Here is a 56,779-nt window from a genome sequence, read left to right as displayed (position 1 = left end):
CGAGCACCCGGGTCGAGACCCCGGTGCGGGTGCTGGCCGGGCACGCGGAATGGGCCCGGCTGCAGCCCTCCACCCGGCTGGTGGTCGTCGCCCGGCTGGCCCCGGCGCGGGGCGGGGAGCGGGCCGTGGCGCTGCTCCGGCCGGCCGGTGACACCCCGCCCCGGGTGACCGGCGGCCCGGACACCGTCCAGCGGTTCGCGGGGCGGCTGCGGGCCGGGCTGCGCGAAGCCACCGAGGGGCTCGCACCGGATGCCCGGGCCCTGCTGCCGGGACTGGTCGTCGGCGACACGTCCAGGGTTCCGCCCGATCTGCACGAGGCCTTCCGGGCCACCGACCTGCTGCACCTGCTGGCCGTCTCCGGGTCGAACCTGACCGTGGTGCTGTTCCTGCTCATCGGACCCCCGGCGAGCGCGCAGCAGGCCGAACGGCGCGGGCTGGCACCCCGGCTCGGGCTCTCGCTGCGGGTCACCGCGCTGTGCGGTGCGGCCCTGACGCTGGCGTTCGTCGTGGTGTGCCGGCCGGAGCCGAGCGTGCTGCGGGCCGCGGCCTGCGGGGCGGTCACCCTGCTGGCCATCGCCACCGGGCGGCGCAGGTCCCTGATCCCTGCGCTGGGCGCCGCCGTACTGCTGCTGGTGCTCATCGACCCCTGGCTGGCCCGCAGCCACGGGTTCCTGCTCTCCGTGCTGGCCACCGGGGCCCTGCTCACCCTCGCGCCGCGGTGGAGCGCGGCCCTGCGGCGCCGTGGGGCGCGGCCCCGGCTCGCCGAGGCCCTGGGGGCCGCCGCGGCCGCCCAGGCCGTCTGCGCGCCCGTGGTGGCCGTCCTCGCCGCCCGGGTCAGCCTGGTGGCGGTGCCGTGCAACCTGCTGGCCGAGCTCGCGGCCGCTCCGGCCACGGTTCTCGGCTTCGCCGCGCTCGCGGCGGCTCCGGTGTGGATGCCCGCCGCGGAGGTACTGGCCCGGTGCGCGGGCGTGCCGGCCGGCTGGATCGCGGGCGTGGCCCGGGCCGGGGCACGGTTTCCGGGTGCGGAGGTGCCCTGGCCGGGCGGGCTCACCGGGGGCGTACTGCTGGCCGCCGTCACCCTGGCCGTCGTGGCGATCGCCGGTGTCCGCTTCCGCGGGCGCGGGTGGCTCTGCTCGGCGCTGGCGGTGCTGCTGCTCCTGGCCGTACTGCGGCCGCCGCAGCTCGCCCGTACGCTCACCGGCTGGCCTCCACCCGACTGGAGCTATGTCCAGTGCGCCGTGGGGCAGGGGGACGCCGCCGTCCTCTCCGTCGGGCCGGGGGAGGCCCTGGTGGTCGACGCCGGACCGGATCCCGGCCCCGTCGACGAGTGCCTGCGCACCCTGGGCGTGCACCGGGTGCCGCTGCTCCTGCTGTCGCATTTTCACGCCGACCATGTAGGTGGCCTGTCGGGGGTGCTGCGGGGCCGGTCCGTAGGTGTGATCCAGGCCACCGCACTGGAAGAGCCGCCGGGGCAGGCCGAGTTCGTCCGGCGTACCGCGGCGTCCGCGGGTGTGCCGATTGTCACTGCGGTGCAGGGGGAGCGGCGACGGGCCGGGGCGTTCGAGTGGCAAGTGCTCTGGCCGCCGCCGGCCGGCCCGCCGCCCGAGGGGCCCAACGATGCGAGTGTCGCGCTGCTGGTGCGCGGCGCGGGCCTGACCCTGCTCCTGCTCGGCGATCTCGAACCGCCCGCGCAGCAAGCCCTGTTGAGGGAGCATCCACAGCTCGGTCCGGTGGACGTGCTCAAGGTCGCCCACCACGGCTCCGCGCATCAGGACCCGGAGCTGTATGCACGGCTCCGGCCGCGACTCGCCCTCGTTCCCGTCGGCGTGGGCAACCGCTACGGACACCCCGCGCCGGGTACGCTCGCCCGGCTGCGGGAGATGGGGGCGACCGTGCTGCGCACCGATATCGACGGCTCGATCGCCGTCAGCGGTGCCGGAGTTGGGCTACAGGCATTTCCGGCCAACCGGCGGCGGAAACGGCGCGGTCATACCGGGCGCGACCGCTCTGTTTGCCCGCAACCCGACAGCATGATCGAATTCGTTTTCGCCAGAACGGTCCAAGTCCACACAGCACGGGGGTGCATCAGCCATGTTCGGTCGCAGACGGGGGATGGAGACGGTCGGGACGGCCGGGAGCTCCAGCCCGTCCACATCCGCGACACTGACGTTGCCGCCGACGGCGCGTCTGCTCAGCTGCCGGGTCCTCGACACCGTCCATCGCCCGCTCCGGCAGGCCGTGTTCGAGGTGACCGACCCGATCGGGCGCCGCGTCGTCAGCGGCGAGACCGACCCGTACGGCGGGTTCACCGCAGCCGTACCGGAGGGGGAGTACCGGCTCTCGGTGACCGCCGAGGGGTACGCGCCGTTCCACGGCGTGACGATCGTGGGGGACCCGGCGCAGCCCGGCACCGCGGAGATCATCCTGGACGCGGTCGAGCCGCCGCTGCTGCCGCAGCCCGGCCACTGGGAGCTCGATCCGACGCACTCGACGGTCGGCTTCACGGCCCACCACATCGGCCTGGCCAGGATCCGCGGCCGGTTCAGCACCTTCGCCGGGGCGGTGCGCATCGCCGAGCGCATGGAGGACTCCTCCATGCACGTGATCATCGACGCGGCGAGCATCGACACCGGGCTGCGGCTGCGCGACGACCACCTGAGGTCGGCGGACTTCCTGGACGCGGTCCGCCACCCCACGGTGGAGTTCTACAGCGAGCGGTTCATCCACCGCAGCGGCAGCCGCTGGACCGTCGCCGGCGCGCTCACCCTGCACGGCGTGAGCCGGTCGGTGACCCTGGACACCCAGTACCTGGGTCTGGGCACCGGTATGGAGGGCGAACTGCGGACGGCCTGCCGGGCCACCGCCGAGCTGCACCGTGAGGACTTCACCCTCAACTGGCAGTCGATACTGGCGCACGGCATCGCGGCGATCGGTTCGAGCGTGGAAGTGACGCTGGACGTCCAGGCCGTGCGCAAGGCCTGACGGGCGGGCCCCTACGGGGCTTCCAGCCAGCCTTCGTACTCGGCGGCGAGGTCGTCGAGCGAGGCGGCGTCGATCCGTTCCCGCGGGTCCTCGACGACCACCAGCCACTGGGCGTCCTCGGCGTCGTCCTCTCCGGCCAGTGCGTCGCGGACCAACTGCGGTTCCTCCGGGAGGCCGAAGCGGTCGACGGCCTCCCGGGCCACCTCCTCGGCGGCGTCGCGGTCGGGCAGGACGAGTACATGTCGCACATTCACGCGACCATTCTCGGGCACGCGGGGCGGAGGGCCGTCAGTGCGGCGTGGGATGCTGGAGCCGATGGCCACCAGGAAGAACTCCACCGACGATCTGCTCGCCCCGCTCACCCTCGCGGTGGGGCAGGAGGAGCTGCTGCTCGACCGCGCCGTGCGCGAGGTGGTCACGGCCGCCCGCGCCGTCGACGCCGACACGGACGTCCGCGACCTCGCCTCCGAGCAGCTCCAGCCCGGCACGCTCGCCGAGCTGACGAGCCCCTCGCTCTTCTCCGAGCGCAAGGTGCTGGTCGTACGCAACGCGCAGGACCTGTCCGCGGACTCCGTCAAGGAGGTCAAGGCCTACCTCGCCGCGCCCTACGAGGAGATCATCCTGGTCCTCCTCCACGCGGGCGGGGCCAAGGGCAAGAGCCTGCTGGACGCGGCGCGCAAGGCGGGCGCGCGGGAGATCGCCTGCCCGAAGATGACCAAGGCGGCCGACCGGCTGTCCTTCGTGCGGGGCGAATTCCGCACGCTGGGCCGGTCGGCGACCCCGGAGGCCTGCCAGAACCTGGTGGACGCGATCGGCAGTGACCTGCGGGAGCTGGCCAGCGCGGCCGCGCAGCTGTGCGCCGACGTCGAGGGCACCATCGACGAGGCCGTCGTCGCCCGCTACTACACCGGCCGGGCCGAGGCCTCCAGCTTCACGGTCGCCGACCGGGCGGTCGAGGGGCGCGCGGCCGAGGCCCTGGAAGCCCTGCGCTGGTCCCTGTCCACCGGGGTGGCGCCGGTCCTGATCACCAGCGCCCTGGCCCAGGCGGTCCGCGCGATCGGCAAGCTCGCCTCGGCCCCGCGCGGAGCCCGCCCCGGCGACCTCGCCCGGGACCTGGGGATGCCCCCCTGGAAGATCGACCGGGTCCGCCAGCAGATGCGCGGCTGGTCGGCGGACGGGGTCTCGGACGCCTTGCGCGCCGTGGCCGCCGCCGACGCCGGGGTCAAGGGCGGCGGCGACGACCCCGAGTACGCCCTGGAGAAGGCAGTCGTGGCCGTGGCCCGCGCGGCCCGCCCCCAGCGCCGGTAGGGGTGTGTCCGGTGGGATCTTCCGTATGAGCGTGGACGCCGACCACTGGGAGCGTTGGGTCGCGAGGTTGTCGGCCGTCCTCGCCGCCGATGCTCCCGACCTGCTGGCCTGGGCCGGCGAGCACCGGGTGAAGAGCGTCGCCCTCGCCGATGACGTCGACTTCGTTTGCCACCTGGCCGAAGGGATGGCGCAGCGAGGGAGCCTCGCGCCCGAAGCGGCGCGGGACCTCCGGGCCATCGGCCGGATCCTCGCCGACCCGGACGTTCTCCCCCGCGTCGGTCTGTGGACCGACGCGCCGGCCGCCGAGGAGGCGTGGAGCGAGGTGCGCACCCTGGCCCGCCGGATCCTCGTCGCCCGCGAGGGCGACCGGCGCCGGCCCCTGCCGGGCCGCGTACCGCCTCAGCACCTCTACGACTGACCGCGCCCGGTGCGTCCTGGTCCGGGGCCTTGGTCCTCTTCCGGGTCCTCGTCCGGGCCGCCTCGGAGCGGTTCGCGCGGGCGCCGGGCAGCACGAAGGCCCCGGTCACCGCCCTGGGGAGGGAGGAGGCCGGGGCCTTCGGGTTACTTCTGGATTGCTCCGCACCCGCGTGGCGAACGCTTCGTGTGCGGAGCGGGGTGCCGGTCAGGAGTGGGAGAGAGGGCCCACTGGGTCCTTCCCGGCGATCACATCAGGAGCTCAGCCCTGCAGGGAGGCAACCTTGGTGGCCAGCGCCGACTTCTTGTTGGCGGCGGCGTTCTTGTGGATGACACCCTTCGAGACAGCCTTGTCGAGCGCACGCGCGGCAGCGCGAGAAGCCACGGTGGCCTTCTCGGCGTCACCGGCGACGACGGCCTCGCGGGCCTTGCGGATCGCGGTCTTGAGCGAGGACTTGACGGCCTTGTTGCGCAGGCGCGCCTTCTCGTTCGTCTTGTTCCGCTTGATCTGGGACTTGATGTTCGCCACGAAAGAGCCTTTTCAGGTTCAGAGTTTGATCTTCGGATTGTGTCCCTCCCCCAGACTCGGTCCGGGGGGACCCCCGACTGAGAGGGCGTACGAGACACAGCTGCCCAGGCTACCAGGCACGCTGCGGGCGGCCCAAACCGATCGCACTGCCCCGTCCATGGGACCATGGGAGTCTGCGTACAGATCCGACATCGCGCCGCCGAGAGCGACGGGAGCCGGACTTTCGCTCCGACCGACGCTCCGCAAACGCTTCCGACTGCGACCGAGAATCAGGACACTGCGTGCCCGCGATCCCCAGCCACGTGCCCGAGCCGAGCCGTACCGACCCGGCGCTGATCCGCAACTTCTGCATCATCGCGCACATCGACCACGGCAAGTCGACCCTTGCCGACCGGATGCTTCAGCTCACCGGTGTGGTCGACCAGCGGCAGATGCGCGCCCAGTACCTCGACCGCATGGACATCGAGCGTGAGCGCGGCATCACGATCAAGTCCCAGGCGGTCCGGCTGCCCTGGGCCCCCACCACGGGCGAGGGTCAGGGCAACACCCACATCCTCAACATGATCGACACCCCCGGGCACGTCGACTTCACCTACGAGGTCTCGCGCTCCCTCGCCGCGTGCGAGGGCACCGTCCTCCTCGTGGACGCGGCTCAGGGCATCGAGGCCCAGACCCTCGCCAACCTGTACCTGGCGATGGAGAAGGACCTCGCGATCGTCCCGGTCCTGAACAAGATCGACCTGCCGGCCGCCCAGCCGGAGAAGTTCGCCGAGGAGCTGGCGAACCTGGTCGGCTGCCAGCCGGAGGACGTGCTGCGGGTCTCGGCGAAGACCGGTCTCGGCGTGGACGTGCTGCTCGACAAGATCGTCGCCACGGTCCCGGCCCCGGTCGGCCCCAAGGACGCCCCGGCCCGCGCGATGATCTTCGACTCGGTCTACGACTCGTACCGCGGTGTCGTGACCTACGTCCGTGTCGTCGACGGCCAGCTCAACAAGCGCGAGCGCATCCGGATGATGTCGACCGGCGCCACCCACGAGCTGCTGGAGATCGGTGTCTCCTCCCCTGAGATGACCCCGGCCGACGGCATCGGCGTCGGCGAGGTGGGCTACATCATCACCGGCGTGAAGGACGTCCGTCAGTCCAAGGTCGGTGACACCATCACCAGCCTGCACAACGGCGCGACCGAGGCCCTCGGCGGCTACAAGGACCCGCGTCCGATGGTCTTCTCCGGCCTCTACCCGCTCGACGGCTCGGACTACCCGGACCTGCGCGAGGCCCTGGACAAGCTGCAGCTCAACGACGCCGCGCTGGTCTACGAGCCGGAGACCTCGGCGGCGCTCGGCTTCGGCTTCCGCGTCGGCTTCCTCGGCCTGCTCCACCTCGACGTGGTGCGCGAGCGCCTGGAGCGCGAGTTCGGTCTCGACCTGATCGCCACCGCGCCGAACGTGGTCTACCGGGTCGTCATGGAAGACGGCAAGGAAGTCTCCGTCACCAACCCGAGCGAGTTCCCCGAGGGCAAGATCTCGGACGTGTTCGAGCCGGTCGTCCGGGCCACCCTGCTCGCGCCCTCCGAGTTCATCGGCGCGATCATGGAGCTCTGCCAACAGCGCCGCGGCACCCTCCTCGGCATGGACTACCTCTCCGAGGACCGGGTCGAGATCCGCTACACGCTCCCGCTCGCGGAGATCGTCTTCGACTTCTTCGACCAGCTGAAGTCCAAGACGCGTGGCTATGCCTCCCTGGACTACGAGCCCACCGGCGAGCAGTCCGGCAGCCTGGTCAAGGTCGACATCCTGCTGCACGGGGACAAGGTCGACGCCTTCTCCGCCGTCTGCCACAAGGACGCCGCCTACGCCTACGGCGTGCGCCTGGTCGCCAAGCTGCGCGAGCTCATTCCGCGGCAGGCCTTCGAGATCCCGATCCAGGCGGCCGTCGGCTCCCGCGTCATCGCCCGCGAGACCATCCGCGCCATCCGCAAGGACGTCCTCGCCAAGTGCTACGGCGGTGACATCTCCCGTAAGCGGAAGCTGCTGGAGAAGCAGAAGGAAGGCAAGAAGCGGATGAAGATGGTCGGCTCCGTGGAGGTCCCGCAGGAGGCTTTCATCGCCGTCCTCTCCAGTGACGAGTCCGGCGGCAAGAAGAAGTAGTAGTCCCGCCGTCACCCGACGCGAGCAGGCCCCCGCACTCCGGTGCGGGGGCCTGTTTCGTTATGAAGCGGCCGCTCGCGGGCTCTTACGCGCACGCCGGAGGCGCTCTAGTCTGATCACTGCTCGACGGTTACTCGCCAGTTTAAAAAGTCAACGGCTGCAAACCCGCCAGTCCCCAAGCGCCCCCAGCGCCCCACGCCCACGCACGCAGCGTGGAACGGTCCGGAGGATGTCGTGAGCGACACACAGACCTATCTCGAGAACCGCCCGCCCACCGTGGCGGTGCTCTTCCTTGAGCGCGTCGCCGCGACGCCGAACGACGAGGCCTACCGGTACCCGGTGCCCGCGGCCGGCGGCTCGGGCGGCCCCGACGACTGGAAATCACTCAGCTGGGGCCAGGCGGCCGAGCGGGTATTCGCCATCGCGGCCGGACTGATCTCCCTCGGCCTGGAGACGGAGCAGCGCGTCGCGCTCGCCTCCGAGACCCGGGTCGACTGGATCCTCTCCGACCTCGGAGTGATGTGCGCCGGTGGCGCGGTCACCACGATCTACCCCAGCACCAACGCGGACGAGTCGGCCTTCATCCTCTCCGACTCCGACAGCCGGGTGCTCATCGCCGAGAACGCCAAGCAGCTGGCGAAGGCGCGCGAGCGCCGCGCCGACCTGCCGAACCTCGAGCACGTCGTGGTCCTCGACGCCGCCGACGCGGTCGCGGCCGAAGGTGACCCCGAGGGCTGGGTGCTCTCCCTCGCCGAGCTGGAGACGCGCGGCAAGGAGTACCTCGCCAAGCACCCCGAGGCGGTCAACGAGCGGATCGCGGCCATCACCTCCGACCAGCTCGCGACCCTCATCTACACCTCCGGGACGACCGGCCGCCCCAAGGGGGTCCGGCTGCCGCACGACAACTGGTCGTACCTGGCCAAGGCCATGACGGCCACCGGGCTGATCGGCAAGGACGACGTCCAGTACCTGTGGCTGCCGCTGGCCCACGTCTTCGGCAAGGTGCTGACCTCCGGGCAGATCGAGGCGGGCCACGTCACCGCGGTCGACGGCCGGATCGACAAGATCATCGAGAACCTGCCGGTCGTGCAGCCGACGTACATGGCCGCCGTCCCGCGCATCTTCGAGAAGGTCTACAACGGCGTGGCCGCCAAGGCACGGGCCGCCGGCGGCGCCAAGTACAAGATCTTCCAGTGGTCGGCGGGCGTCGCCCGCGAGTACGCCAAGGTCACGCAGGACAACTTCCGCCGCACCGGACAGGCGACCGCGCCCTTCGGCCTCACCACCAAGCACAAGATCGCCGACGCGCTCGTCTACTCCAAGCTCCGCGAGGCCTTCGGCGGCAATCTGCGCGCCGCCGTCTCCGGCGCCTCCGCCCTGGCCCCCGAGATCGGCTTCTTCTTCTCCGGCGCCGGCGTGCACATCCTGGAGGGCTACGGCCTGACCGAATCCAGCGCCGCCTCCTTCGTCAACCCGGGCGAGGCCTACCGCACCGGCACGGTCGGCAAGCCGCTCCCCGGCACCGAGGTCCGCATCGCCGACGACGGCGAGGTGCTGCTCCGCGGCCCCGGCATCATGCAGGGCTACCACGGGCAGCCGGACAAGACGGCCGAGGTCCTGGAGTCCGACGGCTGGCTGCACACGGGCGACATCGGCGAGCTGTCGGCCGACGGCTACCTGCGCATCACCGACCGCAAGAAGGACCTGATCAAGACCTCGGGCGGCAAGTACGTCGCCCCGGCCGAGGTCGAGGGCCAGTTCAAGGCGATCTGCCCCTACGTGTCGACGATCGTCGTGCACGGCGCGGACCGTAACTTCTGCTCCGCCCTCATCGCCCTCGACGAGCCGTCCATCCTGACCTGGGCCGCTGACAACGGGCTGGAGGGCAAGACGTACGGACAGGTCCTGGCCGCGCCGGAGACCAACCGCCTCATCGAGACCTACGTGCAGACCCTCAACGAGGGGCTGCAGCGCTGGCAGACGGTCAAGAAGTTCCGGCTGCTGCCGCGCGACCTCGACGTCGAGCACGGCGACCTCACGCCCAGCCTCAAGCTGAAGCGTCCGGTGGTCGAGCGTGAGTTCAAGCACCTGATCGAGGAGATGTACGAGGGGTCCCGAGAGGCGTAGCGCCTGCCGCGGGCCCGGCGGGGCGGGGTGAGGCGGGGCGTTGGACCGCCCCGCCTCACCCCCCTTTCCGGTGCTCCGCCCCCGGATCCCGCCTCTCGGACGCCGGCGCGGCCTTTCCGGTACGGGATGATGGGGGTATGCCTTCCGCACTCCCCGACGGTGAACCCATGCCCGAAGACGGCGCGCTGCCGTCGCATGCCCTGGCGGGCGTGGGGGAGCGGCCGCTCGGTTTCTACCTGCACGTCCCCTACTGCGCCACGCGCTGCGGGTACTGCGACTTCAACACCTACACGGCCACCGAGCTGCGGGGCACCGGCGGTGTGCTCGCCTCCCGGGAGAACTACGCCGACACCCTGATCGACGAGGTCAGGCTCGCCCGCAAGGTGCTCGGCGACGACCCGCGCCAGGTCCGGACCGTCTTCGTCGGCGGCGGCACGCCCACCCTGCTGCCCGCCGCCGACCTCGTACGCATGCTCGCGGCGATCCGGGACGAATTCGGCCTGGCCGAGGACGCCGAGATCACCACGGAGGCCAATCCGGAGTCGGTGGACCCGCAGTACCTGGCCGAACTGCGCGCCGGGGGCTTCAACCGGGTCTCCTTCGGCATGCAGAGCGCCAAACAGCACGTCCTGAAGGTGCTGGACCGCACCCACACGCCGGGGCGGCCCGAGGCGTGCGTCGCGGAGGCACGGGCGGCGGGCTTCGAGCACGTCAACCTCGACCTGATCTACGGGACCCCGGGGGAGTCGGACGAGGACTGGCGCGCGACGCTCGCGGCCGCGCTCGGGGCCGGGCCGGACCACATCAGCGCCTACGCGCTGATCGTCGAGGAGGGCACGCAGCTGGCGCGGCGGATCCGCCGGGGCGAGGTCCCGATGACGGACGACGACGTCCACGCCGACCGGTACCTGATCGCGGACTCGGTGATGGCCGAGGCCGGGTACTCCTGGTACGAGGTCTCCAACTGGGCCACCTCGGACGCCGGGCGCTGCCTGCACAACGAGCTGTACTGGCGCGGCGCCGACTGGTGGGGCGCGGGGCCGGGCGCGCACTCGCACGTGGGCGGGGTGCGGTGGTGGAACGTGAAGCACCCGGGGGCGTACGCCGCCGCGCTGGCGGAGGGGCGGTCGCCCGGGGCCGGGCGGGAGTTCCTGTCGCAGGAGGACCGGCGGGTGGAGCGGATCCTGCTGGAGCTGCGGCTGGTGGACGGGGTCCCGCTGACCTTGCTGGCCCCTGCCGGACTGGCGGCGTCGCGCAAGGCCCTCGCGGACGGTTTGCTGGATCCGGGGCCGTACGAGGGCGGGCGGGCCGTGCTGACCCTGCGGGGGCGGTTGCTGGCCGACGCGGTGGTGCGGGACCTGGTGGACTAGCCCAGGACTGGCCCGCGGCGCCGTTGCCGGGGGCGCTGCCCCCGGACTCCCGCGCCTCAAACGCCGGTGGGGCTGAAAGAGGCGCGGCGGGGCTGGAGCGGCCGGCTCAGGGGGCGGGTGTCGTGACGTGGTCGATGAGGTGTTCCACCGAGCCCAGGAGCGTGGGTTCCAGGTCGCGGTACGAGGTGACCCGGGACAGGATGTGCTGCCAGGCGGCGCCGGTGTTCTGCGGCCAGCCCAGGGCCCGGCAGACGCCCGTCTTCCAGTCCTGGCCGGGCGGGATCACCGGCCACGCGGGGATGCCCAGGGCGGACGCTTTCACCGCCTGCCAGACGTCCACGTACGGGTGGCCCACGATCAGGACGTCCGGCGTGGTCACCGACGCCGCGATCCGGGACTCCTTCGAGCCCGGCACCAAGTGGTCCACCAGGACCCCCAGGCGGGCATCCGGGGCCGGGGCGAACTCCGCCACCACGGCCGGGAGGTCGTCGATGCCCTCCAGGTACTCCACCACCACGCCCTCGATCCGCAGGTCGTCACCCCAGACCCGCTCGACCAGCTCCGCGTCGTGCCGGCCCTCGACGTAGATCCGGCCCGCCCGCGCCACCCGCGCCCGCGCCCCGGGCACGGCCAGGGAGCCCGAGGCCGTGAGGCGCGGTCCCGCGGGCCCGCGCGCGGGCCGGACCAGGGTGACCGCCTCGCCGTCCAGCAGGAAGCCCCGCGGCTCCATCGGGAACACCCGGCGCTTGCCGAAGCGGTCCTCCAGGGTCACCGTGCCCGCCTCGCAGGCCACCACCGCGCCGCAGAAGTCCGTACCGGCGACCTCGACCACGAGGTCGCGGTCCGCCGCCACCTCCGGCACGGCCTTGGGTCGCTTCCACTGCGGGGTCAGGTCGGGGGAGTACTCGCGCATCCGGCCGACAGTAGGAGAGCCGCGCGCGTCACGCCTCCGACACGCCGAAACGGGCCGCCAGTGTGGCGCGTTGCGCACGGACGAAGTCCGCCCCGACCACCGCTCCGTGACCCGGCACGTACAGTGCGTCGTCACCGCCCAGCGACAGCAGCCGGTCCAGGGCGGCGGGCCACTGGCCGGGCGTGGCGTCCGGGCCCGCCATGGGCTCGCCCGACTCCTCGACCAGGTCCCCGCAGAAGACCACCTCGCGCTCACCCGGTACGAAGACGGCCAGGTCGTGCCCGCTGTGCCCGGGCCCCACATTGGCCAGCAGCACCTGTACGCCGCCCAGTTCCAGCGTCCACTCGCCCGACACCCCGTGCCGGGGCAGCACCAAGAGGTCTACCGCCTCCGCCGCCTCCGCCTCGGCGAGCCCCTGCCCGACCGCGTCCCGGCGCAGCTCCTCGCGTTCCGCCGACAGCAGCGAGTCCAGCCCGACCGCGCCGAACACCTCGGCCCCGGCGAAGGCGGCCCCGCCCAGGACATGATCGAAATGACCGTGCGTGAATGCGATATGGGTTACGCCCCGACCCGTCAGCCGCTCCGCCTCGGCGCGCACCTCGGCGCCCTCGCGCAGGCACGACCCGGGGTCGATCAGGAGGACCGAATCCTCGCCCACCACCAGCCCCACGGTGCAGTCCCACACCGGCAGCCGCCGCCGCCCGGCCCTTCCGGTCAGCCGTTCCCACCCGCACTCTTCCCAACGCACGTCCATGCGGCGACGCTACCCTGGCGGGCCTCCCTTGCCAGGGGCTCGCCGCCCGGCCGTACACTGAGCGGGGGCTCTCTGGCACTCGAACGAACAGAGTGCCAACAAACACGGCAGTACACGGCAACGGACCACAGCTGGAGGTGTGCGCGATGCTCAGCGAACGCAGACTCGAAGTGCTGCGCGCCATCGTCCAGGACTACGTCGGGACGGAGGAGCCGGTCGGCTCCAAGGCGCTCACCGAGCGGCACCGGCTCGGCGTCTCGCCCGCCACCGTGCGCAACGACATGGCCGTGCTGGAGGAGGAGGGCTACATCGCCCAGCCCCACACCAGCGCCGGCCGGATCCCCACCGACAAGGGCTACCGGCTCTTCGTCGACAAGCTGGCGGGGGTCAAGCCGCTGTCGTCGCCCGAGCGCCGGGCGATCCAGAACTTCCTCGACGGCGCCGTCGACCTCGACGACGTGGTCGGCCGCACGGTGCGGCTGCTCGCGCAGCTGACCCGGCAGGTCGCCGTCGTCCAGTATCCGAGCCTGACCCGGTCGACCGTCCGGCACGTGGAGCTGCTCTCGCTGGCTCCCGCACGCCTGATGCTCGTACTGATCACGGACACCGGACGCGTCGAGCAGCGGCTCATCGACTGCCCGAGCCCCTTCGGCGAGACCTCGCTCGCGGACCTGCGGGCCCGGCTCAACAGCCGGGTCGTCGGGCGGCGCTTCACCGATGTGCCCCCGCTCGTCCAGGACCTCCCCGAATCCTTCGAGGCCGAGGACCGCGGCACGGTCTCCACGGTGCTCGGGACCCTCCTCGAAACCCTGGTCGAGGAGGCCGAGGAGCGGCTGATGATCGGCGGTACCGCCAATCTCACCCGCTTCGGACACGATTTTCCCCTGACGATCAGGCCGGTGCTCGAAGCGCTGGAGGAGCAGGTCGTGCTCCTCAAGCTGCTGGGCGAGGCCAATGAGTCGGGAATGGCCGTACGGATCGGGCATGAGAACGCCTACGAGGGACTGAACTCCACGTCGGTCGTCTCGGTCGGTTACGGTTCGGGCGGCGAAGCAGTCGCCAAACTCGGCGTGGTCGGACCGACCCGCATGGACTACCCCGGAACGATGGGAGCGGTACGCGCAGTGGCACGTTACGTCGGACAGATCCTGGCGGAGTCGTAAGTGGCCACGGACTACTACGCCGTTCTCGGCGTGCGCCGCGACGCATCGCAGGACGAGATCAAGAAGGCCTTCCGGCGCCTCGCGCGTGAACTCCACCCGGATGTGAATCCGGACCCGAAGACGCAGGAGCGCTTCAAGGAGATCAACGCGGCCTACGAGGTGCTGTCGGACCCGCAGAAGAAGCAGGTCTACGACCTCGGCGGCGACCCGCTGTCCTCCTCGGGCGGCGGCGGAGCCGGCGGCTTCGGAGCGGGTGGCTTCGGCAACTTCTCCGACATCATGGACGCCTTCTTCGGCCAGGCCTCGCAGCGCGGACCGCGCTCGCGGACCCGGCGCGGACAGGACGCCATGATCCGCCTCGACCTGGAGCTGGACGAGGCGGCCTTCGGAACCACCAAGGACATCCAGGTCGACACGGCCGTCGTCTGCAACACCTGCTCCGGTGAGGGTGCCGCTCCCGGCACCTCGGCGCAGACCTGCGACATGTGCCGTGGCCGTGGTGAGGTCTCGCAGGTCACCCGGTCCTTCCTGGGCCAGGTCATGACCTCGCGGCCCTGCCCGCAGTGCCAGGGCTTCGGCACCGTGGTCCCGACCCCGTGCCACGAGTGCGCGGGCGACGGCCGGGTCCGCTCCCGTCGCAGCCTCACGGTCAAGATCCCGGCCGGTGTCGAGAACGGCACCCGGATCCAGCTCGCGGGCGAGGGCGAGGTCGGCCCCGGCGGCGGCCCTGCCGGCGACCTGTACGTGGAGATCCACGAGCTGGCGCACCCGACCTTCCAGCGGCGCGGGGACGACCTGCACTGCACGGTGACCCTCCCGATGACGGCGGCCGCACTGGGCACCAAATGCCCGCTGGAGACGCTCGACGGGCTGGAGGAGATCGACATCCGGCCCGGCACCGGGTCCGGACAGGCGATCCCGCTGCACGGGCGCGGCGTCACCCACCTGCGCGGTGGCGGACGCGGCGACCTGATCGTCCACGTCGAGGTCACCACCCCGGGCAAGCTGGACGCCCAGCAGGAGGACCTGCTCCGCCAGCTCGCGAAGCTGCGCGGTGAGGAGCGGCCGATGGGCCAGTTCGCGCCGGGCCAGCAGGGGCTGTTCAGCCGGCTGAAGGACGCGTTCAACGGTCGCTGACCGACCGCGCACCACCGTCACGAGCCCGGCCAGGGGATTCCCCGGCCGGGCTCGTCGCATGAGCCCCCGCAGTGGCCGAAAGCCCGCCGGGAGGAGGACTATGCCAGGCGAATGTGGTGATTCGGCCGCATGCGCCGGACGTGGCACGATGCAGTCCATGTCCTCGGCAGCGAACGGTCTCGCCCCGTACCCGATCGTGCAGGCTCCCATGGCGGGCGGCGCCTCCTGCCCCGCGCTCGCCGCTGCCGTGTGCGAGGCGGGTGGACTGGGCTTCCTGGCCGGCGGCTACAAGACCGCCGACGGGATGTACCACGAGATCAAGCAGGTGCGCGCGCTCACCCGGCGCCGTTTCGGCGTCAACCTCCTGATGCCGCAGACCGGTTACGTCGACCCGGCCGCCGTGGAGACCTACCGCGGGCAGCTGGCCGGTGAGGCGAGCTGGTACGCGATCTCGCTTGCCGACGAGGACATCATCGGCACCAGCGACGACGGCTACGACGCCAAGCTCGCCATCCTCCTCGAAGACCCGGTCCCCGTGGTCTCCTTCACCTTCGGCTGTCCCACCTCCGCGGCCCTCGCCGCCCTGCGCAAGGCCGGTACGTACACCGTCGTCACGATCACCTCCGTCGAGGAGGCCCGCAGCGCCCAGCACGCGGGCGCCGACGCGGTCTGCGTCCAGGGCACCGAGGCCGGCGGCCACCAGGGCACCCACCGGGACGACCCGCAGATCGACGGGACGGCGACCGTGGGACTCCTCACGCTGGTGGCGCAGGTACGGGAGGCGGTCGCCCTCCCGATCATCGCGGCGGGCGGCATCATGCGCGGCTCGCAGATCGCGGGCCTGCTGGCGGCCGGCGCGGAGGCGGCGCAGCTCGGGACGGCCTTCCTGGCCTGCCCGGAGTCCGGGGCGGACCCGGTGCACAAGAAGGCGCTGACGGACGCGCTGTTCGTCCGCACCGAGCTGACCCGGGCCTTCTCCGGGCGGCTGGCGCGGGGGCTGGTGAACCGCTTCGTGCGCGAGCACGGGCCGTACGCCCCGGCCGCGTACCCGCAGGTCCACCACCTGACCTCGGGGCTGCGCAAGGCCGCCGCGGCAGCCGGGGATCCGCAGGGCATGGCGCTGTGGGCGGGCCAGGGTCACCGGATGGCGCGACCGCTGCCCGCGGGGGAGCTGGTGGAGGTGCTGGCGGCCGAACTGGCCCAGGCGCAGAGCACGTTGAAGGCAACGCAGATGAGGAGTGCGTCATGACCGCCCCGGTGTTCGTGGTGGAAGAGGTCCCCTCGGGGCCGGAGTTCGTCCTGGACGGGCCGGAGGGCCGCCACGCCGTGTCCGTGAAGCGGCTGAACCCGGGCGAGGATGTCGTCCTCACGGACGGCCGGGGCGGCTGGGCGGAAGCGGTCGTGAAGGCCGCCGAGGGCAAGGACCGGCTCGTCGTGGCGGTGTCCTCGGCGGGGCGGGAGCCGGAGCCGCAGGTCCGCATCACGGTGGTCCAGGCCCTGCCCAAGGGCGACCGGGGCGAGCTGGCCGTCGAGACGATGACCGAGACCGGCGTGGACGCGATCGTGCCCTGGCAGGCCTCGCGCTGCATCACGCAGTGGCGCGGCGACCGCGGGGCGAAGTCCCTGGCCAAGTGGCGGGCCACGGCCCGGGAGGCGGGCAAGCAGTCCCGCCGGGTGCGGTTCCCGGACGTGGCCGAGGCCATGTCCACCAAGCAGGTCGCGGCGCTGCTGGCCGGCGCCGACCTGGCGATGGTCCTGCACGAGGACCGCGACACCCCCTCCGGAGCGCTGGCCACGGCCGAGCTGCCCGCCTCGGGTTCCGTCGTCCTGGTGGTCGGCCCGGAAGGGGGCGTCTCCCCGGAGGAGCTGGCGGCCTTCGCCGAGGCGGGGGCCCACCCCTACCGCCTGGGCCGTTCTGTCCTGCGGACCTCCACGGCCGGGACGGCGGCGACCGCGGTCCTCCTGGCCCGCACGGGCCGCTGGTCCTGACGGCGAGGCCCGCCGGCCCCGGCGGGCCGAAATGGGCGCCCGCGGCCGGCGCACGGCTGGATACGATGCCCGGACCGATCAACGTCACGGGAGGCTCAGCAATGGCCGGGGAACCGCAGGCCGACTGCCTGTTCTGCAAGATCGTCGCGGGGAGCATCCCTGCGACCGTGGTCCGCGAGACCGAGACCACGGTCGCCTTCCGGGACATCAACCCGCAGGCGCCCACGCACGTGCTCGTCATCCCCAAGGTGCACTACGCCGACGGGGCCTCGCTGGCCGCGGCCGAGCCGGCCGTCGCCGCCGACATACTGCGCGAGGCCGGCCGGGTCGCCCTCGACGAGAAGATCGTCGACCACGGCTACCGGATCGTCTTCAACACCGGCGCCGGAGCCGGCCAGACCGTCTTCCACGCCCACGCGCACGTCCTCGGCGGCCGCGGCCTCCAGTGGCCCCCGGGATAGCTCGTGTCCGTACGAGAGTTCGTGGTGCTGGGCACCGCCAGTCAGGTGCCCACCCGCCACCGCAACCACAACGGCTACCTGCTGCGCTGGGACGGCGAGGGCATCCTCTTCGACCCGGGCGAGGGCACCCAGCGCCAGATGCTGCGCGCCGGGGTGGCCGCGCACGACATCAACCGGATCTGCGTCACCCACTTCCACGGTGACCACAGCCTCGGCCTCGCCGGGGTGATCCAGCGGATCAACCTCGACCAGGTCCCGCACCCGGTCACCGCGCACTACCCGGCCTCGGGGCAGAAGTTCTTCGACCGGCTGCGCTACGCCACGGCCTACCGCGAGACCGTCCCGCTCCGCGAGGAGCCGGTGGCCGCCGACGGCACGCTGGCCCAGGGGCCCCCGTACATGCTCGAGGCCCGGCTGCTCTCGCACCCCGTGGAGTCCTTCGGCTACCGGATCACCGAGCCCGACGGGCGCCGCATGGTGCCCGAGCTGCTCGCACGGCACGGGATCAAGGGGTCGGACGTGGGCCGGATCCAGCGCGAGGGGCGGCTCGGCGCGGTCACCCTGGACGAGGTGAGCGAGCTCAGGACCGGCCAGCGGTTCGCGTTCGTCATGGACACCCGGCTCTGCCCCGGCGTGGACGCACTCGCCGAGGGCTGCGACATGCTGGTGATCGAGTCGACCTTCCTCGACGAGGACGAACGGCTGGCCACCGACCACGGGCACCTCACCGCCGGCCAGGCGGCGCGCGTCGCGCGGGACGCCGGCGTGCGGCACCTGGTGCTGACGCACTTCTCGCAGCGCTACACCGACCCCGCCGAGTTCGAGCGCCAGGCCCGCGCGGCCGGCTTCGAGGGCGAGCTCACGGTGGCCGCCGACCTGATGCGGGTGCCCCTGCCCAAGCGGGGCTGACGGCGGCCATGGGCCCGGGGGGGGGGGGGGGGGCCCCGGGGGGGGGGGGGGCCCCGGGGGGGGGGGGCGCCCCGGGGGGGGGGGGCCGCCCCCCGGGGGGGGGGGGCCCCCCCGGGGGGGGGGGGGGGGGGGCGGGGGCGCCCCCCGCCCCCCCCCCCCCCCCGCGCCCCCCCCCCGGGCCCGGTCCGCCGAGTGGCCCGAGTGACGAAGGGCAATCCGAGGGTGATCTGCGCCACACTGGGTTTGGTCCTGCCCGGTGCGGGCAGGACTGGCAGCTTTCCACTGGAAACGTCATGCAGAAACGGGCCTTCGAGAAACAACGGGGAGATCGCCGTGACCGGTCGGGACTACGAAATCCGCGCAGCAGCTGTGGACCCGCTCGGTCCGCTGCGTGACCCGCAGGAACCGGGCTGCGACGTCTTCCTGACCGGAACGGTCTTCCTCGACATCATCTTCACGGGCCTCGACTCCGCCCCGGTGCGCGGTACGGAGTCCTGGGCGCGCGGCATGGGCTCCAGCCCCGGCGGCGTCGCCAACATGGCCACCGCCCTGGCCCGGCTCGGGCTGCGCACCTCGCTGGCCGCCGCCTTCGGGGACGACCACTACGGCGAGTACTGCTGGGACGCCCTCGAACAGGGCGAGGGCATCGACCTGTCCATGTCCCACACCATCCCCGGCTGGCACAGCCCGGTCACCGTCTCGATGGCCTACGAGGGCGAGCGCACGATGGTCTCGCACGGCCACGAGGCCCCCCAGCCCGCGGGCCCCGGGCCCTTCCCGCAGTGCCCGCCGCTGGCCCGCGCGGCCGTGGCCTCGCTGGGGCCCGGCCGCGGCGAGGAGTGGATCGGCGAGGCCGCCCGGCGCGGCTCGCGGATCTTCGCCGACGTGGGGTGGGACGAGAGCGGCCGGTGGGACCTGGGGGCCCTGGCCGACCTGGAGCACTGCGAGGCCTTCCTGCCCAACGCGGGCGAAGCGATGCGGTACACGCGGACCGACTGTCCCAGAGCCGCGGCCCGGGCCCTGGCCGAGGAGGTGCCGATCGCGGTGGTGACGATGGGCGCGGAGGGCTCGTACGCGGTGGACGGCCGCACCGGGGAGACGGCGCACGTCCCCGGGATCACGGTGGACGAGCTGGACCCGACAGGCGCGGGCGACGTCTACGTGGCGGGCTTCGTGACCGGCACCCTGGCGGGCTGGCCGCTCGCGGACCGGCTCGCCTTCGCCGGCCTGACGGCGGCCCTGTCGGTCCAGGAGTTCGGCGGCTCCCTGTCGGCCCCCGGCTGGCCGGAGGTGGCCCACTGGTGGCAGGCCGCCCCGCGGGAGCTGCGCGGCCGGTACGGCTTCCTGGACGACCTGATCCCGTCGGGCAGCACCCCGGCGGCCCGGCGCAGGGCTGTACCGACGATCGGCTTCCGGCACTCTGTGTAGCCGCGCGGGCGGGCGGTAAAACCCCTCGGGGAAGCAGCGCCGCAGACGTAGGCTTGGTATTCCGGAGGTCGTCGATCGGCGCGGCCCCTCAGCGGGAGGTGTGCGCAGGCCACAGTGCCGGCCCATGACTCAGACACCCACAGCCCACATCCCCGCGCCGGGGCAGGCGCGAGCCCACTTCACCGTTCCGGCCACGCATCCGATGGTGACCGTGCTCGGCTCGGGTGACGCCCTGTTGCGCGTGATCGAGAAGGCCTTCCCGAAGGCCGACATCCATGTTCGGGGCAATCAGGTCAGCGCGATCGGCGAAGCGGTCGAAGTCGCTCTGATCCAGCGGCTTTTCGACGAGATGATGCTGGTGCTCCGCACCGGGCAGCCGATGACGGAGGACGCGGTGGAACGCTCGATCGCCATGCTCAAGGCCAGCGGCAACGGCAACGGCGACGGGCCCGCCGAAACGCCCGCGGAGGTGCTCACCCAGAACATCCTCTCCAGCCGTGGCCGCACCATCAGGCCCAAGACCCTGAACCAGAAGCGGTACGTCGACGCGATCGACAAGAACACGATCGTCTTCGGCATCGGCCCCGCCGGTACCGGCAAGACCTACCTCGCCATGGCCAAGGCCGTGCAGGCCCTCCAGTCCAAGCAGGTCAGCCGGATCATCCTGACCCGGCCGGCCGTCGAGGCGGGGGAGCGGCTCGGCTTCCTGCCGGGCACCCTCTTCGACAAGATCGACCCGTACCTGCGCCCGCTCTACGACGCGCTGCACGACATGATCGACCCCGACTCGATCCCGCGGCTGATGGCGGCGGGCACGATCGAGGTGGCACCGCTGGCATACATGCGTGGAAGAGCGCACCCAGTCTTCACCAAGGTGCTGACGCCAGACGGCTGGCGCGCCATCGGTGACCTTGAGGTGGGCGATCTGGTCATCGGTTCGAACGGCGAGCCGACCCCGGTCCTCGGCGTGTACCCGCAGGGCGAGAAGGATATCTACCGGCTATCGGCCCAGGACGGTTCCTCGACGCTGTGCTGCGGTGAACACCTGTGGACGGTCCGTACCGCCTCGGACGAGCGCCGCGACGAGCCGTGGCGGGTCCTGGAAACCAAGGAGATGATCGGCAACCTTCGTGCGGCGCACGCCCGCCGTTACGAACTGCCGATGCTCACCGCTCCCGTCGCCTTCCCCGAGCGCGAGGTCCCCATGGACCCGTACGCGCTTGGTCTGCTGCTCGGCGACGGGTGCCTCACCGGCTCCACCACGCCGTGCTTCTCCACAGAGGACGAGGAGCTGGTCCGCGCCCTGGAGGCAGCCCTTCCTGGAGTGGCCGCACGTCACCGGGGCGGTCCCGACTATGTCCTGAACCGGGTGAAGTCGCCCGGTGACGCGGTCACTCTCGAGAACCCGGTCACTCGGGTGATGCGGGAACCGGATCTGCTCGGCAGCCGTTCGCACTCCGAGTTCGTACCGGACGACTACCTGTTCAACACGGCGGATGTCCGCCTCGCGGTACTCCAAGGCCTGCTCGACTCCGACGGAGTCCCGGTCACCCAGCGGGACCGTACCTGCCGGATCCAGTACTCCACTACCTCGATCGTCCTGCGGGACGACGTGATCGCTCTCGTCCAGTCGCTCGGCGGCGTGGCCCACACCCGACGGCGCACGGCAGAGGGCGGGGTGCAAGGCACTGCCATCGCCGCACACCGGCATGACGCGCACGTCGTCGACATCCGGCTCCCCGAGGACATCCAGCCCTTCCGCCTGACCCGCAAGCGGGACACATACCTGGCGGCCGGTGGGGGCGGCAGGCCGATGCGCTTCATCGACTCCATCGAGCCCGCGGGCCGAGAAGAGTCGGTGTGTATCCAGGTGGCCGCCGAGGACTCGCTGTACGTGACGCAGGACTACCTGCTGACGCACAACACGCTCAATGAGGCGTTCGTCGTCCTCGACGAGGCGCAGAACACGACCGCCGAGCAGATGAAGATGTTCCTGACCCGGCTCGGCTTCGACTCGAAGATCGTCGTCACCGGTGACGTCACGCAGATCGACCTGCCGGGTGGCGCCAAGAGCGGTCTGCGGGAGGTCCAGAAGATCCTCGAAGGGGTCCCGGACGTCCACTTCTCGCGGCTCACGTCCGAGGATGTCGTCCGCCACAAGCTGGTCGGCCGTATCGTCGACGCGTACGAGAAGTACGACGACAGCCAGCAGGCCTCGAACGGCCATCCACGGAAGTAGAACCCAGCGCACCATGTCGATCGACGTCAACAACGAGTCCGGAACCGAGGTCGACGAGCAGGCGATCCTCGACATCGCCCGCTACGCGCTCACCCGGATGCGGATCCACCCGCTCTCCGAGCTCTCCGTCATCGTCATCGACGAGGATGCCATGGAGCAGCTCCACATCCAGTGGATGGATCTGCCCGGTCCGACCGACGTCATGTCCTTCCCGATGGACGAGCTCCGTCCGCCGACCAAGGACGACGAGGAGGCCCCGCAGGGGCTCCTCGGTGACATCGTGCTGTGTCCCGAGGTCGCCAAGAGGCAGGGTGAGGAAGCCCCGACGCAGCACTCCATGGACGAGGAGCTCCAGCTCCTGACCGTCCACGGAGTGCTGCACCTGCTCGGCTACGACCACGAGGAGCCGGACGAGAAGGCCGAGATGTTCGGCCTCCAGGCGGCCATCGTCGACGGCTGGCGCGGCGAGCGCGGCGTGACCGGTCCGTCCCCGGCTCCGACCGTCTCGTGAACGCGCCGCAACTGATCACCGGGGCCGTCCTGCTGGTGGTGGTGGCCTGGTTCGCCGCGTGCGCCGAATCCGGCATCGCCCGCATCTCGAGCTTCCGGGCCGAGCAGGCCGTACGGGAGGGCCGGCGCGGGAGCGAGAAGCTCGCCCAGGTCGCCGGCGACCCCACCCGCTACCTCAATGTGGCCCTGCTGGTCAGGGTCACCTGCGAGATGGCCGCCGGGGTGCTCGTCACCTACGTCTGCCTCGACGAGTTCGGCGAGAACTGGACCGCGCTGCTCGTGGCCATCGCCGTCATGGTGCTCGTCTCCTTCGTCGCCGTGGGCGTGTCCCCGCGTACGATCGGCCGCCAGCACCCGCTGAACACGGCGACGGCGGCCGCGTACGTCCTCGTACCGCTGGCCAGGATCATGGGACCGATCCCGCAGCTGCTGATCCTCATCGGCAACGCGCTCACGCCAGGGAAGGGCTTCCGCAAGGGGCCGTTCGCCTCCGAGGCCGAGCTGCGCGCGATGGTGGACCTCGCGGAGCGGGAATCGCTGATCGAGGACGACGAGCGCCGGATGGTGCACCAGGTCTTCGAGCTCGGCGACACGCTGGTGCGCGAGGTGATGGTGCCGCGCACCGACCTGGTCTGCATCGAGCGGTACAAGACGGTCCGTCAGGCGACGACGCTCGCGCTGCGGTCCGGCTTCTCCCGCATCCCCGTGACCGGGGAGAACGAGGACGACATAGTCGGGATCGTCTACCTGAAGGACCTGGTCCGCAAGACGCACATCAGCCGGGAGGCGGAGGCCGACCTGGTCTCGACCGCGATGCGGTCGGCCGTCTTCGTGCCGGACACCAAGAACGCGGGCGATCTGCTGCGCGAGATGCAGCAGGTGCGCAACCACGTGGCCGTCGTCATCGACGAGTACGGCGGCACGGCCGGCATCGTCACCATCGAGGACATCCTGGAAGAGATCGTCGGCGAGATCACCGACGAGTACGACCGGGAACTCCCGCCGGTCGAGCACCTGGGCGAGGACCGCTACCGGGTCACCGCGCGACTGGACATCACCGACCTCGGCGAGCTGTTCAAGGTCGAGGCCTTCGACGACGAGGACGTGGAGACGGTCGGCGGACTCCTGGCGAAGGCGCTGGGCCGGGTGCCGATCGCGGGCGCCTCCTCCGTGGTGGAACTGCCGGACGGGCGTCCGCTGCGACTGACGGCCGAGTCCCCGGCCGGGCGGCGGAACAAGATCGTGACGGTACTGGTGGAGCCGGTGGCCGCGGCGGAGGCCGCGGGGGAGGAGGGGGAATGACCTCGGAGCAGCTGCGCGCGTTCTGTCTGGGCTTCAACGCGGCGGTGGAGGAATTCCCCTTCACGCCGGAGATCTCGGTGTTCAAGGTGCTGGGCAAGGTGTTCGCGCTGTCGGCGCTCGACGCGGAGCCGCTCAAGGTCAATCTCAAGTGCGACCCGGAGCTGGCGGTGCGGCTGCGTGAGGAGCACGAGGCGATCGAGCCGGGCTACCACATGAACAAGCGGCACTGGAACACCGTGACGGTGGGCGGGCCGGGCGGCCTGCCGGACCGGCTGGTGCGGGAGCTGGTGGAGGACTCGTACGACCTGGTGGTCGCGGGCCTGCCGAAGGCGGAGCGGCTGCGGCTGGACCGGCCGTAGCGGTGCCCTCGGCTTGGCGGCGGGGTGGTCGCGCGGGGGTGCGGGGGCGCTCCCTATGCTTTCGCCCATGACCGACAGCACCGGGATCGACCCCGAGGACAGCAAGATCATCACGCTGGCGCGCAGCGCCCGGGCCCGTAACGGGGTGCCCGAGGGGGCGGCGGTGCGCGACGAGACGGGCCGCACGTACGTCGCCGGGACGGTGGAGCTCGACTCGCTGAAGCTGAGCGCGCTGCGGACGGCGGTCGCGATGGCGGTGGCGAGCGGGGCGCGGTCGCTGGAGGCGGCGGCGGTCGTCAGCGCGGCCGACGCGCCGGCCGACGCCGATCGCGCGGCGGTGCGGGACCTCGGCGGCCCGGACACCCCGGTCCTCCTGGCGGCCCCGGACGGCACCCTGAAGTCCACCACCCCGGCCGGCCCGTAGCCTCCCGGCGGGCAACTCCAGCCTCGCCGGCGGGGCTTAATGCGCCCGGGCCGCCAGGGCTAGAGGTGGCGGCGGTGGATGGTCATCGCCATCAGTGCGGCCACCGCGCACAGCGCGCCCGAGGCGTACCAGACGACGTCGTACGAGCCGGTGAGGTCGCGGACCAGGCCACCCAGGAAGGCCACCACCGCCGCGCCGAGCTGGTGCGAGGCCAGGACCCAGCCGAAGACGATCGCGCCGTCGTCCCCGTAGTGCTCCCGGCACAGCGCGATCGTCGGCGGGACGGTCGCGACCCAGTCCAGGCCGTAGAAGACGATGAAGAAGAGCAGCGGCGGCCGTACCGACGGCGCCAGCAGCATCGGCAGGAAGAGCAGCGAGAGCCCGCGCAGGGCGTAGTAGACGGCCAGCAGCCGCCGGGAGTCGAAGCGGTCCGTGAACCAGCCGGAGGCCACCGTGCCGATCACGTCGAACACGCCGACCACCGCCAGCAGCCCCGCGGCCGCCGTCACCGGCATGCCGTGGTCGTGGGCGGCGGGCACGAAGTGGGTCTTGACCAGGCCGTTCGTCGAGGCCCCGCAGATCGCGAAGGTGCCAGCCAGTAGCCAGAACGGGCCGGTGCGGGCCGCGTCGAGGAGCACCTTCAGCGCGCGCCGGGTCGCGCCCGGGGTCGGGTCCGGCTTCGGCGCGTAGGCGCCGCCGTACGGCGCGAGCCCCACGTCCGCCGGGTGGTCGCGCATCAGCAGCCATACGAAGGGGGACACGGCCAGCGCCGCCAGGGAGACCGTCACCGTCGCCGGGCGCCAGCCGTGGTGGTCGACCAGCCAGGCCAGCAGCGGCAGGAAGACCAGCTGGCCGGAGGCGCCGGCCGCGGTCAGGATGCCGGTCACCAGGCCGCGCCGGGCGGTGAACCAGCGGTTGGTCACCGTCGCCGCGAAGGCCAGGGCCATGGAGCCGCTGCCCAGCCCCACGAGGACGCCCCAGAACAGCACGAGCTGCCAGGGCTCGGTCATCCACACCGTGGCCATCGAGCCCGAGGCGATGACGAGCAGGGCCAGGGCCACGACCAGGCGGATGCCGAAGCGGTCCATCAGGGCCGCGGCGAAGGGTGCGGTGAGCCCGTACAGCGCGAGGTTGACCGAGACGGCGAAGCCGATGGTGCCGCGCGACCAGTCGAACTCCGCGTGCAGCGCCTCGATGAGCAGTCCGGGCAGGGAGGCGAAGCCGGCCGCGCCGATGATCGTCACGAAGGCGACGGCGGCGACGAACCAGGCGCGGTGGATGCGGGCGGGCCGTTGTGGGGCGCGCGCGGGGGCCGTGGAGGCGGGGGCTGTCTGGGGCACGCGGACAGCTTCCGGCCGGCGGGGGACCGTACGAAAGTGGCTTGACTGTCATGCTTCGCTACGATCGGGCCATGGAGTCGCGGAAGCAGGCGCATCGGGTCGTCGTCCTCGCGCTCACCGGGCTGCTGCCCTTCGAGCTCGGCATCCCGCACCGGATCTTCGGGCGGGCCGAGGACCCGGCCGGGCGGCCGCTGTACGAGATCCTCACGTGCGGACTCGCCCCCGGGCCGGTGCGCACGGACGCCGACTTCGCGATCCACGTCGAGCACGGCCCCGAACTGCTGGCCACGGCCGACACGGTCGTGGTGCCGGCCTCGTACGAACTGGGCCCGGTGCACGAGGAGGGCACGCTGACCGACGAGCTCGCGGCGGCCCTCGCCCACATCCGGCCCGGCACCCGGCTCGTCTCCATCTGCACGGGCGGGTACGTGCTGGCCGCCGCCGGGTTCCTCGACGGGCGCCCCGCCGCCACCCACTGGGCCTCGGCCGAGCACTTCCAGCGGCTCTTCCCGGCCGTCCGGGTCGACCCGGACGTGCTCTACACCGACGACGGGGACGTGCTGACCTCGGCCGGGGTCGCCGCCGGCGTCGACCTGTGCCTGCACATCGTGCGCCGCGACCACGGCACGGCCATCGCCAACGAGGTGGCCCGGCGGACCGTCGTACCGCCCCACCGGGAGGGCGGGCAGGCGCAGTTCGTCGCACGCCCGATGCCCGAGCCGCAGCTCGCCACGACCACGGCGGCCCGCGCGTGGGTGCTGGACCGGCTCCACGAGCCGCTCCGGCTGACCGACCTGGCCCGGCAGGAGGTCATGTCGGTACGGACCTTCACGCGCCGGTTCCGTGAGGAGTCGGGCGTCAGTCCCGGTCAGTGGATCGTCGGCCGGCGGGTGGAGCGGGCCCGGCAGCTGCTGGAGCAGACGGAGCTGCCGATGGAGCAGGTCGCGCGGGACAGCGGCTTCGGCACGGCCCAGTCGCTGCGCAAGCACGTGCGGGCGGCCTTGGGAGTGAGCCCGACCGCCTACCGCCGCACCTTCCGCACGGCAGCCGCGACGGGGCCGGCGGGCACCCCGCCATCTCCTGATGGGCCATCAGTTGATGCCGGACCCGTGCATTGACTTCTCCCGCCCCCCGCTCGTGAATGACCCCCTGCGCAGGGCGCGGCGCGAGGGAACCCAGGGGGCGGGCAGTGCGAACAGGGGTGCGCAAGCGGAGATGGTCGGCGGCCGTCGGCATGGCCGTGCTGGCCGCCACGACCGGGGGCGCCCTGAGCGCGCCCGCCGCGGCCGAGGGGGAGACGCCCCCCGGCCAGGTGGACTTCCCCACCCATTGCCCGGCGCCCCAGGAGGCCGGGCTGCCGCCCGCGGACGGGCCGACCACCGCCCGGATCACCGTCGACCATCCCGCCCCGCAGGTCGGCGACACCGTCACCGTCACCTACCAGGTGCTCCGCACCCCGGCCCTGAACCCGGTCGGCGCCGAACTCCCCGCCGACGCGCTCACCCCCACCGGCCGGATCCTCCTGGGGGGCGCCCAGAACGGTGAGGTCACCGTGGTCGGGGCCAAGCGCAACGACCCCGTCCCCGCGGGTGCGCCCCTCCCGGCCGTCACCATGACCGGCACCTTCACCGTCACCGCGCCCGGCGAGACCACCCTGGCCCCGGGCAGCTACACCCTCCACACCAGCCACTCCCTGGACCTCGAGACCACCTGCACCGCGGACCCGGAGTCCCCCACGCCCGTCTCCGCACGCCTGACCGCGGCCGCACTGCCCACGGCCAACCTGCGCAGCGTCTTCCCCGGCGCGGCCCACGGCGGACCGGGCGACCGGGTCGAGGTCACCGCCGTCGGCTTCCCGCCCGGCGCGGCCGTCACGGTGGCCGGCCGGGCCGGCGCCGCCGAGACCGCCGACCGGGTGCGTGCCACCGCCGACGCGCTGGGCACGGCCCGGGTCGAGCTGCCGGTCACGGACCGGGCCACCACCGCGGTGATCGCCTACGAGGGCGCCGCCTGGTCGGCGGGCAAGGGCTCGGGCCCGGCCGCGTACACGGTCATCGACGCCATCCCGCCGCCGTCCTCCCGTACCCGCGAGGTCACGGCCACCGTCGAGCCGGGCGCGCTCGGCATGACCCAGGCGGGCGAGGACATCACCCTCGGCGCCGTCCCCTACGGCGACGGGGGCGCCGCCCCCGGCCGGATCGGGACGGTCACCGTCACGGACGCCCGCGGCGGTCCGGCCGGCTGGTCCCTGATCGGCAAGGTCAGCGACTTCACCGGACCCGGCGGGATCCGCATCCCGGGCGCGTCCCTGTCCTGGACGCCGAAGTGCGTGGCGGCCGAGGGCAGCCGGAGCGTCTGTACGGCGGGCAGCGCGGGCGTTGTCGGTCCCGACGGGGCACTCCTCGCCTCCACCCCCGACGGCCCGCTGGTCGGCGGCACCTTCACCATCGACGCCACGGTCACCCTCCAGGTGCCGCCGTACACCCCGCCGGGCGCGTACACGGCGGTCCTGACCCTGACCCTGTCGTGACGGGGCGGACAGGACGACTCCTCCTCCGTGTCCCGGGGCTCCGCCCCGCACCCCGCGCCTCAAACGCCGGAGGGGCTGTATTTCAGCCCGTCCGGCGGTTACGGACCGGGTCCGGGCAGAGCCCGGGAAACGGCGAAAGGGCGGGGCGGGGACGGCTTCGCGCAGCGGCGGTCCTCCTGCTCGGCGGGGTCGTCATCTTCGGGCCCGCCGGGACGGCAGAGGCGGCGGACGACGGGCAGTGGTCCGTCCTGCCCGTCGCGAACGCCGTCGGGCAGCGGCCCTGCTTCTACCTCGCCGCAGCCCCCGGCCAGGCCGTCACCGACGCCGTCATCGTCACCAACCGCACCGACCGGCCCCGCACCTTCCGGCTCTACGCCGCCGACGCCCACAACGCCGCCCGCGACGGCGGGTTCGCCGTGCGCGGGCCCGACGAGCCGCGGCTGGCCACCGCCGCGTGGGCGAGGCTCGACCGGGAGCGGGTGACCGTACCGGCCCGGGGGTCGGTCGCCGTCGGCTTCACCCTCACCGTCCCCGACCGGGCGGAGCCGGGGGACCACCCGGGCGCGGTCGTGGCCCTGGAGGAGCGGCCGGCCGCAGCCGCCACCGGCGGCGGGATCGGCGTCCAGCAGGCCGTCGCCGCCCGGCTGTACCTGCGGGTGACCGGCCCCACCGCCCCCGCCCTCGTCGTCCGCGGGGTCAGCGTGAACCGCCGCGGCTCCGGGGCGGAGATCTCGTACACGCTCCACAACATCGGCAATGTCACCCTCCGCCCGCGCGTCGCCCTCGCCGCCACCGGCCTGCTCGGACGCCGGCTCCTCGACCGCGAGCTGGGCGGGGTGCCCGCCGAGCTGCTGCCGGGTCAGGAAGTACGGCTCGGAGCCCGTTGGGAGGGCGCGACCAGAACGGAATGGGCCGAGGTCACCGTGCGCGCCCGAGTGGACGGAACCACAGCTCAGGGCCGTGCGGACCTCGCCGATCACCCCTCGCCGACGGCCCTGCCGGCCCTCGCTGCGGTGATCTGGTCGGCGCTGGGAGCCGCATCGGGGAGAATGGCCCGTATGAGCGATCGTTCCCCCGAGTCCACCGCCCCGCACCGTGCGGGGTTCGCCTGCTTCGTCGGCCGCCCCAACGCGGGGAAGTCGACCCTCACCAACGCACTCGTGGGCACCAAGGTCGCGATCACCTCCAACCGGCCGCAGACCACCCGCCACACCGTCCGCGGCATCGTGCACCGCCCCGACGCCCAGCTCGTCCTCGTCGACACGCCCGGCCTGCACAAGCCGCGCACCCTGCTCGGCGAGCGCCTCAACGACGTCGTACGGACCACCTGGGCCGAGGTCGACGTCATCGGCTTCTGCCTGCCGGCCGACCAGAAGCTCGGCCCCGGCGACAAGTTCATCGCCAAGGAGCTGGCGGGGATCAAGAAGACCCCCAAGATCGCCATCATCACCAAGACCGACCTGGTCGAGTCCAAGGTGGTGGGCGAGCAGCTCATCGCCGTGCACCGGCTCGCCGAGGAGCTCGGTTTCGAGTGGGCCGAGATCGTTCCCGTCTCGGCGGTCGGCGACACCCAGGTCCAGCTGCTGGCCGACCTGATCGCGCCGCTGCTGCCGGAGAGCCCGCCGCTGTACCCGGAGGGCGACCTCACCGACGAGCCCGAGATGGTCATGGTCGCGGAGCTGATCCGCGAGGCCGCGCTCGAGGGCGTACGGGACGAGCTCCCGCACTCCATCGCCGTGGTCGTCGAGGAGATGATTCCGCGCGAGAACCGTCCGGCGGACCGCCCGCTGCTCGACATCCACGCCAACGTCTACATCGAGCGGCCGAGCCAGAAGGGCATCATCATCGGCCCGAAGGGCTCCCGCCTGAAGGAGGTCGGGATGAAGTCGCGCAAGCACATCGAGGCGCTGCTCGGCACCCCGGTCTTCCTCGACCTGCACGTGAAGGTCGCCAAGGACTGGCAGCGGGACCCCAAGCAGCTGCGCAAGCTCGGCTTCTGACGGACGACAGCGCGAGCGCACGACACGACGACGACGCACGGACGCGGCCCCCGCTCGGGGGCCGCGTCCGTGCGTCGTCGGTCGCTTCGTCCGGCTACGCGGCGGGTCGGCGCACCCGCACCACATTGTCCGTACGGGTCCCCGGAGTACCGTCGGGCTGCTGCTGGATCCGCTCGGACTCCTCGGCCCGCAGCACCTCCCAGCCCGCCGTGACCGGCTTCAGCTGCGCGAGGACGTCCTCGGGCGTGGGGAAGTGGGCTTCCTCCCGCTCCTCCTGCCACGGCGCCCAGCCCGCGTGGCCGACCACCAGCAGGGTGCCGCCCGGGGCCACGGCCGAGGCGGCCGCGCGCAGGATCGCGTCGCGCGGGAAGTCCCCGTAGTTGTGCAGGAAGCACGCGGAGACGAGGTCGAACTCGCCCGCCGGGAAGGACTCCGTCAGGTCGTACCGCGCGAAGGTGACGCGCTCGGCGACCCCGGCGTCCGCCGCGTGCTCGGCGGCCCGGCCGAGGGCGACCCCGGAGATGTCCGTCCCGGTGACGGTCCACCCGCGGCGGGCCAGCCAGACGGCGTCGCCGCCCTCCCCGCAGCCGAGGTCGAGGGCCCGTCCCGGAGCGAGGTCGGACACCTCGCGCACCAGCATCGCGTTGGCCTCGCCGCTCCAGATGCGGTCGCTCTCCCCGTAGCGGCCGTCCCAGAACTCCTCGCCCGCGGGCGGCGCGTCCGCGGGGTGGTCGTGGGAGTGCGCGTGCGCGTGCGTGTGGGCGTGCTCGGTCATGGGTCCCTCTTCCAGTACGGGTGCCGGTACGGCCGATGCTCCGCCCGACCCGCCCGCGGGGGCAAACCCTGTTGCCGTTCCGGCAAACAGGGGCCGGGCGGAGCGGGCACTGCGCCCACCTGCCCCGGTCCGGTCCCCCAGCAGGTGCGGCCGCCCTCGGCCGCGGTCAGCGGCGCGGGCCACCCCCGAGCGGGCGGATCACTCCGGGGGCTCGGCGATCAGGGCGGTGCCCACCCGGCGGAAGCCGATGCGGCCGTAGACGCGTGCCACGTCCTCGTCGCCGGCCGAGAGGAAGACCGTACGGGCCCCGCGCGCCCGGGCCCGCGCGACGAGCGCGGCCGTCACGGCGAGGGCCAGGCCCTGGCGGCGGGCCGACGGGAGGGTGCCGACGGCCACGACCTCCACCACGTCCCCGACCGGGTTGTACAGGCCCGAGCAGAGCACCACGCCGCCCCGTACGGCCGCGGCCATGGTCGCGGTGCCCGCCGCCAGCTTCGCGGACACCCGGGCACGGCCCTCCTCGGCCGAGGGCTGCGCCATCGCCGCCGCCAGCTCCGCGGGGCCGGCCTCGCCGACCGCCGTGCCCGGGTCCGCGAAGGCCAGGGCCGGGACGGTCACCGCGGCGATCAGCAGCGGGTCTTCCGCGTCGAGCAGTCGCACCTCCGGGTGCGGGGGAAGGGCGCGGGTCGAGGGGTCCAGCACCATCAGGGGGTGCGCGTGGACATGGAGTCCCGCCGCCTCCGCCGCGGCCCGCAGCGAGGGGCTGTTTTCGGCCACCCACTCGAAGGCCTCGGGCACCTTCAGTTCCCGCTGTCGCTCCAGGACCCGTCGCACGTCGGCCGCGGTCGCGGCGGGGCCGCCGAGCGCGGGCCGCGCGTAGTACGGCCAGCCCGCGCCCTCCTGGACGAACAGGGTCAGCGCGCCGAAGTCCTCGGCGCGGGCCCCACCCACCCGCGGCACCGTGTCGTAGTACCGCTCCAGCTCGGACAGCGGCGAATCGATCATGTGGTCAGTCATCCGGCCATCCAAACAAAGCGGCGCCGCCCGGGCACCCCCATTCCGGCGCCGCTCACGGCCACACGCTCAGGCGCCCTCCTTCAAGACCCGCGAGATCAGCGCCCGCTGGGCCTCCGTGAGGTTCGGCTCCGCGCAGGCCACCGTCCGCCCGTCCACCGTGATCCGGTACGAGAAGCCGTCCCGGACCCGGTCCGCCGGGTCGCCCGGCGGAGCGGGCCGCAGCGCGAGCCGGGCCAGGGCCTGCCACTCGTCCTCGTCCGGCCGGCCGGAGGTGTCCACCTCGGCCCGCCGTTCGATGCCCGCGAAGCCGCCCGTCCGTACCACCTGAATCCGCATGGGAGCTCTCTACCCCGCGAGCGGGACGCCCACGGCGGACCACGCCTTCTGGAGCGCCTGGTGCTCGGCGCCGCCGTCGCCGTACCGGGTCACGGCCGCGGCCGTCGAGAGCCTGGCGAAGTCCGCGAAGTCCGCGTTCTCGGCGAGCTCCCCGCCGGTCAGGGCGTCGTACCAGATCTGCCCGGCCCGCTCCCAGGCCTTGCCGCCCAGCTCGGTCGCCACGATGTAGAAGGCGTGGTTGGGGATGCCCGAGTTGATGTGGACCCCGCCGTTGTCGCTGTGGGTGTTCACGTAGTCGTCCATGGTGCCCGGCTGCGGGTCCTTGCCGAGCTCGTCGTCGTCGTACGCGGTGCCGGGCGCCTTCATGGAGCGCAGCGCCACCCCCGTGACATCGGGGCCCAGCAGCCCGGCCCCGATCAGCCAGTCGGCCTGCTCGGCGGTCTGCTCCAGGGAGTACTGCTTGATCAGCGAGCCGAAGACGTCCGACATCGACTCGTTCAGGGCGCCGGACTGCCCGTGGTAGGTCAGGTTGGCCGTGTACTGGGTGACCCCGTGGGTCAGCTCGTGCCCGATGACGTCCACCGACACGGTGAAGTCGAGGAAGAGGTCCCCGTCCCCGTCGCCGAAGACCATCTGCTGGCCGTCCCAGAAGGCGTTGTTGTACTCCTCGCCGTAGTGGACGGTCGCGTCCAGGGCGAGACCGGAGTCGTCGATCGAGCGCCGCCCGAAGCCCTTCAGGAACAGTTCGTAGGTGGCCCCGAGTCCCGCGTACGCGCGGTTGACCGTGGCGTCCTTGCTCAGCGGGCCGCCCTCCCCGCGCACCTTCCTCCCGGGCAGCCGGGTGCGGTGCTGGGCGTCGTAGATCGTCCGGTCCGGTTCGTCGGAGACCGGCACGGCGAGGGCGGGGACGATCCCGCGGACGGCGGTGACCCGGCGCCGGGTGCGCAGCAGGGAGTCGCGTTCGAGGGTGCGCTGGGCGAGGTCGGCGCGGCGGGCGTCCGCGGACCGGGCGGCCTTGTCGAGGAGGTGCGGCGGTACGACGGTGCAGAAGACGGGGTGATGGCGGTGAGCGTGGGAGGCATCCATGCCCGGCAATGTGGCAGTGCGTCATGGTGCTGTCACTAGCTGCGACCATGATTCATTCACTTGTCTGAAAGCGGTAACGCTGGATTGACGGAACATCCTGACGTGATGGGATGAAACGAGGTTTGGCTCACATTTAGGGCAAATCGGACCCTCGGGTCTTGCATACTGAAACAGGTCCTCGCGACACGGCGCGGCTCGGCTAGGCTCGGTCCATCATGCGTTTCGGGCTGCTTCTCCTTAGCCGCCGCGGCGAGGGTCTGTAGTCGTAGGCCGACCCCCTCCCCGCGGAGTTCGGTGTTGCGGTTTTCACTACCGCCGTCGGCCGTCCCAGCGAACTACACGCGGACACGCGAGGAGCCCAACGCCATGAGCCAGCAGCCTTTTGTCGGTCGCCCCACGCCCATCACGAACGCGACCCACACCCAGCAGTCCTCCGGGATGCCGATCCACAAGTACGGACAGTACGAGCAGGTGGACATCCCGGACCGCACCTGGCCGGGCGCCCGCGTCACCAAGGCCCCCCGCTGGCTCTCCACCGACCTGCGCGACGGAAACCAGTCGCTGATCGACCCGATGACCCCCGCCCGCAAGCGCGAGATGTTCGACCTGCTGGTGCGCATGGGCTACAAGGAGATCGAGGTCGGCTTCCCCTCCTCCGGCGAGACCGACTTCGCCTTCGTGCGCTCCATCATCGAAGAGGGCGCGATCCCGGACGACGTGACCATCTCCGTACTGACCCAGGCCCGCGAGGACCTGATCGAGCGGACCGTGGAGTCGGTGGTCGGCGCCAAGCGCGCCACCGTCCACCTGTACAACGCGACCGCCCCGACCTTCCGCCGGGTCGTCTTCCGCGGCTCCAAGGAGCAGATCAAGCAGATCGCCGTCGACGGCACCCGCCTGGTCATGGAGTACGCCGAGAAGCTGCTGGGTCCGGAGACCACCTTCGGCTACCAGTACAGCCCGGAGATCTTCACCGACACCGAGCTGGACTTCGCCCTCGAGGTCTGCGAGGCCGTCTGCGACGTCTGGCAGCCGGCCGAGGGCCGCGAGATCATCCTGAACCTGCCCGCCACCGTGGAGCGCTCGACGCCGTCCACGCACGCGGACCGCTTCGAGTGGATGGGCCGCAACCTGACCCGCCGCGAGCACATCTGCATCTCCGTCCACCCGCACAACGACCGCGGCACCGCCGTGGCCGCCGCCGAACTGGCCCTGATGGCCGGCGCCGACCGCATCGAGGGCTGCCTGTTCGGGCAGGGCGAGCGCACCGGCAACGTCGACCTGATCACCCTGGGCATGAACCTGTTCTCCCAGGGCATCGACCCGCAGATCGACTTCTCGCAGATCGACGAGATCCGTCGCACCAGCGAGTACTGCAACCAGATGGAAGTCCACCCGCGCCACCCCTACGCGGGCGACCTCGTCTACACCGCCTTCTCCGGCTCCCACCAGGACGCCATCAAGAAGGGCTTCGACGCCATGGAGGCCGACGCGGCCGCCCGGGGCAAGACCGTCGACGACATCGAGTGGGCCGTTCCGTACCTGCCCATCGACCCGAAGGACGTCGGCCGGTCCTACGAGGCGGTCATCCGCGTCAACTCGCAGTCCGGCAAGGGCGGCATCGCCTACGTCCTGAAGAACGACCACAAGCTGGACCTGCCGCGCCGGATGCAGATCGAGTTCTCCCGGATCATCCAGGCCAAGACCGACTCCGAGGGCGGAGAGGTCACGCCGAAGGCGATCTGGTCGGTCTTCGAGGACGAGTACCTGCCCAACCCCGAGAACCCGTGGGGCCGAGTCCAGCTGCGCTCCGGTTCCACCGCGACCGACAAGGACGGCACGGACACCCTGACCGTCGAGGCGGTCGTGGACGGCGTGGAGGCGGTCCTGGACGGCACCGGCAACGGTCCGATCTCGGCCTTCTTCGACGCGCTGGCCGGCATCGGCATCGACGCCCGCCTGCTGGACTACACCGAGCACACCATGAGCGAGGGCGCCTCCGCCGTGGCCGCCTCGTACATCGAGTGCGCCATCGACGGCCGTGTCCTGTGGGGCATCGGTATCGACGCCAACACCACCCGCGCCTCCCTGAAGGCGGTCATCTCCGCCGTCAACCGCGCGGGCCGCTGATCCCCCGTACGTGAGCCCCGCCCCCTTCCCGGCCGAAGGGGGCGGGGCCGCGTCGTTCAGCGAGCCAGGTAGCCGCCGTCCACCGGCAGGATCGCGCCCGTCACGAACGAGGCCGCGTCCGAGGCCAGGAAGGCGATGACCCGGGCCACCTCCTCCGGCTCGCCGAGCCGCCCCATCGGGTGCGCCCCCGCCATCTGCGACAGGTACTCCGGCCCGCCCGGCTCGTCCCGCAGCGCGATCACCCGCTCCGTACGGATGGTTCCCGGTGCCACCGCGTTGACCCGGATCCCGTGCGCGGCCCACTCCACCGCGAGGTGCTTGGTCAGCCCCGACGCCACGAACTTCGCGGGTCCGTACGCGGCCTGGCGCGCCTGGCCGGCCACTCCCGAGATCGAGGACACGCAGACCAGAGCCCCGCCGGGCCGCGGCTGCGCGGTCATCGCCTCGATGGCGTACTTGCAGGTCAGGAACATGCCGCGACCGTCGACCGCCATGACGTGGTCCCAGTCCTCGGGGCTGGTCTCCCGTACGTCGGAGAGCGGGAGCACCCCGGCGTTCGCCACGGCGACGTCCAGGCGTCCGTACGCCCGGACCGCCGCGGCCACCATCGCTCGATTGGCCTCCGGATCGGCGACGTCACCGGCGACCGCGGTGATCGCGTACCCCTCGGCGGCCAGTTCCGTACGCAGGGCCTCGACCCCGGAGGCATTGATGTCGGCCGCGGTCACCCGGGCCCCCGAGCGGGCCAGCAGCAGGGCGGTGGCCCGGCCGATCCCGCTCGCGGCGCCGGTGACCAGACAGGACTTCTCGTTCATGCGGCGAACCCTAGAGGGAGCGGGTCGGGCCCCGGGGGACGCCGGGGGCGCAGACCGGCCAAGTCCGCGGCCCCGGCACATGTTGTCTTGTCACACGACTGACGCATCCTCACTGATGTGGCTAACATCACGCCCACCCGGCGATGTTGCCGGAAGGTTACGGAGGTGCGACGTGCTGCCAGTTCGGGGTGGGGACGGCCGGAAGCTGACGGTCTGGGGCACCCGTACCACCTGGAGCACCGTGGGCGACGGGGAGTTCTTCTGCCCGGCCTGCGGTGGCGACCGCAACTACCGCCGGCGCACCGGACGACGCCGGTTCACCGTCCTCGGGGTGCCGCTGCTGCCCCGCGGGCAGGACGGGCCCGTCATCGAGTGCCAGGGCTGCCGCGCCCGCTTCGACACCGACGTCCTGGACCACCTCACCACGACCCGCTTCACGGCCCTCCTGCGCGACGCCGTGCACACCGTGGCGCTCGCCGTGCTCACCGCGGGCGGGACGACCTCGCGCAGCGCGCTGGAGGCCGCGGTGGGCGCCGTACGGGCCGCGGGCTTCCAGGACTGCACCGAGGAGCAGCTGGAGTCCCTCGTGGAGGCGCTGTCCACGGACGAGGGCCGGCTCGGGCTGTACGACGTCCCGGAGTGCTGCGGGGCGGCGCTGTCGATAGAGCTGCACGAGGCCCTGGAGCCGCTGGCCCCGCACCTGGCCGGCCCGGGTCGTGAATCGATCCTGCTCCAGGGGGCCCGTATCGCGCTCGCGGACGGCCCGTACACCCCGGCCGAGCGCGAGGTGCTCGCCACGATCGGCGCGGCGCTGCGGATCGACACGGACGAGGTGGCCCGGCTGCTGTCGGCGGTGCGTGCGCCCTAAGGCCCGGATCGGACACGAACGGGCCCTGCGCGAGCAAGCGGCGCAGGGCCCGTTCGTGTCCGTCCGGCGGCCCCGATCCGGCCGAATCGGCCTTCCGTGACGTAACGATCCGGCCTCACGAGGCTGATTTCGGGACGCCCGAACGCCGTGTTGAAGGGCGCGGACGCCTCTTTCATGCCCGGTCTGTCCACCAGTCGGACGCCCGGAACAGCGCCTTCGACCTTGCCTGCCTGAAGGGCCGCAAACCACATACCCGCACGTCAGGATGGGCGCACTGCGCGGTCGTGGGGAAGGAGCGTCGCGCTCCGGGTCGCCGTGCGCATACCCCCGCCGAGGGATCCGCACCACTGGAGAAACCTCCAGATCGAGCAGCCGTGAGCGTCAACAGTTTGTCGAAGTCGACGATACCTGTGAGGCCCCCCACAGGCGTTCAATTCCGGTCACACGACAAGACGGCGCCGTTAACACAGCGCGGCTTCGATTCACCTCGACGTGAACGCACTGACAACCCTGGCGTACCAACGGGTTAGCGACCCACTGCGCCCAGGGACAACCAGATCTCCTCTCACTTACCTACCTTGAAGGGCAAGGCTGAGATGGCACGTGTCGCCGCCCGGCTTTCCACCGACGGAGAGCGGAGCACGCACCCGGTCGACGAGGTGCTCCCCCTCCCCAAGCTCGCGCTGTACGGCTTCCAGCACGTACTCGCCTTCTACGCCGGCGCGGTGATCGTTCCGATCATCGTCGGCAACGCGCTGAAGCTGAGCCCTGAACAGCTCGTCTACCTGATCAACGCGGACCTCTTCACCTGCGGTATCGCCTCGATCATCCAGGCCTGGGGCATAGGCCGGATCGGTGCCCGACTGCCACTGATCCAGGGCGTGACCTTCACCGCGGTCTCCCCGATGATCGCCATCGGGCTCGGTGCCGGAGGCGGCACCGCCGCACTCCTGGTCATCTACGGCGCGGTGATCACCGCCGGTATCGCCACCTTCGCCTTCGCCTGGCTGCCGGCCAAGGCGTTCCGGACCGTCATGCGGCTGTTCCCGCCGGTCGTCACCGGCACGGTGATCACCGTCCTGGGCATCGTCCTGATCCCGGTCGGCCTCAACGACGCGGCCGGCGGCCTCGGCAGCCCCGGCTTCGGAGACCCGAAGAACTTCGCCTACGCCGGCGGCACGATGCTCTTCATCCTGATCCTGATGAAGATCGGAAAGCCGTTCCTGTCCAGCATCTCGATCCTCCTCGGCCTGGTCGTCGGCACCACCGTCGCCTTCCTCCTCGGAGACGCCAAGTTCGGCGACGTGAGCAACTCCGAGTGGATCGGCGTCACCACCCCCTTCCACTTCGGCGCCCCGAAGTTCGAGTGGTTCCCGATCGTCCTGATGCTCATCGTCATGCTGATCACCATGGTCGAGACGACCGGTGACACCTACGCCGTCGGCGACATCGTCGGCAAGGAGGTCGACAGCGAGACCGTGGCCCGCGCCCTGCGTGCCGACGGCGCGGCGACCGCCCTCGGCGGTGTCCTCAACTCCTTCCCGTACGTGGCCTTCGCCGAGAACGTCGGCCTGGTGCGGATGACGAAGGTGAAGAGCCGGTTCGTGGTCGTCGCCGCGGGTGTCTTCATGATCATCCTGGGTCTGCTGCCCAAGGCCGCCGCGATCGTCGCCGCCGTCCCGCACGGGGTCCTCGGCGGCGCCGCGACCGTCATGTTCGCCATGGTCGCCCTGGCCGGCATCCAGACCCTGGCCAAGGTGGACCTCAAGGAGGAGAAGAACGCGCTGATCGTCGGCGTCTCCCTCGCCTTCGCCCTGCTCCCCGCGACCGTCCCGGTCTTGTTCACCAAGCACATGGACCCGGACCTGTCCTCCCTGCTCAACAGCGGTGTGACGCTGGGTGCCACGGCCGCCATCGCCCTCAACCTGGTCTTCAACGGCCTGGGCAAGGAAGGCGCCCACGACGTCCCCAAGGTCGAACTGCCCGCCCAGGTCGCGGCGGGCGGGGACACCGCGGACGACGCGGACTGCGCAGCAGCCGCACCGGACAGGTCGGGCGAGGGCGAAGCAGCCCGGACGCCGGCCTCCTGACCCTCCCGAGGGGGACCCCGGCCGGGCCCCGGGCCCGGCCGGGGTCGCTGCCGTCCCCGCGGTGACACGCTGCCCGCGCTCCCGCCGCCGTACGGGACAATGGGCGCATGAGTCTGTTCCGCGACGACGGCATCGTGCTGCGCACCCAGAAGCTGGGTGAGGCGGACCGCATCATCACGCTGCTGACCCGCGGCCACGGCCGGGTGCGGGCCGTCGCCCGCGGGGTCCGGCGTACCAAGTCCAAATTCGGTGCCCGGCTGGAACCTTTCTCCCACGCCGACGTGCAGTTCTTCGCGCGCGGCAGCGAGCTGATCGGCCGCAGCCTGCCGCTCTGCACCCAGACCGAGATCATCGCCCCGTACGGCAGCGGCATCGTCACCGACTACGCCCGCTACACCGCCGGCACCGCGATGCTGGAGACCGCCGAGCGGTTCACCGAGAACGAGGGCGAGCCCGCCGTGCAGCAGTACCTGCTGCTCGTCGGAGCCCTGCGCACCCTCTCGCGCGGCGAGCACGAAGCGAACCTCATCCTCGACGCCTTCCTGCTGCGCTCGCTGGCCGTCAACGGCTATGCGCCCAGCTTCGAGGACTGCGCGAAGTGCGGCATCCACGGACCCAACCGGCACTTCTCCATCGCCGCGGGCGGGGTGATATGCGGGGACTGCCGGGTGCCCGGCAGCGTCGTACCCTCGTCTGAGGCCATCGCCCTGCTCAGCGCCCTGCTGACGGGCGACTGGGGGCATGCCGACGCGTGTGAGGCGCGTCACGTGCGGGAGGGTAGCGGGCTGGTCTCCGCCTATCTGCACTGGCATCTGGAGCGCGGGCTGCGCTCCCTGCGATACGTCGAGAAATAGGAGCTGGACACATGGCACGACGCGGGATTCTGGGGCGCTCTCGCCGCGAGTACAAGGTTCCCGAGCCGCTTCCGTCCGGTGAGCGCCCGCCGAAGATCCCCGGCGAGCTGGTCCCGAACCACGTAGCGGTCGTCATGGACGGCAACGGCCGCTGGGCCAAGGAGCGAGGTCTGCCGCGTACCGAGGGCCACAAGGTCGGCGAGGGCGTGGTGCTCGACGTGCTCAAGGGCTGCCTGGAGATGGGCGTCAAGAACCTCTCCCTGTACGCCTTCTCGACGGAGAACTGGAAGCGCTCGCCCGACGAGGTCCGCTTCCTGATGAACTTCAACCGCGATGTCATCCGCCGCCGCCGCGACGAGATGAACGAGCTCGGCATCCGTATCCGCTGGGTCGGCCGCATGCCGAAGATGTGGAAGTCGGTCGTCCAGGAGCTCCAGATCGCACAGGAGCAGACCGTCGACAACGACGCGATGACCCTGTACTTCTGCGTCAACTACGGCGGCCGCGCGGAGATCGCGGACGCGGCGCAGGCCATCGCCCGCGATGTCGCGGCGGGCAGGCTGGACCCGTCGAAGGTGAACGAGAAGACCTTCGCGAAGTACATGTACTACCCGGACATGCCGGACGTGGACCTCTTCCTGCGCCCCAGCGGCGAGCAGCGCACGTCCAACTACCTGCTCTGGCAGAGCGCGTACGCCGAGATGGTCTTCCAGGACGTGCTGTGGCCGGACTTCGACCGCCGCAACCTGTGGGCGGCCTGCCTGGAGTACGCGCAGCGCGACCGCCGCTTCGGCGGGGCGGTGCCGAACCAGTCGGAACCGGGCACCTCCGCCTGACACGGGTGCGTGGCCGCCGGCGTGCTGCTGTGGGTGATCACCCTGTTCGGTCCGCGGCTCCAGGCACGGGCCTTCCGGGGGCTGCTGGAGAAGTCGGGGGAGACCCGGGCCGTCGTCGACGGCTCGGGAGTCCGGCTGACGGCGGCGTCCTGCGAGTCGCGCGTCGGCTGGGCCGCGCAGCCGAGGTACGTGGACGGCCGACGCCTTCGTCCTGCTGAGCGAGACAAGGGGGCGGTGGCCGTGACGGTCCTGCCCGAGCGGGGAATCAAGGCCCCGGCCGACGCCGACGACCTGCGCGCCCTCCTGGACGCACACCTGCGCCGGCTCCAGCGGCCCGGTCCCCGGCCGGGCCGGGCGGCCGGCCTAGACCGAGGCGGCCGCCGCGCAGTCGGCGCAGGTGCCGAAGATCTCCACCGTGTGCGCCACGTTCACGTAGCCGTGCTCGGCCGCGATGGACTCCGCCCACTTCTCCACGGCCGGACCCTCCACCTCGACCGCCTTGCCGCACTTGCGGCACACCAGGTGGTGGTGGTGATCGCCGGTGGAACAGCGGCGGTAGACGGACTCGCCGTCGCTGGTGCGCAGGACGTCGACCTCGCCGGCGTCCGCGAGCGACTGGAGAGTGCGGTAGACGGTGGTCAGGCCCACGGAGTCGCCACGGTGCTTGAGCATGTCGTGGAGTTCCTGGGCGCTGCGGAACTCGTCCACCTCGTCCAGCGCCGCCGCGACCGCGGCCCGCTGCCGGGTGGATCGTCCTCGTACTGGCGCGGTATTCATCTCGCCAGGCGCAGTCGCCACCGGTTCCTCCTCGTATCGGCCTCGGCCCATTGTGCCAGGCGGCCGACCTTTCTAGACCTTCACATCGTCCCTCGTGCAGACCTCTTCGGTGGCGGCGCGGGCCGCCTTGGCCCGGCGCCTGGCCAGCGGCGCCGACAGGGCCGTCATCACGACGAAGACGGCGATGGCGAGCAGCACGATGGCCGCGCCGGAGGGTGCGTCGAGGTAGTAGGTGGCGGTCACGCCGCTGAGCGAGACCAGGACGCCGATCAGCATGGCCAGCGACAGCGTCGCTGCGAAGCCCCGGGTGACCCGCTGGGCGGCCGCGACGGGGATCACCATCATGGCGCTGACCAGCAGCAGGCCCACGATCCGCATCGCCACCGTGACGGTGAGGGCGGCCGTGACGGCCATCAGGAGGTTCAGCGCGCGCACCGGCATGCCGGTGACCCGGGCGAACTCCTCGTCCTGGCTGATGGCGAACAGCTGGCGGCGCAGGCCGACGGTGACGCCGAGTACGAAGACGGCGAGGAGCACCGCGGCCCAGACGTCCTCCGGCGCGACGGTGGTGATGCCGCCGAAGAGGTAGCTGGACAGGGTCGCGGTGGAGCCGCCGGCCATGTTGATGATCATGACGCCGCCGGCCAGGCCGCCGTAGAACAGCATGGCGAGCGCGATGTCGCCGCTGGTCTTGCCGCGCGAGCGGATGTGCTCCATGCCCACCGCGCCGACGACGGCGACGAGGGAGGCCATCCACACCGGGCTGGTGTTCAGCAGGAAGCCGAGGCCGACACCGGTGGTGGCCACGTGGCCGATGCCGTCGCCCATGACCGCCTGGCGGCGCTGGACGAGGTACGTGCCGATCGCGGGCGCGGTGAGCCCGACGATGGCGGCCGCGATCAGGGCCCGCTGCATGAAGGCGTATTCGAGGAGGTCCATCAGCTCAGCAGTCCCGTCCGCAGGGGCTCGGCGCCGTGCGCCGCGTGGGGGTGTACGTGGTCGTGGCCGGGCAGCGCGTGCTGACCCACGGCCTCCGGGGGCGGGCCGTCGTGGACCACGCAGCCGTCGCGCAGGACGACGGCCCGGTCGATCAGGGGCTCCAGCGGGCCCAGCTCGTGCAGGACGAGGAGGAGGGTGGTGCCGAGGGCCTTCTGCTCGCGCAGGGCGTTCGCGAGAACCTCCTGGTTGGCGAGGTCCACCCCCGCCATCGGCTCGTCCATGATCAGGAGTTCGGGTTCGACGGCGAGCGCCCGGGCTATGAGCACCCGCTGGTGCTGGCCGCCGGAGAGGGCGTCGACCGAGGAGGAGGCGTACTGCTCCATGCCGAGCAGGGCCAGCGCGCGCTCGACCGCGGCCTTGTCGGCCTTGCGCAGGAGCCCGAAGCGGGAGCGGGCGAGCCGGCCGGCGGAGACCACCTCGCGGACGGTGGCGGGAACCCCGCTGGCCGCCGTGGTGCGCTGCGGGACGTACCCGATGCGCGACCACGAGCGGAAGCGCTTGAACTCGGTGCCGAAGAGGGACAGCTCGCCGTCGGCCAGCGGGACCTGGCCGACCACGGCGCGCACGGCCGTGGACTTGCCGGAGCCGTTGGCGCCGAGCAGCGCGACGACCTCGCCGCGGTGGACGGTGAGGTCGACGCCGCGCAGCACGGGGCGCGAGCCGAGCGAGGCCGTGGCCCCGCGCAGGGATATGACGGGCTGGTCCGCTGCCTGTGCCGGCGTGGACTGCATGGCTCGCGCCTCCGTTGCTGCTGTCATCTACTTGGCTCCGAGGGCCTTCTGGAGGTTCTTCAGGTTGGACCGCATGACCTCGAGGTAGTCAGCGCCCTGGGACTTGTCGGTGATTCCTTCGAGCGGGTCCAGGACGTCGGTCCTCAGACCGGTGTCCGCCGCCAGGGTCCGGGCCGTCTTGTCGCTGGCCAGGGTCTCGAAGAACACGGTGGAGACATTCTCCTGCTTGGCGAGGCCCTGGAGTTCCTTCATCCGGGCCGGGCTCGGCTCGGACTCGGGGTCGACGCCGGAGATGGCCTCCTGGTCGAGGCCGTAGCGCTCGGCGAGGTAGCCGAAGGCGGAGTGGGTGGTGATGAACGTTTTGGACGAGGTGTTCCGCAGGCCGTCCTTGAACTCCGTGTCCAGCGCGGTCAGTTTGCCGACCAGCTCGTCGGTGTTCTTCCTGTAGTCCGCCGCGTGGTCGGGGTCGGCCTTCTCCAGGGCCGCGCCGACTCCCTTGGCGATCTCCGCGTACTTGGCGGGGTCGAGCCAGACGTGCGGGTCCTGGCCGGCCTCGCCGTGGCTGTGGTCGTGCCCCTCGCCCTCGGCGTGACCCTCGGCGCCGTGGTCGTGGCCGGAGGAGCCGTGGACCTCGAGGGCGGTCAGGGTCGCGGCGTCGACGATGTTCTTCACGCCGGACTGGGCGACGGCCTTGTCGACGGCGGGCTGCAGGCTCTTGAGGTAGACGACGACGTCGGCCTCGCCGAGCTGCGCGGTCTGCTTGGGACTGATCTCCAGGTCGTGCGGTTCGACGCCGGGCTTGGTCAGGCTGTCGACCTTCACGTGGTCCTTGCCGATCTGCTCGGCGAGGAACTGCATCGGATAGAAGGACGCCGTCACGCCGACCTTGCCGTCCTTGCCGCCACCGGTGCCGGCGGCGGCTCCGGAGCAGGCGGTCAGGGCCGTGGCGCCGAGGGCGACGGCTCCGGCGAGGGCGGCGGTGGGTATGAGGCGTCGTACGTTCATGACATCCATTTTCATCAAAGATGGAAACGATTGTCAAAAACCCAGGTGGGAGGCCCGGGCGGGCGGCCGTGGAAGGGGAACCGATTTGAAAGGGGGGGTGCGGGCGCCGGTAATCTAAAGACTTCGCCGTTCGTCCTCGTAATGAAGAGAGCACCGTGGCCGCCGACAAGATCGAAACCATCGTCAGCCTGAGCAAGCGCCGTGGCTTCGTTTTCCCGTGCAGTGAGATCTACGGCGGCTCCAAGGCCGCCTGGGACTACGGCCCGCTCGGTGTCGAGCTCAAGGAGAACATCAAGCGCCAGTGGTGGAAGGCGATGGTCACCGGACGTGAGGACATCGTCGGTATCGACTCGTCCGTGATCCTGGCCCCCGAGGTCTGGGTGGCCTCCGGCCACGTCGCCACCTTCTCGGACCCGCTGACCGAGTGCACCGCCTGTCACAAGCGCCACCGCGCCGACCACCTTGAAGAGGCGTACGAGGCCAAGCACGGCCGTCTGCCCGCCAATGGTCTTGCCGACATCAACTGCCCCCACTGCGGTGTGAAGGGCCAGTTCACCGAGCCCAAGCAGTTCTCCGGCATGCTGGAGACCCACCTCGGCCCGACCCAGGACACCGGCTCCAAGGCGTACCTGCGCCCCGAGACCGCCCAGGGCATCTTCACCAACTTCGCCCAGGTGCAGGTCACCTCGCGCAAGAAGCCGCCCTTCGGCATCGCGCAGATGGGCAAGTCCTTCCGGAACGAGATCACTCCGGGCAACTTCATCTTCCGCACGCGCGAGTTCGAGCAGATGGAGATGGAGTTCTTCGTCAAGCCGGGCGAGGACGAGCAGTGGCAGGAGTACTGGATGCAGGAGCGGTGGAACTGGTACCGCGACCTCGGCATCCGCGAGGAGAACATCCGCTGGTACGACCACCCGAAGGAGAAGCTGTCCCACTACTCGAAGCGCACCGCCGACATCGAGTACCGCTTCAACTTCGGTGGTAACGAGTTCTCCGAGCTCGAAGGCGTGGCCAACCGGACCGACTTCGACCTCAAGGCGCACTCGGCCGCCTCGGGCCAGGACCTGGTGTACTTCGACCAGGAGACCAAGGAGCGCTACACCCCGTACGTCATCGAGCCCGCAGCCGGTGTGAACCGCGCGATGCTCGCCTTCATGCTCGACGCGTTCAACGAGGACGAGGCCCCCAACGCCAAGGGCGTCATGGAGAAGCGCACCGTGATGCGCTTCGACCCGCGCCTGGCCCCGATCAAGGTCGCCGTCCTGCCGCTGTCCCGCAACGCGCAGCTGTCGCCGAAGGCCAAGGGCCTCGCCGCCGACCTGCGCAAGTTCTGGAACATCGAGTTCGACGATGCGGGCGCCATCGGCCGCCGCTACCGCCGTCAGGACGAGATCGGTACGCCGTTCTGCGTCACCGTCGACTTCGACACCCTGGACGACAACGCGGTGACCGTGCGCGAGCGCGACACCATGAAGCAGGAGCGCGTCTCCCTGGACCAGATCCAGACCTACCTCGGCAGCCGCCTGCTCGGCTGCTAGTAGGCCATCCCGGCCCTGCCGTACCGAGACCGGTGGCCCGGCGCGCTCGCAGCGCGCCGGGCCACCGGTCTTTCGCGGGCGGATCCGGGTCAGGAGGTCTTGGCCGCTGCCGCCTCCGACGCTGCCGCCTCCGACGCTGCCGCCTCGGCCGCGCGGCGCTCGCCCTCGGCCTGGGACCGCTTCCCGTACATGGCGGTCCACACGCCGAGCGCGCCCAGCACCCCGTAGATCATGATCGGGCTGACCACCACCATGGTCGCGGTGCTCAGCGTGTAGGCCAGGAACACGCGGACGAGGGCCTCGGCGACGTACGCGAGGCCCCACACCAGCGTCATCCGGTTCATGGTGGTGCGGAAGCCCTCGTACTGCCACAGGCCATTCCACCAGGCGGTGCTCTCCGGTGTGCCGTCGGTGGCGAACCTGCGGCCGAAGTAGAACATCAACGGGCGCGGCGCGAGCAGCGTCGCCAGGCAGAGCAGCCCGAACAGCCCGGTCACGCCCGAGTCCTTGATCAGCAGGGCGCGGGCCGAGTGCGCGCCGACGAGCGAGACGACGGCGGTGATCATCAGGAAGACCAGGGTGACGATGGCGAACTCGTCGAGCTTGCGCCGCCAGGCCAGGCTGATGACGCTGTCGAGCACCGGCCAGGCGCTGCTGAGCAGCAGCGCCGAGAAGGCGCTCCAGTTGTGGTCCTCGGTGAGCACGTTGTACGTGATGATCGGCGCGACGACGTTGAGCCCGATGGTCAGGATCCAGCCGAGCGCGGCGGCGCCGCCCGAGCGCTCGGGAGGCGCGGGTCGTGCGTCTTGAGCTGCTGAAGCGGACAAGGTTCCCCCTGGAGCGTGCCTGATGATGCGCGGTGGGGGGACCGTACGGAGATTGACGGGACGCGAACAACCCGAACGCGACCAAAATGATCATCAAGTTGTCCGGACTGATGGGTTCCGGACGGGGGCGGACCCGCGTCAGGCTCGCAGGCCCCGGATCACGAGGGCGGTGACCGCCTCGAACTCGGTGATGATCGTCGGCGAGAGCCAGTCCGCCGCGTACTGCGGGTCGTGGAAGCGGCCTGTGGCATCGAACACCGCACGCGCGGCCGCCGGCACATCGTCCGCCGCGAGCGAGCCCGCCGCAACGCCCTCGGAGATGATCCGGCCCAGCTGGTCGATCAGCTCGGTCAGATGCGCGTCCACCACGCCGCTGTTCTCGGTGATCAGCACGGTGTAGGTGGCGAACAGCTCCGGGTCGTCGCCCGCCTTGTGGCGCTTGGCCTCGAAGAGCGCCTCCAGCCACGCCTCCAACTTGGATGGGGCGCTCCCGGCGGGTGCCGAGGTGATCTCCTCCAGCATGACCACGCTCCTGGCGAGCCAGCGGTCCGTGACGGCCTCGCGCAGCGCCGCCTTCGACGGGAAGTGCCGGTACACGCTGCCGTGGCTGACGCCCAGGGCCCGGGCCACGTCCACCACCGTCGCCTTGGTGGGGCCGAAGCGGCGCAGCACCTCCTCGGTGGTTTCGAGAATGCGCTCGGGGGTCAGGGGCTCGGCAGCAGCGGGGGGCATGAGTACGACCGTACCGTCAGCTCAGTGCTCGCTGTCGAGGTGGGCCATCTGGGCCGCCGGGTACCTCTCGCCGGCCGCCGCGCCCGCCGGAACGGCCTCCTCGATGGCGGCCAGGTCGGCCGCGTCGAGCGAGACGTCCACGGCACCCAGTGCCTCGGCGAGCCGGTCCCGGCGCCGGGCCCCCACCAGCGGCACCAGGTCGACCCCGTGCCGCGGCCCCTGCGCGAGCACCCAGGCGATGGCGGTCTGCGCGACGCTCACACCCTTGCCCGCGGCGACCTTGCGGAGGGCCTCCACCAGGTCGAGGTTCCGGTCGAGGTTGTCACCCTGGAAGCGCGGGCTCATCCCGCGGAAGTCGCCGGGGGCCAGCGCGCGGTCACGGGTGAAGTGGCCGCTGATGAGGCCGCGCGACAGCACCCCATACGCCGTGATCCCGATGCCGAGTTCGCGGGCGGCCGGCAGGATCTCCTCCTCGATGCCGCGGGAGATCAGCGAGTACTCGATCTGGAGGTCGCAGATCGGGGCCACGGCGGCGGCCCGGCGCAGGGTGTCCGCGCCGACCTCGGAGAGCCCGATGTGGCGCACGTGCCCGGCTTCGACCGCCTCGGCGATGGCGCCGACGGTCTCCTCGATCGGCACGTCCGGGTCCACGCGGGCGATCCGGTAGATGTCGATGTGGTCCCGGCCGAGCCGCTGGAGCGAGTAGGCCAGGAAGTTCTTGACGGCCTCGGGCCGGCCGTCATAGCCGGTGAAGCCGCCCTCGACCGTGCGCAGCGCGCCGAACTTGACGCTGGTCAGCGCCCGCTCGCGGGCCGTGGCGGGGGCCGTGCGCAGGGCTTCGTTGATCAGCAGTTCGTTGTGGCCCATGCCGTAGAAGTCGCCGGTGTCCAGCAGCGCGTTCGAGTCGCCCGGGGTGGCCTCCAGGTAGGCGTGGATGGTCGCGACGGACTCGGCGCGGTCCGCCTCGCCGTAGAGGGCGGACATCCCCATGCAGCCCAGCCCCAGTGGGAAGACGGTGGGGCCGGTGCTGCCGAGGGTGCGTCGGTCGGTGGTCACGGCGGAAGGGTTCTCGTTCTTCGTCATGCAACGAGAATGGCATGACGAATGACAGATTTCAATATCTGTCATTCGTCAGTGTCAGGCGAGGATGCGCAGCACCAGTGCGGCCGCCGCGATCAGGGTGAGGACGGCCGCCGGCGCCAGGTCGTAGTCCTTGACCCGCAGGTGACTGATGACCGCGCCGATGAAGTAGAGGGTCACGCCGACGGCCGCGGCCACGCCGAGCGGAGTCACCCACAGGCCCGCCACCAGGCCGATCGCGCCCGCGGCCTTGAGGGTGGCCAGGCGCGGCAGCCAGGAGTCCGGGACCTGGACCTTCTGCATGTTCGCCACGATCTGGTCGTTGCGCTGGAGGGTGAAGGTGGCCGAGGCGGCGAGGGCGAGGGCGAGCAGGACGCCGACGACGGCGTAGGCGATGAACATGGAGATCTCCAACGGTCGGTGTTGTGGAACCATTGAATAGCATCAATGATATCTCCAATGCAATCATTTCCTGGTTGCTACGATGTGGACCATGACGGCAGATCAGGACGGACCGCACCCCCCGCAGCGGCTGGGCCTGCTGCTCGCCTGGCACGGATCGGTCACCCAGACCCGGATGAAGCGGGCCCTCGGCGCGGCCGGGCTCACCCCGCGGCACGCGATGACGCTGATGCACCTGGAGGGCGGCCCCATCAGCCAGCGGGCGCTCGCCGAGCGGCTGGAGGTGGACCCGAGCGTGCTCGTCGGGATCCTGAACGACCTGGAGGGCGAGGGCCTGGCCGAGCGCCGCCGGGACCCGGCCGACCGCCGCCGTCACAACGTGGCCATCACCGACGCCGGGGAAGCCGCCCTCCACAAGACGAACACCGCCCTCGACGAGGTCGAGAGCGGCATCTTCGCGGGCCTGTCGGACGCGGAGTGCGACCTACTGCGCGGCCTCCTCGACCGGGTCAACACCTCGGCCGAGGACTTCAACTGCGGCGAGTAGCCGCCCCGGGGAGCCGCCCGCCGCCCGCCGGCTAGCCGCGCGGCGAACCCGTGACGGCGGTGGCGCCCACCGGATCCTCCAGGGTGCGGGCGGTGCGTTCCGCCGTCGCCCGGGCCCAGGCGCCGCTCGTCGCCGCGCCCACGATCAGCACGAGCAGCCCGCAGACCGTGATGATCCACCACGCCGGCTGGGCCGCCGCCGAGAAGTCCGAGCCGTTCGCCAGCCCGGCCGCCAGTACGGATCCGATCACCGCGACGCCCAGCGTGCCGCCGGTCTGCCGGCTGGTGGAGGCGATGGCGGCCGCGACCCCGGCCTGGGAGCGCGGCATCCCGGACACCGCCGTATTGGTGATCGGCGCGTTCACCATGCCGAAGCCGAGCCCGAACAGCATGTATCCGGTGAACAGCAGCGGGTTCGACGTCTCGGCTTCGAACAGGGCGAACAGCAGCCCGCTCGCCGCCATCGCCACCCCCGCGATCAGCAGGCAGATCCGCGGCCCCCGGCTGCCCACCAGCCGCCCGGCCAGTGGTGCGAACACGACGGTCAGGCCGGCCATCGGCAGCATGTAGAGCCCGGCGTGCAGGGCGCTGAGCCCCCGGACGTCCTGGAGGTACAGCGTGTTCAGGAAGAGGAAGCCGGCCAGCCCGGCGAAGGCGCTGATCGCGATCACGGTCGCCCCGCTGAAGGGCGCGCTCCGGAAGAACCGGAGATCGATCAGCGGCTCCTTGCACCGGGGCTCGTGGATCAGCAGCCCCACGAACGAGGCGACGGCCACCACCGCGCATCCCAGGATCAGCGGCGAGCGCCAGCCGGCGGCCGGCGCCTCGATGATCCCGTACGTCAGACTGCCCAGCAGGGCGATGACCAGCACCTGGCCCAGTGGGTCCGGGCGCCGCGGCCGGGCCGCCCGGGACTCGGGGATGTGGCGCAGGGTCAGTGCGAACGCCGCCAGACCGATCGGCAGATTGATCAGGAAGATCGAGCGCCAGCCCACGGAGTCCACCAGCACCCCGCCGATCAGGGGTCCCGCCGCCATGGAGATACCGCCGACGGCCCCCCACACACCGATGGCCCGGGCCCGCTCGGCGGGATCGGTGAAGGTGTTGGTGATGATCGACATCGCCACCGGGTTGAGCATCGCGCCGCCCACCGCCTGGACCATCCGGAAGACGATCAGCCAGTCGAGGCTGGGGGCGAGCGAACAGAGCAGGGAGCCGACGGTGAAGGCCACCAGCCCGGCCACGAACACCTTGCGGCGGCCGATCCGGTCGGCCGTCGACCCCGCCAGCATCAGCAGCGAGGCCAGGACGAGGGTGTAGGCGTCGATGCTCCACTGCAGCCCCGCGACCGAGGCGTCCAGGTCGCGGCGCATCGAAGGGAGGGCGACGTTGAGCACGGTGTTGTCGAGGCTGACGATCAGCAGGCTCATGCAGCAGATCGCCAGGACGAGCACGCGCTGCCGGGGACTCGGCTCGATCATGCGCCGATGCTACGTCCGCGCCACCCCCTCGGCATGCGGGACAATGGGCGGATGACCACGCTCCCTCCGCCCCTCGCGATCGGCCCGTACACCGTGCAGCCCCCGGTGGTGCTCGCGCCCATGGCCGGCATCACCAATGCCCCGTTCCGTACCCTCTGCCGGGAGTTCTCGGGCGGCAAGGGGCTGTTCGTGAGCGAGATGATCACGACGCGCGCCCTGGTCGAGCGCAACGAGAAGACCATGCAGCTGATCCACTTCGACGAGACCGAGAAGCCCCGCTCGATTCAGCTGTACGGGGTGGACCCGGCCACGGTCGGCAAGGCGGTCCGCATGATCGTCGAAGAGGACCGCGCCGATCACATCGACCTCAACTTCGGCTGCCCGGTCCCCAAGGTGACCCGCAAGGGCGGCGGCTCCGCCCTGCCCTACAAGCGCAACCTGCTGCGGGCGATCCTGCGCGAGGCCGTCAGCGGCGCCGGCGACCTGCCGGTCACCATGAAGATGCGCAAGGGCATCAACGACGACCACCTCACCTATCTCGACGCCGGCCGGATCGCCGTCGAGGAGGGGGTCACGGCCATAGCCCTGCACGGGCGCACCACCGCCCAGCACTACGGCGGCACCGCCGACTGGGATGCCATCGCGCGGCTGAAGGAGCACGTGCCGGAGATCCCCGTGCTCGGCAACGGCGACATCTGGTGCGCCGAGGACGCGCTGCGCATGGTCCGCGAGACCGGCTGCGACGGCGTGGTGGTGGGCCGTGGCTGCCTGGGGCGGCCGTGGCTGTTCAACGACCTGGTGGCGGCCTTCGAGGGGCGGCCCGAGGACTTCCACAAGCCCACCCTGCGCGAGGTCGCGACCACGATGCACCGCCACGCGCAACTGCTGGGGGAGTGGATCGGCGACGAGGCGCGCGGGGTGATCGACTTCCGTAAGCACGTGGCCTGGTACCTCAAGGGCTTCGCGGTGGGTTCCGAGATGCGGCAGAAGCTCGCGGTCACCTCTTCGCTGGCCGAGCTGAATGCTCATCTGAGCGAGCTCGATCTGGATCAGGCATGGCCCGAGAGTGCGGACGGCCCTCGCGGTCGGACGTCCGGAAACAACCGAGTTGTCCTGCCGGACGGCTGGCTGAAGGACCCGTACGACTGCGCGGGCGTGAGCGAGGACGCAGAACTGGACACCTCCGGAGGCTGACAAATCGCCCTCCGTGGTGCGTGATATACGCCACGCATGGGAAGGGTTTCGCTCAGATGAGCGCCTGAATCACGGATAAGACTTCCAAAGGGTGGCACTGGGTGCCACCCTTTGTGCGTTCAAGACTTGAACGCAAATGTATCGATGATCGCTCATCCGAGCGTGATCAGGCCTCAGGAGCCCCCTCACGCTTCGGGATGTGAACGATCTTCGTACTTTCTGATGACCCATGAGTTACTTTCGATCTGCTGGCGCACGGGTGGTTACGGCCGCATGGCGACCAAGTGGACGTACCCAGAAGCCTTCGATCTGGGTATGTTCCTGGCCGTCAGGGCAGCCACCGAGCCTCGAGGAGTCGAGACCCGTGTCGGAAAACAAAGATCAGAAGTTCGTCTACGACTTCACCGAGGGCAACCGCGACCTCAAGGACCTTCTCGGCGGCAAGGGAGCCAACCTCGCCGAGATGACCAACCTGGGTCTGCCGGTCCCTCCCGGCTTCACCATCACCACCGAGGCCTGCAAGGTCTACCTCGACAGCGGCACGGCCCCCGCCGAGCTGCGCGAAGAGGTCAGCGCCCACCTTGCGGCCCTCGAGGCGAAGATGGGCAAGAAGCTCGGACAGTCGGACGACCCGCTGCTGGTCTCCGTGCGCTCCGGTGCGAAGTTCTCGATGCCCGGCATGATGGACACGGTCCTGAACATCGGTCTTTCCGACGCGTCCGTGAAGGGCCTCGCCTCCCAGGCCGGCGACGACCGCTTCGCGTGGGACTCGTACCGCCGCCTCATCCAGATGTTCGGCAAGACCGTGCTGGGCGTCGACGGCGAGCTCTTCGAGGAAGCCCTCGACGAGGCCAAGGTCGCCAAGAAGGTCACTGTCGACACCGACCTCGACGCCGCCGACCTGAAGAAGCTGGTCACCCGCTTCAAGAAGATCGTCGCCAAGCAGGCCGGCCGCGAGTTCCCGCAGGACGCCCGCGAGCAGCTCGACCTCGCCGTCGAGGCCGTCTTCAACTCGTGGAACACCGAGCGCGCCAAGCTCTACCGCCGCCAGGAGCGCATCCCGAGCGACCTGGGCACCGCGGTCAACATCTGCTCCATGGTCTTCGGCAACCTGGGCCCCGACTCCGGCACCGGCGTCGCCTTCACCCGCGACCCCGCCAGCGGCCACGCGGGCGTCTACGGCGACTACCTGCAGAACGCCCAGGGCGAGGACGTCGTCGCGGGCATCCGCAACACCGTGCCGCTCGCGGACCTGGAGGCCATCGACAAGGCCTCGTACGACCAGCTCATGACGATCATGACGACGCTGGAGAACCACTACAAGGATCTCTGCGACATCGAGTTCACCATCGAGCGCGGCCAGCTGTGGATGCTCCAGACCCGTGTCGGCAAGCGCACCGCCGGCGCTGCCTTCCGCATCGCCACCCAGCTCGTGGACCAGGGCCTGATCACCGAGGCCGAGGCCCTCCAGCGCGTCACGGGCCACCAGCTGGCGCAGCTGATGTTCCCGCGCTTCGACGACGAAGCGAAGACCGAGCTGCTCGGCCGCGGCATCGCCGCCTCCCCGGGCGCGGCCGTCGGCAAGGCCGTCTTCGACTCGTACACGGCCGTCAAGTGGTCCCGCTCCGGCGAGAAGGTCATCCTGATCCGCCGCGAGACCAACCCGGACGACCTGGACGGCATGATCGCCTCCGAGGGCATCCTGACCTCGCGCGGCGGCAAGACCTCGCACGCCGCCGTCGTCGCCCGCGGCATGGGCAAGACCTGTGTCTGCGGCGCCGAGGACCTCGACGTCGACACCAAGCGCCGCCGTATGACGGTCGGCGGGACGGTCATCGAAGAGGGTGACGTCGTCTCCATCGACGGCTCCACCGGCAAGGTCTACCTCGGTGAGGTACCCGTCGTACCGTCCCCGGTCGTCGAGTACTTCGAGGGCCGGATGCACGCCGGCGCCGACGACGCCGACGAGCTCGTCGCCGCCGTCCACCGGATCATGGCGTACGCGGACCGCGTCCGGCGCCTGCGCGTGCGGGCCAACGCCGACAACGCCGAGGACGCGCTGCGCGCCCGCCGCTTCGGCGCCCAGGGCATCGGCCTGTGCCGCACCGAGCACATGTTCCTCGGCGAGCGCCGTGAAATGGTGGAGCGACTGATCCTCGCGGACACCGACAGCGAGCGCGATGAGGCACTGAGTGCCCTCCTGCCGCTGCAGAAGAAGGACTTCGTCGAGCTGTTCGAGGCGATGGACGGCCTGCCCGTCACCGTCCGCCTCCTGGACCCGCCGCTGCACGAGTTCCTGCCCGACATCACCGAGCTGTCGGTGCGCGTCGCCCTCGCCGAGTCCCGTAAGGACGCCAACGAGAACGACCTGCGCCTGCTCCAGGCCGTGCACAAGCTGCACGAGCAGAACCCGATGCTGGGTCTGCGCGGTGTCCGCCTCGGCCTGGTCATCCCCGGTCTGTTCAAGATGCAGGTCCGGGCGATCGCCGAGGCCGCGGCCGAGCGCAAGAACGCCAAGGGCGACCCGCGCGCCGAGATCATGGTCCCGCTCGTCGGCACCGTGCAGGAGCTGGAGATCGTCCGCGACGAGGCCGACCAGGTCATCGCCGAGGTCGAGGCCGCCACCGGCACCGCCCTCAAGCTGTCCATCGGCACGATGATCGAGCTGCCGCGCGCCGCCCTGACGGCCGGCCAGATCGCCGAGGCCGCGCAGTTCTTCTCCTTCGGCACGAACGACCTGACCCAGACGGTGTGGGGCTTCTCCCGCGACGACGTCGAGGCCAGCTTCTTCACCGCCTACCTGGAGAAGGGCATCTTCGGGGTCTCGCCCTTCGAGACCATCGACAAGGACGGCGTCGGCTCCCTCGTCCGCCACGCGGTGAAGCAGGGCCGGGCCGCCCGCCCCGACCTCAAGCTCGGCGTCTGCGGCGAGCACGGCGGCGACCCCGAGTCCGTCCACTTCTTCCACGAGGTCGGCCTCGACTACGTCTCCTGCTCGCCCTTCCGGATTCCGGTGGCGCGCCTGGAGGCCGGCCGTGCGGCCGCCGAGGCGAAGGGCAGCGACAGCCGCTGAACCCCTGGCCCGCCAAGGGCCCCATAGACCGCGCCTGTCCCCGGGTTCCCTGACAACCCGGGGGCGGGCGCGCCCTATTTTTCTTGTTCAACAAATCTTTACGCCAGCAGGCGGTGGACGGATCCCCACCCGTCCACCGCCGCTGTCATTCTGCCGGGCACGTCGGCGCTTCCCGGTGCGACCGACCGCCAGGCCCCGCAAAGCCCCCCACGGCCTTCGCGGAGCGTTTCGGTCGCACCGGAGTGTGCCCGGCGGAGTACAGGATTTCGGTTGTCACGCCCCCGCCGAAAGGGGTTTCAACTGTGGCTGAAAGGGCGTGGTGACAACGTGTGACGGCATGCATACTCATGGAGCGGGGGGATTGCGGTTGCACAGGTGGGGGTTCGGTGCTGCGTATCCATTTCACTGGAGTGGACCTGGCACGCGTACGGATGGCAGGGCGTCCCGATGCGTTGTGGGAAACGATTCTCAGCTTTCATCGCTTAAGAGACCGGCGCGATGCCCGGTTGTTCGGCGAATGGCGTACGGAAACCCGGAGCAGGTTGAATAGTGAAACACGCACGCTCGGTATGCTCATACCGAGTCGTGGTTATTTCCCCGATTTCCTGACCCCTGTGGAGGGGCAGTACGGGTGGGACGTGGGCCTCGACGCGCTGCGCGGGATCCGTCCCGAGCGCATGCGGCGCGAGCTGCAACTGCTGGGCGCCGGTGCGCCGATGACCCCGCGGTTGCGGGAGTTCATGGACGGCGACAGCGGTAAGCAGCTGCCGCGGCTCATGGGCGAGCTGCGCGCCTACCACCGGGCGGCCGTGGAGCCGTACTGGACGCATATCCAGGCCCAGATCGAGGCCGAGCGGGCCGCGCGCGGCCGGGCCCTGCTGGACGGGGGCGCGGACGAACTGCTGACCTCGCTCCCGCCGATGCTGCGCTGGCGGGCTCCGGTGCTGGAGTGCGATTACCCCGTGGACCGCGACGTACGGTTGCGGGGGCGCGGGCTGCTGCTCCAGCCGTCCTTCTTCTGCCGGCGCACCGCGGTGACCCTGCACGACCCGGAGCTGCCGCCGGTGCTGGTCTACCCGGCCGCGGCCCAGCTGGCCTCGGCGCCCGCGGGGGGCGAGGCCGCCCGGCCCGTGGAGGAGCAGCGCCAGCGCACCCTGGGGAAGCTGGTCGGGCACACCCGCTCGGTGGTGCTGCGGGCCATAGGGGACGGAGCGACCACCAGCGAGCTGGCCCGCCGGGCCGGGGTCTCGCT

Annotated in this window: 50 protein-coding genes and 1 pseudogene (2 of these 51 running past the window's edge); 32 read left to right on the top strand and 19 right to left on the bottom strand. The window is 71.4% G+C overall.

Annotated elements, in window-relative coordinates; translation table 11 throughout:
- A pseudogene (locus ACIQZO_RS23985) lies at positions 1-1,955 on the top strand (ComEC/Rec2 family competence protein); its annotated part reaches 271 nt to the left of the window's first position; the annotation flags it as partial.
- A 136-nt stretch (positions 1,956-2,091) separates the two neighbouring features.
- Positions 2,092-2,982 (top strand): YceI family protein, encoded by an 891-nt coding sequence (locus tag ACIQZO_RS23980; RefSeq protein WP_403629414.1) that lies wholly within the window; start codon positions 2,092-2,094, stop codon positions 2,980-2,982.
- Between the two features lie 11 nt (positions 2,983-2,993).
- On the opposite strand, the gene ACIQZO_RS23975 is transcribed toward ACIQZO_RS23980, so the two are convergent.
- Positions 2,994-3,236: a hypothetical protein gene (locus ACIQZO_RS23975; protein WP_403629411.1), complete on the bottom strand. Its 243-nt coding sequence runs from the start codon at positions 3,234-3,236 to the stop codon at positions 2,994-2,996.
- Between the two features lie 61 nt (positions 3,237-3,297).
- Between ACIQZO_RS23975 and holA the strand changes: the two genes are divergently transcribed.
- Positions 3,298-4,290, top strand: a complete 993-nt coding sequence (gene holA / locus ACIQZO_RS23970) for a DNA polymerase III subunit delta (protein WP_403629410.1) — start codon at positions 3,298-3,300, stop codon at positions 4,288-4,290.
- 25 nt (positions 4,291-4,315) lie between these two features.
- Positions 4,316-4,708, top strand: a complete 393-nt coding sequence (locus tag ACIQZO_RS23965; RefSeq protein WP_403629407.1) for a hypothetical protein — start codon at positions 4,316-4,318, stop codon at positions 4,706-4,708.
- Positions 4,709-4,966: 258 nt separating this feature from the next.
- Here ACIQZO_RS23965 and rpsT read toward each other — a convergent pair whose 3' ends face one another.
- Positions 4,967-5,233: a 30S ribosomal protein S20 gene (gene rpsT / locus ACIQZO_RS23960; protein WP_150519680.1), complete on the bottom strand. Its 267-nt coding sequence runs from the start codon at positions 5,231-5,233 to the stop codon at positions 4,967-4,969.
- A 281-nt stretch (positions 5,234-5,514) separates the two neighbouring features.
- Here rpsT and lepA point away from each other — a divergent pair, with 281 nt between their 5' ends.
- The 3 genes from lepA to hemW all read left to right on the top strand — a co-directional run bounded on the left by lepA (position 5,515) and on the right by hemW (position 10,877).
- Entirely contained in the window at positions 5,515-7,380 is a 1,866-nt protein-coding gene (lepA, locus tag ACIQZO_RS23955) for a translation elongation factor 4 (RefSeq protein ID WP_403629404.1), read from the top strand.
- Between the two features lie 234 nt (positions 7,381-7,614).
- Entirely contained in the window at positions 7,615-9,507 is a 1,893-nt protein-coding gene (locus tag ACIQZO_RS23950) for an AMP-dependent synthetase/ligase (protein ID WP_403629401.1), read from the top strand.
- A 137-nt stretch (positions 9,508-9,644) separates the two neighbouring features.
- Entirely contained in the window at positions 9,645-10,877 is a 1,233-nt protein-coding gene (hemW, locus tag ACIQZO_RS23945; RefSeq protein WP_403629398.1) for a radical SAM family heme chaperone HemW, read from the top strand.
- Positions 10,878-10,983: 106 nt separating this feature from the next.
- On the opposite strand, the gene ACIQZO_RS23940 is transcribed toward hemW, so the two are convergent.
- On the bottom strand, positions 10,984-11,790 hold the full coding sequence (locus ACIQZO_RS23940) for a DUF3097 domain-containing protein (protein WP_403629395.1): 807 nt from the start codon (positions 11,788-11,790) through the stop codon (positions 10,984-10,986).
- 28 nt (positions 11,791-11,818) lie between these two features.
- The gene (locus tag ACIQZO_RS23935) at positions 11,819-12,544 is read right to left on the bottom strand and encodes an MBL fold metallo-hydrolase (RefSeq protein WP_403629392.1); all 726 of its coding nucleotides are present in this window, start codon (positions 12,542-12,544) and stop codon (positions 11,819-11,821) included.
- Between the two features lie 146 nt (positions 12,545-12,690).
- Between ACIQZO_RS23935 and hrcA the strand changes: the two genes are divergently transcribed.
- From hrcA to ACIQZO_RS23875, 12 genes are all read left to right on the top strand, one after another.
- Complete coding sequence (gene hrcA, locus ACIQZO_RS23930) at positions 12,691-13,707, top strand: heat-inducible transcriptional repressor HrcA (protein ID WP_403629390.1); 1,017 nt, start codon at positions 12,691-12,693, stop codon at positions 13,705-13,707.
- Positions 13,708-14,844, top strand: coding sequence for a molecular chaperone DnaJ (gene dnaJ / locus ACIQZO_RS23925; RefSeq protein ID WP_403629388.1), 1,137 nt, complete (start codon positions 13,708-13,710; stop codon positions 14,842-14,844).
- Between the two features lie 157 nt (positions 14,845-15,001).
- The gene (locus ACIQZO_RS23920) at positions 15,002-16,093 is read left to right on the top strand and encodes a nitronate monooxygenase (RefSeq protein WP_403629385.1); all 1,092 of its coding nucleotides are present in this window, start codon (positions 15,002-15,004) and stop codon (positions 16,091-16,093) included.
- Complete coding sequence (locus ACIQZO_RS23915; protein WP_403629382.1) at positions 16,090-16,833, top strand: 16S rRNA (uracil(1498)-N(3))-methyltransferase; 744 nt, start codon at positions 16,090-16,092, stop codon at positions 16,831-16,833. The genes ACIQZO_RS23920 and ACIQZO_RS23915 overlap by 4 nt, the downstream gene beginning before the upstream one ends.
- Before the next feature lie 101 nt (positions 16,834-16,934).
- Positions 16,935-17,294 carry a histidine triad nucleotide-binding protein gene (locus tag ACIQZO_RS23910; protein ID WP_403629380.1) on the top strand — a complete coding sequence of 120 codons (360 nt, stop codon included), beginning with the start codon at positions 16,935-16,937 and terminating at the stop codon, positions 17,292-17,294.
- Between the two features lie 3 nt (positions 17,295-17,297).
- Entirely contained in the window at positions 17,298-18,203 is a 906-nt protein-coding gene (locus ACIQZO_RS23905) for a ribonuclease Z (protein ID WP_403629378.1), read from the top strand.
- Positions 18,204-18,536: 333 nt separating this feature from the next.
- Positions 18,537-19,631 (top strand): PfkB family carbohydrate kinase, encoded by a 1,095-nt coding sequence (locus ACIQZO_RS23900; protein WP_403629376.1) that lies wholly within the window; start codon positions 18,537-18,539, stop codon positions 19,629-19,631.
- Between the two features lie 124 nt (positions 19,632-19,755).
- Positions 19,756-21,870 (top strand): PhoH family protein, encoded by a 2,115-nt coding sequence (locus tag ACIQZO_RS23895; protein ID WP_403629374.1) that lies wholly within the window; start codon positions 19,756-19,758, stop codon positions 21,868-21,870.
- Positions 21,871-21,883: 13 nt separating this feature from the next.
- Complete coding sequence (gene ybeY, locus ACIQZO_RS23890; RefSeq protein ID WP_403629371.1) at positions 21,884-22,381, top strand: rRNA maturation RNase YbeY; 498 nt, start codon at positions 21,884-21,886, stop codon at positions 22,379-22,381.
- Positions 22,378-23,682 (top strand): hemolysin family protein, encoded by a 1,305-nt coding sequence (locus tag ACIQZO_RS23885; RefSeq protein WP_403629369.1) that lies wholly within the window; start codon positions 22,378-22,380, stop codon positions 23,680-23,682. The genes ybeY and ACIQZO_RS23885 overlap by 4 nt, the downstream gene beginning before the upstream one ends.
- A complete protein-coding gene (locus ACIQZO_RS23880) occupies positions 23,679-24,041 on the top strand; it encodes an MmcQ/YjbR family DNA-binding protein (protein WP_403629366.1) in 363 nt (120 codons plus the stop codon). The genes ACIQZO_RS23885 and ACIQZO_RS23880 overlap by 4 nt, the downstream gene beginning before the upstream one ends.
- A 67-nt stretch (positions 24,042-24,108) precedes the next feature.
- Complete coding sequence (locus ACIQZO_RS23875) at positions 24,109-24,465, top strand: cytidine deaminase (protein WP_403629364.1); 357 nt, start codon at positions 24,109-24,111, stop codon at positions 24,463-24,465.
- A gap of 59 nt (positions 24,466-24,524) precedes the next feature.
- Here ACIQZO_RS23875 and ACIQZO_RS23870 read toward each other — a convergent pair whose 3' ends face one another.
- Positions 24,525-25,805: an MFS transporter gene (locus ACIQZO_RS23870; protein WP_403629362.1), complete on the bottom strand. Its 1,281-nt coding sequence runs from the start codon at positions 25,803-25,805 to the stop codon at positions 24,525-24,527.
- A gap of 71 nt (positions 25,806-25,876) precedes the next feature.
- Between ACIQZO_RS23870 and ACIQZO_RS23865 the strand changes: the two genes are divergently transcribed.
- The 3 genes from ACIQZO_RS23865 to era all read left to right on the top strand — a co-directional run bounded on the left by ACIQZO_RS23865 (position 25,877) and on the right by era (position 30,335).
- Complete coding sequence (locus tag ACIQZO_RS23865) at positions 25,877-26,923, top strand: GlxA family transcriptional regulator (RefSeq protein ID WP_403629359.1); 1,047 nt, start codon at positions 25,877-25,879, stop codon at positions 26,921-26,923.
- A 116-nt stretch (positions 26,924-27,039) separates the two neighbouring features.
- Positions 27,040-28,335 carry a beta-xylosidase gene (locus ACIQZO_RS23860; RefSeq protein WP_403629473.1) on the top strand — a complete coding sequence of 432 codons (1,296 nt, stop codon included), beginning with the start codon at positions 27,040-27,042 and terminating at the stop codon, positions 28,333-28,335.
- 1,049 nt (positions 28,336-29,384) lie between these two features.
- Positions 29,385-30,335: a GTPase Era gene (era, locus tag ACIQZO_RS23855; protein ID WP_327266774.1), complete on the top strand. Its 951-nt coding sequence runs from the start codon at positions 29,385-29,387 to the stop codon at positions 30,333-30,335.
- A 94-nt stretch (positions 30,336-30,429) separates the two neighbouring features.
- On the opposite strand, the gene ACIQZO_RS23850 is transcribed toward era, so the two are convergent.
- From ACIQZO_RS23850 to ACIQZO_RS23835, 4 genes are all read right to left on the bottom strand, one after another.
- Positions 30,430-31,110 (bottom strand): SAM-dependent methyltransferase, encoded by a 681-nt coding sequence (locus tag ACIQZO_RS23850; RefSeq protein WP_403629356.1) that lies wholly within the window; start codon positions 31,108-31,110, stop codon positions 30,430-30,432.
- 198 nt (positions 31,111-31,308) lie between these two features.
- Positions 31,309-32,127: a GNAT family N-acetyltransferase gene (locus ACIQZO_RS23845; RefSeq protein WP_403629354.1), complete on the bottom strand. Its 819-nt coding sequence runs from the start codon at positions 32,125-32,127 to the stop codon at positions 31,309-31,311.
- Between the two features lie 66 nt (positions 32,128-32,193).
- A complete protein-coding gene (locus tag ACIQZO_RS23840) occupies positions 32,194-32,463 on the bottom strand; it encodes a protealysin inhibitor emfourin (protein WP_403629352.1) in 270 nt (89 codons plus the stop codon).
- Between the two features lie 9 nt (positions 32,464-32,472).
- Entirely contained in the window at positions 32,473-33,549 is a 1,077-nt protein-coding gene (locus ACIQZO_RS23835; RefSeq protein WP_403629349.1) for a M4 family metallopeptidase, read from the bottom strand.
- A gap of 366 nt (positions 33,550-33,915) precedes the next feature.
- Here ACIQZO_RS23835 and leuA point away from each other — a divergent pair, with 366 nt between their 5' ends.
- The gene (gene leuA, locus ACIQZO_RS23830) at positions 33,916-35,679 is read left to right on the top strand and encodes a 2-isopropylmalate synthase (RefSeq protein ID WP_403629346.1); all 1,764 of its coding nucleotides are present in this window, start codon (positions 33,916-33,918) and stop codon (positions 35,677-35,679) included.
- A gap of 56 nt (positions 35,680-35,735) precedes the next feature.
- Here the strand turns inward: leuA and ACIQZO_RS23825 are convergent, their stop codons facing one another.
- Positions 35,736-36,494: an SDR family NAD(P)-dependent oxidoreductase gene (locus ACIQZO_RS23825; RefSeq protein ID WP_403629343.1), complete on the bottom strand. Its 759-nt coding sequence runs from the start codon at positions 36,492-36,494 to the stop codon at positions 35,736-35,738.
- Between the two features lie 172 nt (positions 36,495-36,666).
- On the opposite strand from ACIQZO_RS23825, the gene ACIQZO_RS23820 reads away from it, so the two are divergent.
- The 4 genes from ACIQZO_RS23820 to ACIQZO_RS23805 all read left to right on the top strand — a co-directional run bounded on the left by ACIQZO_RS23820 (position 36,667) and on the right by ACIQZO_RS23805 (position 41,142).
- Positions 36,667-37,362: a TerB family tellurite resistance protein gene (locus tag ACIQZO_RS23820; RefSeq protein WP_403629340.1), complete on the top strand. Its 696-nt coding sequence runs from the start codon at positions 36,667-36,669 to the stop codon at positions 37,360-37,362.
- Positions 37,363-37,958: 596 nt separating this feature from the next.
- On the top strand, positions 37,959-39,452 hold the full coding sequence (locus ACIQZO_RS23815) for a nucleobase:cation symporter-2 family protein (protein WP_403629338.1): 1,494 nt from the start codon (positions 37,959-37,961) through the stop codon (positions 39,450-39,452).
- Positions 39,453-39,559: 107 nt separating this feature from the next.
- Entirely contained in the window at positions 39,560-40,306 is a 747-nt protein-coding gene (recO, locus tag ACIQZO_RS23810) for a DNA repair protein RecO (RefSeq protein WP_403629335.1), read from the top strand.
- Between the two features lie 11 nt (positions 40,307-40,317).
- Complete coding sequence (locus ACIQZO_RS23805; RefSeq protein ID WP_403629333.1) at positions 40,318-41,142, top strand: isoprenyl transferase; 825 nt, start codon at positions 40,318-40,320, stop codon at positions 41,140-41,142.
- Positions 41,143-41,505: 363 nt separating this feature from the next.
- Here ACIQZO_RS23805 and ACIQZO_RS23800 read toward each other — a convergent pair whose 3' ends face one another.
- The 4 genes from ACIQZO_RS23800 to ACIQZO_RS23785 are packed head-to-tail and all read right to left on the bottom strand — an operon-like array spanning position 41,506 to position 44,654.
- Positions 41,506-41,940 (bottom strand): Fur family transcriptional regulator, encoded by a 435-nt coding sequence (locus ACIQZO_RS23800; protein ID WP_403629331.1) that lies wholly within the window; start codon positions 41,938-41,940, stop codon positions 41,506-41,508.
- A gap of 51 nt (positions 41,941-41,991) precedes the next feature.
- The gene (locus ACIQZO_RS23795; protein WP_403629328.1) at positions 41,992-42,858 is read right to left on the bottom strand and encodes a metal ABC transporter permease; all 867 of its coding nucleotides are present in this window, start codon (positions 42,856-42,858) and stop codon (positions 41,992-41,994) included.
- Positions 42,858-43,649, bottom strand: a complete 792-nt coding sequence (locus tag ACIQZO_RS23790) for a metal ABC transporter ATP-binding protein (protein WP_403629326.1) — start codon at positions 43,647-43,649, stop codon at positions 42,858-42,860. Before ACIQZO_RS23790 ends, ACIQZO_RS23795 begins: the two co-directional genes overlap by 1 nt.
- Before the next feature lie 27 nt (positions 43,650-43,676).
- The gene (locus tag ACIQZO_RS23785) at positions 43,677-44,654 is read right to left on the bottom strand and encodes a metal ABC transporter substrate-binding protein (protein WP_403629323.1); all 978 of its coding nucleotides are present in this window, start codon (positions 44,652-44,654) and stop codon (positions 43,677-43,679) included.
- A 155-nt stretch (positions 44,655-44,809) separates the two neighbouring features.
- On the opposite strand from ACIQZO_RS23785, the gene ACIQZO_RS23780 reads away from it, so the two are divergent.
- Positions 44,810-46,192, top strand: coding sequence for a glycine--tRNA ligase (locus tag ACIQZO_RS23780; protein WP_403629320.1), 1,383 nt, complete (start codon positions 44,810-44,812; stop codon positions 46,190-46,192).
- 89 nt (positions 46,193-46,281) lie between these two features.
- Here ACIQZO_RS23780 and ACIQZO_RS23775 read toward each other — a convergent pair whose 3' ends face one another.
- The 4 genes from ACIQZO_RS23775 to ACIQZO_RS23760 all read right to left on the bottom strand — a co-directional run bounded on the left by ACIQZO_RS23775 (position 46,282) and on the right by ACIQZO_RS23760 (position 49,233).
- The gene (locus ACIQZO_RS23775; RefSeq protein ID WP_403629317.1) at positions 46,282-47,019 is read right to left on the bottom strand and encodes a VC0807 family protein; all 738 of its coding nucleotides are present in this window, start codon (positions 47,017-47,019) and stop codon (positions 46,282-46,284) included.
- A gap of 138 nt (positions 47,020-47,157) precedes the next feature.
- Positions 47,158-47,751, bottom strand: a complete 594-nt coding sequence (locus ACIQZO_RS23770; RefSeq protein WP_403629315.1) for a TetR family transcriptional regulator — start codon at positions 47,749-47,751, stop codon at positions 47,158-47,160.
- Positions 47,752-47,772: 21 nt separating this feature from the next.
- A complete protein-coding gene (locus tag ACIQZO_RS23765) occupies positions 47,773-48,834 on the bottom strand; it encodes an aldo/keto reductase (protein ID WP_403629312.1) in 1,062 nt (353 codons plus the stop codon).
- Positions 48,835-48,888: 54 nt separating this feature from the next.
- A complete protein-coding gene (locus ACIQZO_RS23760) occupies positions 48,889-49,233 on the bottom strand; it encodes a DoxX family protein (RefSeq protein ID WP_403629310.1) in 345 nt (114 codons plus the stop codon).
- Between the two features lie 91 nt (positions 49,234-49,324).
- Between ACIQZO_RS23760 and ACIQZO_RS23755 the strand changes: the two genes are divergently transcribed.
- Positions 49,325-49,780 carry a MarR family winged helix-turn-helix transcriptional regulator gene (locus tag ACIQZO_RS23755; RefSeq protein ID WP_403629307.1) on the top strand — a complete coding sequence of 152 codons (456 nt, stop codon included), beginning with the start codon at positions 49,325-49,327 and terminating at the stop codon, positions 49,778-49,780.
- A gap of 31 nt (positions 49,781-49,811) precedes the next feature.
- On the opposite strand, the gene ACIQZO_RS23750 is transcribed toward ACIQZO_RS23755, so the two are convergent.
- Complete coding sequence (locus tag ACIQZO_RS23750) at positions 49,812-51,260, bottom strand: MFS transporter (RefSeq protein WP_403629304.1); 1,449 nt, start codon at positions 51,258-51,260, stop codon at positions 49,812-49,814.
- Positions 51,261-51,311: 51 nt separating this feature from the next.
- Here ACIQZO_RS23750 and dusB point away from each other — a divergent pair, with 51 nt between their 5' ends.
- The 3 genes from dusB to ACIQZO_RS23735 form a co-directional block, all read left to right on the top strand.
- Positions 51,312-52,454: a tRNA dihydrouridine synthase DusB gene (dusB, locus tag ACIQZO_RS23745; protein WP_403629301.1), complete on the top strand. Its 1,143-nt coding sequence runs from the start codon at positions 51,312-51,314 to the stop codon at positions 52,452-52,454.
- Between the two features lie 364 nt (positions 52,455-52,818).
- Complete coding sequence (ppdK, locus tag ACIQZO_RS23740) at positions 52,819-55,527, top strand: pyruvate, phosphate dikinase (protein WP_403629299.1); 2,709 nt, start codon at positions 52,819-52,821, stop codon at positions 55,525-55,527.
- Positions 55,528-55,913: 386 nt separating this feature from the next.
- Positions 55,914-56,779: the 5' portion of an ArsR/SmtB family transcription factor gene (locus ACIQZO_RS23735; RefSeq protein WP_403629297.1), read on the top strand. Its footprint extends 136 nt past the window's final position; the window shows 866 of its 1,002 coding nt (coding positions 1-866); the start codon lies at positions 55,914-55,916; the stop codon falls past the right edge of the window.

Source organism: Streptomyces sp. NPDC097617, assembly GCF_044761485.1.
Lineage (GTDB): Bacteria > Actinomycetota > Actinomycetes > Streptomycetales > Streptomycetaceae > Streptomyces.
The sequence above is the reverse complement of the archived record's forward strand: the minus strand, read 5'-3'. Positions and strand labels throughout refer to the sequence as shown.

Excerpts from the sequence above, each read along its gene's own strand:
- ACIQZO_RS23980 (WP_403629414.1), top strand. The coding sequence starts at position 2,092 with ATGTTCGGTCGCAGACGGGGGATGGAGACGGTCGGGACGGCCGGGAGC.
- holA (WP_403629410.1), top strand. The coding sequence starts at position 3,298 with ATGGCCACCAGGAAGAACTCCACCGACGATCTGCTCGCCCCGCTCACC.
- ACIQZO_RS23965 (WP_403629407.1), top strand. The coding sequence starts at position 4,316 with ATGAGCGTGGACGCCGACCACTGGGAGCGTTGGGTCGCGAGGTTGTCG.
- hemW (WP_403629398.1), top strand. The coding sequence starts at position 9,645 with ATGCCTTCCGCACTCCCCGACGGTGAACCCATGCCCGAAGACGGCGCG.
- ACIQZO_RS23940 (WP_403629395.1), bottom strand. The coding sequence starts at position 11,790 with ATGCGCGAGTACTCCCCCGACCTGACCCCGCAGTGGAAGCGACCCAAG.
- ACIQZO_RS23935 (WP_403629392.1), bottom strand. The coding sequence starts at position 12,544 with ATGGACGTGCGTTGGGAAGAGTGCGGGTGGGAACGGCTGACCGGAAGG.
- hrcA (WP_403629390.1), top strand. The coding sequence starts at position 12,691 with ATGCTCAGCGAACGCAGACTCGAAGTGCTGCGCGCCATCGTCCAGGAC.
- ACIQZO_RS23920 (WP_403629385.1), top strand. The coding sequence starts at position 15,002 with ATGTCCTCGGCAGCGAACGGTCTCGCCCCGTACCCGATCGTGCAGGCT.
- ACIQZO_RS23915 (WP_403629382.1), top strand. The coding sequence starts at position 16,090 with ATGACCGCCCCGGTGTTCGTGGTGGAAGAGGTCCCCTCGGGGCCGGAG.
- ACIQZO_RS23910 (WP_403629380.1), top strand. The coding sequence starts at position 16,935 with ATGGCCGGGGAACCGCAGGCCGACTGCCTGTTCTGCAAGATCGTCGCG.
- ACIQZO_RS23895 (WP_403629374.1), top strand. The coding sequence starts at position 19,756 with ATGACTCAGACACCCACAGCCCACATCCCCGCGCCGGGGCAGGCGCGA.
- ybeY (WP_403629371.1), top strand. The coding sequence starts at position 21,884 with ATGTCGATCGACGTCAACAACGAGTCCGGAACCGAGGTCGACGAGCAG.
- ACIQZO_RS23880 (WP_403629366.1), top strand. The coding sequence starts at position 23,679 with ATGACCTCGGAGCAGCTGCGCGCGTTCTGTCTGGGCTTCAACGCGGCG.
- ACIQZO_RS23875 (WP_403629364.1), top strand. The coding sequence starts at position 24,109 with ATGACCGACAGCACCGGGATCGACCCCGAGGACAGCAAGATCATCACG.
- ACIQZO_RS23865 (WP_403629359.1), top strand. The coding sequence starts at position 25,877 with ATGGAGTCGCGGAAGCAGGCGCATCGGGTCGTCGTCCTCGCGCTCACC.
- ACIQZO_RS23860 (WP_403629473.1), top strand. The coding sequence starts at position 27,040 with ATGGCCGTGCTGGCCGCCACGACCGGGGGCGCCCTGAGCGCGCCCGCC.
- era (WP_327266774.1), top strand. The coding sequence starts at position 29,385 with ATGGCCCGTATGAGCGATCGTTCCCCCGAGTCCACCGCCCCGCACCGT.
- ACIQZO_RS23850 (WP_403629356.1), bottom strand. The coding sequence starts at position 31,110 with ATGACCGAGCACGCCCACACGCACGCGCACGCGCACTCCCACGACCAC.
- ACIQZO_RS23845 (WP_403629354.1), bottom strand. The coding sequence starts at position 32,127 with ATGACTGACCACATGATCGATTCGCCGCTGTCCGAGCTGGAGCGGTAC.
- ACIQZO_RS23840 (WP_403629352.1), bottom strand. The coding sequence starts at position 32,463 with ATGCGGATTCAGGTGGTACGGACGGGCGGCTTCGCGGGCATCGAACGG.
- ACIQZO_RS23835 (WP_403629349.1), bottom strand. The coding sequence starts at position 33,549 with ATGGATGCCTCCCACGCTCACCGCCATCACCCCGTCTTCTGCACCGTC.
- leuA (WP_403629346.1), top strand. The coding sequence starts at position 33,916 with ATGAGCCAGCAGCCTTTTGTCGGTCGCCCCACGCCCATCACGAACGCG.
- ACIQZO_RS23825 (WP_403629343.1), bottom strand. The coding sequence starts at position 36,494 with ATGAACGAGAAGTCCTGTCTGGTCACCGGCGCCGCGAGCGGGATCGGC.
- ACIQZO_RS23815 (WP_403629338.1), top strand. The coding sequence starts at position 37,959 with ATGGCACGTGTCGCCGCCCGGCTTTCCACCGACGGAGAGCGGAGCACG.
- recO (WP_403629335.1), top strand. The coding sequence starts at position 39,560 with ATGAGTCTGTTCCGCGACGACGGCATCGTGCTGCGCACCCAGAAGCTG.
- ACIQZO_RS23805 (WP_403629333.1), top strand. The coding sequence starts at position 40,318 with ATGGCACGACGCGGGATTCTGGGGCGCTCTCGCCGCGAGTACAAGGTT.
- ACIQZO_RS23795 (WP_403629328.1), bottom strand. The coding sequence starts at position 42,858 with ATGGACCTCCTCGAATACGCCTTCATGCAGCGGGCCCTGATCGCGGCC.
- ACIQZO_RS23790 (WP_403629326.1), bottom strand. The coding sequence starts at position 43,649 with ATGCAGTCCACGCCGGCACAGGCAGCGGACCAGCCCGTCATATCCCTG.
- ACIQZO_RS23785 (WP_403629323.1), bottom strand. The coding sequence starts at position 44,654 with ATGAACGTACGACGCCTCATACCCACCGCCGCCCTCGCCGGAGCCGTC.
- ACIQZO_RS23770 (WP_403629315.1), bottom strand. The coding sequence starts at position 47,751 with ATGCCCCCCGCTGCTGCCGAGCCCCTGACCCCCGAGCGCATTCTCGAA.
- ACIQZO_RS23765 (WP_403629312.1), bottom strand. The coding sequence starts at position 48,834 with ATGACGAAGAACGAGAACCCTTCCGCCGTGACCACCGACCGACGCACC.
- ACIQZO_RS23760 (WP_403629310.1), bottom strand. The coding sequence starts at position 49,233 with ATGTTCATCGCCTACGCCGTCGTCGGCGTCCTGCTCGCCCTCGCCCTC.
- ACIQZO_RS23755 (WP_403629307.1), top strand. The coding sequence starts at position 49,325 with ATGACGGCAGATCAGGACGGACCGCACCCCCCGCAGCGGCTGGGCCTG.
- ACIQZO_RS23750 (WP_403629304.1), bottom strand. The coding sequence starts at position 51,260 with ATGATCGAGCCGAGTCCCCGGCAGCGCGTGCTCGTCCTGGCGATCTGC.
- dusB (WP_403629301.1), top strand. The coding sequence starts at position 51,312 with ATGACCACGCTCCCTCCGCCCCTCGCGATCGGCCCGTACACCGTGCAG.